Source organism: Salaquimonas pukyongi (genome assembly GCF_001953055.1).
Lineage (GTDB): Bacteria > Pseudomonadota > Alphaproteobacteria > Rhizobiales > Rhizobiaceae > Salaquimonas > Salaquimonas pukyongi.
This window is the reverse complement of sequence record NZ_CP019044.1, coordinates 3,294,876-3,351,754: the sequence shown is the minus strand read 5'-3', so window position 1 is coordinate 3,351,754 and position 56,879 is coordinate 3,294,876. Positions and strand designations below refer to the sequence as shown.

The window sequence follows — 56,879 nt, the reverse complement described above, 5'->3', positions numbered from 1 at the left end:
AAGCTTCACACGCTGCCTGAACAGCACACCGCAGAACAGGATTGCGCACCCTGGAAACATCTTGTGTTTCGGTTCAAGCAGGTTTGAAATTGTCGGGATGGGCCCGGCTGAACGCATCCAGTTCCTCGCAGCGCTGCGCGATTTCCTGTAACCGGGATAGATCTTCGATCTTCGCTCCCCAACGGAGCGCATTGTAAAGCTGCGGAACAAGACAGCAGTCGGCAAGCCCGGGACGGTCACCATGGCAGAACCTGCCGGTACCGGGATGATCAAGCAGGCGCTCGAAGGCAACCAGCCCCTTGCGGATATGGCGCTGCATCCAACCGATCCGCACTTCCTCGCCTGCCTCACCCTCCTTGCCGGAGATGCGCACCACGTCGGCAGCCACCGAAGTGTTGCAGATCGGATGAATTTCCATTGCAATCGAATAGGCCAGCGCCCGCAATCTCGCCCGTTCCGGAGCGCTCTCAGGTAAGAATCCAACCGAACGCGTTTCCTCAAGATATTCGATGATGGCAAGCGACTGGGTCAGCCGCAGCCCGTCCAAGTCGAGAACCGGAACCAACCCTTGCGGGTTGCGTGCCACGTGCTCGGCGCTTTGCTGGCCGCCTGCCACCAGGTCAATGGTGACCGATTTGAAGGGGACCCCCGCCAGATTGAGCGCAATGCGCACCCGGTAGCTGGCTGAAGACCGCCAGAAATCGTAAAGAACCGCTTCTTTCATGTTTGTTTTCAACCGGGTCTGTGCCCGTCCTTCATGATTTGCCACCACTTTGCCGCACCGCCGCTTCCAGCGCCTGCACCAGTACGTCTTCGTCTCCCACATGATTGGCCAGAATAAGAACAAGCCTGGCGTTCAACGCATCGCTTTCTTCCTTGGAGCGACCCTCATGGGCGGCAAGCAAGGCAGCATAGAAATCATCTGCGTTTGCCAAATTGGGTTCCAGCGTAAGCCCGCTCATGCTTTGTCCTCCATCAGGAAGGGCGCCGGCATGAGGCAATTTCCATTGCCTGCCGTAGCGCTTCTTCATTCCAATAATCCCAGCGCGCTGCCACGTGCTGGTCGGGACGCATAAGGTAAACCGCGCCCTGCGCCTCTCCCAGATAGCGCTCGCGCAGAGCCGGGTTCTCTTTCGCAGAGAGCTGCAGCCGGCTGGCACAAATCCCACCGGTGCAAACAGACGCCGGCACATCGATATCGATTGCCAGGATTTGAAAACCATTGCCCAGTTTGCCAAGCAACCATTCATTGGAAGCTTCGCCCAGCGGGGCGTCCGGCGCTGGGCTGCCGGGCCGGGTGCGCGCCGGCATGGCAGCGCAATCGGGGCCGTTGAGCGGCGAAGCGTCATAGGTGCAGGGCACCGACAACCGCCCGGAATTCACCAGCGGACGCGCAAAGGCGTAGTGTTCGGAAAGATCGAGAACGGCATCGCGCAATATCCGGCTCATCTCGGACTTCGGCGTGATGAAGTCCGTCGACCGGCTGGAATTGAGTATGTTCTCGTCAGCTCCGTGGATGCGCTCGACGTCGTAGGTATCGAGCAGGCTTTCGGGCGCCAGACCCGCCATTACCAGTTTCAGCTTCCAGACCAGATTGTCGGTATCCTGAAGACCGGAATTTGCCCCACGCGCGCCGAAGGGGGAAACCTGGTGCGCCGAATCGCCGGCAAACAGCACCCGGCCATGGCGGAATTTCTCCATCCTGCGGCACTGGAAGGTATAGATCGAGACCCATTCAAGTTCGAACTCCGTCTCCGGTCCAAGCATCGCCTTAAGGCGCGGGATCACATTTTCCGGCTGTTTTTCCTTGTCCTTGTCGATGTCCCAGCCAAGCTGAAGGTCGATGCGCCAGACCCCGTCCGGCTGTTTGTGCAGCAGCGCCGACTGCCCCGGATTGAACGGCGGATCGAACCAGAACCATCGCTCTGTCGGGAAATCCGCTTCCATCATCACATCGGCGATCAGAAAATTGTCTTCAAACACACGTCCAACGAAATCGAGGCCCAGCATGCCACGCACCGGCGAGCCGGCGCCATCACAGGCTATCAGCCAATCTGATTCAAGCCGGTAGGGTCCGTCCGGGGTTTCAATGGTAAGCGAGACGTGATCATCCCTGGCGTCGACGGCTGTTACCCGGTTATTGCCACGCAGTTCGATGGGCTTTCCCTGTGCCTCGAGTTCGCGTACCCGGTCGACCAGGAACTTTTCAAAGTGATATTGCTGCAGGTTGATGAAAGCAGGGTTTTTGTGGCCGTCCTCCGGCAGCAGGTTGAATTCATAGACCTTGCGGTCACCGAAAAACACCTTGCCATTGTTCCAGGTGACCCCCTTGTCCACCATAACCTCGCCACATCCCAGCCGGTCGAGAATTTCCAGCGGCCGTTTGGCAAAGCAGATCGCCCGAGACCCGAAGGAGACCTTGTCGTTGTCATCCAGCACGACAACCGGAATATCCTGTTGTGCAAGGTCAATGGCGGCCGCCAGACCGATCGGCCCGGCGCCTACCACGATGACGGGGTGGCGAACCGGCTTTTTGCTGTCCTGATCGGCAGAGCGTTCATAGGGGTAAAGCGGCGTTTCGAAAATCCGTGTCATGACGGACGCAGCTCCAAAAGATACAGGATCAAGGCTGCTCCCAGCGCCACCAAGCCAAACACGATGGCTCCGGCATATACCTTGCCTGTCACGTCCCATGTCTGCGACCAGCTGTGCCTGCGATAAAGCCGTCTTCGCTCGGCGGCGGAGAGCTTATCGAAACCAGGCGGGAAGAGCCGCTTGTCTTTTGCGGCAATCATCTCGCGGCCTTTCTTGTGACGGTGAAAGGCAAGGGCAAAATAGCCGCCAAAGGCAATGACGATGGCGAAAATGGCCAGGATCTGCGATGGTGTCAGGTTCATCCCTGCAGCTGCTCCCACATTTCCTTGTCCCGCTCGGCCGTCCAGATGCGCGGGGTATCGATATCGCGGGCCTCGTCATAGGCACGGGCCACGTTGAACGGCAGGCAGTGTTCGTAAATCGCATAGTCGGAGAATTTCGGATCGCATTCGGCCCTGCAGGCATCCCATGCTTCCTTCAGTGGCCCGCCGCGCAGCGCAACCTGTGCCACCGGTCGGTAGGTCGAGCGAATGAAATCGGCGGTGTTGTCGAGCGCCTCGTTGACCTTCTCCTTGCCCGTCAGAGCATCCCCGCGGCCCGGTGCAATCGCATCGACATCCCAGGCACGTATTCGTTCCAGCGTCCCCGGCCAGTCGTGAAAATGACCGTCGCCGCAATAGCAGGCTGAATGATATTCCACGATGTCGCCGGTGAACATCACATTGGCATCAGGCACATAGGCGACGATATCGCCGGCCGTGTGGGCGCGGCCCATATGCATCAGGTCAATCCTGCGATTGCCCAGATAAACGCTCATCCGGCTGTTGAACGTGGTTGTCGGCCAGGTCAACCCCGGGATTTCCTCATGGCCCTTGAACAGACGCGGAAAACGGTCGAACTCGCTGTCCCAATCCTCCTGACCGCGCTCGACCACCATGGAACGCGCCTTTTCGCTCATGATCACCTGCGGCGCGTCAAAAGCGGAAGCTCCCAGTACGCGTACCGCATGATAATGCGTCAGCACCAGATGGGTAATCGGCTTGTCGGTAACCTCGCGCACCTTCTCGATCACCTTGCGGGCGAGCCTCGGCGTTGCCTGGGCCTCGATGATCATCACGCTGTCATCGCCGATGATCACGCCGGAATTTGGATCGCCTTCCGCAGTAAAGGCCCACAGATCGCGGCCGATCTCGGTAAAGGAGACCTGTTTTTCTGCCATATCACCAGCGGACGCGAATTGTTTGGTCATGCTACGAAGTCTCCTTGGTCAAAATTGATACAGGAGCCCTGCCATAGGATCCCCTGACGAGGTCCGGGTTGAGCCGTTCATTACGTTATCCGGCCTCTTCCACGCTCTGCTCGATTGCGCCGAAGATCGACTGGCCTTCCCTGTCCTGCATTTCGATCCTGACCGTATCGCCGAACGCCATGAAAGGCGTTGACGGCTTGCCGTCTGCGATCGTCTCGATCATGCGGATCTCCGCAATGCAGGAATAGCCGAGCCCACCATCTGAAACCGGCTTGCCGGGTGAACCGTCCTCACCCTTGTTGGACACCGTGCCGGAACCGATGATGGTGCCGGCGGCAAGGTTGCGTGTTTTGGCGGCGTGGGCAATCAACTGGCCGAAATCGAAGGTCATGTCGGCACCGGCATTTGCCCGCCCGAAAGGTGCGCCGTTGTAGTCGACCATCAAGGGCAGGGAGAGTTTGCCGCCATCCCAGGCGTCGCCAAGCGTTTGCGGGCTGACAGCTACCGGTGAAAAGGCCGAGGACGGTTTTGACTGGAAAAAGCCAAACCCCTTTGCCAGTTCTGCCGGAATCAGGCCGCGCAGGGAAACGTCGTTGACCAGCATGACGAGGCGGATTTTTTCCCGTGCTTCCTCAGGCGAAATGCCCATGGGCGTATCGTCGACGATAACCGCGACTTCGCCCTCCATGTCGATCCCCCAGGCGGGAACCGCATCGGCGGGAAAGCGGATCGGATCGCGCGGACCAAGAAACGTGTCGGATCCGCCCTGATACATTAGCGGATCGGTCCAGAAGGTTTCCGGCATCTCTGCATTGCGCGCCTTGCGCACCAGTTCGACGTGATTGACATAGGCAGAACCGTCCGCCCACTGATAGGCTCGGGGAAGCGGCGCCATGGCCTGGGTTTCGTCAAACGGATGACCGGCAATTTCACCGATCAGCAGCCGTTCGTATTCGGCCTGCAGGTCAGGGCCGCAGTCCGCCCAGCTGTCCAGCGCGGCCTGCAGCGTCGGTGCGATATGTGCCGCATCTGCAAACATCATCAAATCGTTCGACACCACGGCAAGCCTGCCGTCGCGGGTGCCATCCTTCAGCGTGGCAAGTTTCATGCTTACTCCGATACCATGGGGAAGTGAGAGCGTTGTGGGGCAGACTTATTTGATGCCGGGCGTACCATCGAACTTCTTGTCTATGTCCGACCAGCAGTCAATGTAGTCATCCTGCAAGGGCGCCTCTTTCGCCGCATATTCGGTAAGGTGCTGGGGAAAGCGGGTCTCGAACATGAAGCTCATCGTGTTGTCGAGCTTTTCGGGTTTCAATTCCGCGTTCGAGGCCTTCTCGAAAGCTTCCTTGTCCGGCCCATGGGGCAACATCATGTTGTGCAGGCTCATACCGCCCGGCACGAAGCCCTGCGGCTTGGCATCGTACTGGCCATAGATGTTGCCCATCAACTCGCTCATGATGTTTTTGTGGTACCAGGGCGGGCGGAAGGTATCCTCCATCACCATCCAGCGCTCACGGAACAGGACGAAGTCGATATTGGCCGTACCCGGCACGCCCGACGGGGCAGTCAGCACGGTGAAAATGGACGGATCTGGATGGTCGAACAGAATGGCGCCGACCGGGCAATAGTCGCGCAGATCATATTTTACCGGTGCGTAATTGCCATGCCATGCGACCACATCGAGGGGTGAGTGGCCGATTTTCGTTTCATGGAATTGCCCGCACCATTTGATGGTAACCGTGCTCGGCGCCTCGCGGTCTTCGTACCAGGCAACGGGTGTCTTGAAATCACGCCGGTTGGCCATGCAGTTGGCACCGATCGGGCCACGGCCCGGCAGTTCGAACTTCTGGCCATAGTTCTCGCAGACAAAGCCGCGCGCGGGACCTTCAACCAGCTCCACCCGGTAAAGCAGCCCGCGCGGCAGGATGGCGATTTCCTTCGGCTCCAGATCGATGATGCCGAGTTCGGTGCAAAAGCGCAGCCGGCCCTCCTGCGGCACAACCAGAATTTCGGAATCGGCCGAGTAGAAATAGCTGTCCACCATCGATTCGGTGACCAGATAGATGTGGGTGGCCATGCCAACCTGGGTGTTCACATCACCTGCCGTGGTCATGGTCCGCATTCCGGTCAGCCAGGTGAGATCCTCATCGCCATGGGGAACCGGATCCCAGCGGTACTGACCGAGGGAAACGACGTCAGGATCAACGTTCGGAGCCGATTTCCAGTACGGCAAGTCGATTTTCCTGTAGCGATGGGAATGCTTGACCGACGGGCGGATGCGATAGCACCAGGTACGTTCATTCTGATGGCTTGGTGCGGTAAAGGCGGTGCCCGTCAGTTGTTCGCCATACAGGCCGTAATTGCATTTCTGCGGGCTGTTCATTCCCTTTGGCAATGCGCCGGGCAAGGCCTCGGTTTCAAAGTCATTGCCGAAGCCGGGCATGTAGCCTTCCAGAATGGCGCTTTGCGTTGCCGCTTCGGTTTTCGGGCCGGTTTTGTCGAGCATCAAATCCTCCATGGGCCGGCAACACGGCCATCATTGCGAAGTTTTAAAAAATTAGTTACATCAGTAACTATCCAGAATGTAACTATCAAGGATAAAAAATGGCCCGCAATGAGCTGGAAGATTGTTTTGATCTGGAGACATTCCTTCCGTTCCGGCTTAACCGGGCAGCCGAACGCGCAAGTCTGGATTTTGCCAAGCTCTATCGCAAAGCCCATGGCATGACCCGTCCCCAATGGCGCACCCTGGCCAACCTCGGACAACACGGGCGCCTTACCGCCAGGCAGATCTGCAATCTTTCCATGCAGCACAAAACCAAGGTGAGCCGCGCCGTGGCGGATCTGGAATCACGCAAATGGCTCAAGCGCAGCGTCAATCCCGACGACCGCCGCGAAGAGTGGCTTGAACTGACGGCGGAAGGCAAAGCGGTTTTCAGGCAGCTCTCCTCGCTTGGCCGGGAGCAAGACCGCAAGCTGCGGCAAGCGCTCGGCGCCAAAAATGCAAGCGCGCTTGAGACTGCACTGAGTGCGCTGGAACAGCTTTCTGCAACCAACTGATGCTATTACAGCTAGAGCGTGTCCCGAATATCGAAACCGTCTACAGCCGGTCACGCAAGGAAAACCAGGTCATGGCGGCAACCAGCATGGGATAACGCAGCAGCGTTCCGCCGGGAAAACGCGGCGTATCCAGGTCAGCCATGAGATCAAAACGCGAGGCCTGGCCATCAACTGCTTCAGCCGCGATTTTTCCGGCAAGCGTGGCCAGTGCAACGCCATGCCCAGAATAGCCCGTACAGGCAAGAATGTTGCCCCGAACGCGCTGGAAAAGCGGCAGCCGCTTGACTGTCACGGCCAAAGTCCCGCCCCAGCCAAAGTCGATTTTGAGCGGTTCGGCCTGGGGAAAAATCTCCAGCATGGGCTTGCGGACAAATGCCTTGATGTCGGCGGGGAACCGGTAACCGTAGTTTTCCCCGCCACCAAACAGCAGACGGTTGTCATGGGTCATGCGGAAGTAATTGATGACGAACTTTGAATCGGCAACCGCTGCAGGCGACGGCAGGATCGCATCGCGTTGCGCCGGGGTAAGCGGTTCGGTAACGATGACGAAGTTGTTGATCGGCAAGACACGCTCTGCGATGCCCTTCTGCAGCATGCCAAGATAGCCGTTGCAGGCATAAAGAAGATGGCCGGCGCGGATTTCGCCCTGCCGGGTTTTGACCTTAATCTGATTGCCTTCCGTCACCGACAGAACTTCGGAATTTTCAAACAATACAGCACCGGCGTCTTCAGCCTGTTCGGCAATGCCAAATGTCAGTGCGAGTGGATTAAGGTGAAAGGCCCCCATGTCGAGGGTGCCGCCAAAATAGCTTTCGCTGCGCACCAGCTGGCGGAGCTCCTGCCGGTCGACAAAACGGACCTTGTCATAGCCATATTCGGCATTGAGCTTTTCGGCGTAGTCGCGGCTTTCTGCAACATAACGCGGTTTGTGATCTGCGTGCAGAATGCCCGCTTCGACATTGCATTCGAAGCGACTGCTGCCAGCCAGTTTGCGCACCAATGCCTTGGCTTCTTCGGCAACTTCCCAGTAGCGGTGGGCATTATCCCTGCCGTAGTGCTTTTCCAGATAATCCTGATCAAGGCGCTGTCCGGTTCCAACCTGCCCGCCATTGCGGCCCGACGCTCCCCAGCCGACGCGGTGCGCCTCAAGCACTGCCACATCATACCCGGCCCTAGAAAGATGCAGCGCCGCTGAAAGGCCGGTCAGTCCTCCACCAATAATGCACACATCAAATTCAGCACTGCCCGAAAAGGCCGGGCGGGAAGCCGGTGCACCGGTAATCGCCGCATACCAGGAAGCAGGAAACACTCCCTTCCGGTCATTTGAATGCAGTAGATTGATGCTGGTCATGAGGTATCCCGGCGGGTCTCACACATTGAGCAGCAAATGTTCGCGCTCCCAGGGGCTGATGACTTTCAGATAATCCTCGAACTCGCGGAACTTGGTGTGCTGGTACATCATGCAGAACTCCTCACCCAGCACCTTGCGCACTTCCTTGTGGCGGTCGAGCTGTTTAAGGCCTTCGAACATTTCGCGGGCAGGGCATGGGGCAGCGAATAGGCATCGCCCGATACGGCTTCCCGGGGCGCAACCTTGCGCGTCATGCCAAGATAGCCGCAGGCAAGACAGGCAGCCAGCGCTAGATAGGGATTGGTGTCCATGCCGACAACCCGGTTTTCCACCCGGCGCGCCTCGGGGCCGGAAGTGGGGATTCTCAGCCCGGTGGAGCGGTTGTCACACCCCCATTCAAGGTTGATCGGTGCAGAAACTCCCGGCACCAGCCGCCGATATGAGTTCACATAAGGTGCCAGCAGCGAGATCACGGAAATCAGATAATGCTGCTGTCCACCGATAAACCAGTGAAACAAATCGCTTGGACTGCCGTCAGGCTTGCTGAAAATATTGGTCCCCGTTTTGCGGTCAACCACCGACTGGTGAATGTGCATGGCACTGCCCGGCTCGTCCTCGATCGGCTTGGCCATGAAGGTGGCATAACAGTTGTGACGCAGTGCTGCCTCACGCACGGTGCGTTTGAAAAAGAACACCTGATCTGCAAGCAGCAGCGGATTGCCATGGTTGAGATTGATCTCGATCTGGCCTGCACCGCCTTCCTGGATGATCGTGTCGATTTCAATGCCCTGGGCTTCCGCAAAATCGTAGATCGTATCGATGACGGCGGTATATTCGTCGATGGCTGCGATGGAATAGGATTGACGGCCGGCGCCCTGGCGGCCGGAGCGGCCCACCGGGGGTTCCAGCGGAAAATCCGGATCGATGTTCGGCTTTGTAAGATAGAATTCCAGTTCAGGCGCCACCACGGGCTCCCATCCCTTGCGCTTGTAGAGATTGAGCACGCGCTTGAGCACATAGCGGGGTGAAAGCGGGACAGGGTCCCCGTCCAGCGTTTCCATGTCATGGATAATCTGAACGGTAACATCGTCGGCCCAGGGCGAGGCAACGGCAGTATGAAGATCCGGCACCAGAACCATATCGCGCTCGGTCCAGGATTCCTCGGTGTCGTAGTCGGAATATTCACCGGTGATTGTCTGATAGAAAATCGACACCGGGAGGAAGGAGCGCGTGGTTTCAATAAACTTGCGGGCCGGCATGACCTTGCCGCGGGCGATGCCCGCAAAGTCGCTGATGACGCATTCGACTTCCTCGACCCGGCGTCCGTTGAGCCATTCCCGGGCGGCTGCCGGCAAACCTTCGGCCCACTGATCGATTTGACTTTTATTCATGGTTTTTTCCAGGGACTGGGCCAGGGTGCGGAGTTGCGGCCGGTTAACAGACCGGTCGTCATAATCAACAATTCACTCTGCCTGTGCAAGGAAAACCGCCCATCCCGGCAAGGTGGCAATGACCGGCCATTATCGAAACGGTACTTGTCGCTTGCGGAAAAATCGTCTTAACTTCACCCGGGAGGGAGCTGCCAGGCAATGGCGGCTCGCTGCTGCCGAGAGCAGAAACAGCAACTAAGGTGTTACTCAATGAAGAACGCGATCAAACTCGCCGCATGGACAACCGCGATCTCCATGGCGGCTACGGCTTCGATGGCTGCGGAAGTGCGAATTTACAACTGGTCCGACTATATCGACGAATCGATATTGGAGGATTTCACAAAGGAAACCGGGATCGAAGTCACCTATGACGTTTTCGATTCAAACGAGGTTCTGGAAACCAAATTGCTGGCCGGTGGTACCGGTTACGACATTGTGGTTCCGACCGGCTCGTTTCTTTCCCGCCAGATCCAGGCTGGTGTGTTTCAGAAACTCGACAAGTCCAAACTGCCCAATCTGAAAAACATGTGGGATGACGTTGCTGCGCAGACCGCCAAATACGATCCGGGCAACGAATATTCCATCAACTACATGTGGGGCACGACAGGCATTGGCTACAATGTGGGCAAGGCAAAGGAAATCCTGGGCACCGATACCATCGATTCCTGGGATGTGATTTTCAAACCGGAGCTGATTTCAAAGTTCAAGGATTGCGGCGTGCATCTGCTGAATGCACCTGATGAGCTTATTCCTGCCGCACTCAACTGGATGGGTATCGATCCCAACACATCCGATCCTGACGATCTGGCCAAGGCGGAAGAAGCCCTCATGGCGATCCGGCCTTATGTGCAGAAATACCATTCTTCCGAGTATATCAATGCGCTGGCAAATGGCGATATCTGCCTGGCCGTCGGCTGGTCCGGCGACGTGCTGCAGGCCCGCGATCGTGCCGATGAGGCCGACAATGGCGTTGAGGTTGCATATTCCATTCCCAAGGAAGGTGCGCTGATGTGGTTCGACCAGATGGCCATTCCGGCGGACGCCCAGAATGTTGAGGAGGCCCACGCTTTCCTCGACTACATCATGCGGCCCGAGGTGATCGCCAAGGCGTCGAACTATGTCTATTACGCCAATGGCAACAAGGCATCGATGGAGCTTCTGGAAGAGGACCTGATCACCGATCCGGGTGTCTATCCCACGGAAGAGGCAACCAAGGGCCTGTACACGAAGCTGGCGTATGATCCGAAGACCCAGCGCGTTGCGACCCGCCTGTGGACCAAGGTCACCACCGGCCAGTAAAAGACCGGCCACGGGTCCGGAAGCCACTTCCGGACCCGTTGTTTTTCCGGGGTTATTGCAGCGGGGTTTATGTGGCCACTTCCAAAAAAACGCCGGCAAAGGGCGGCGCCGGTTCCAAAGATGGCAAGCCGGGTGAAAATGCCGCGCGCTCATGGCTGAGTGAAGATGCGGTTCCGATCGTTGAATTCCGAGACGTCACCAAACAATTCGGTGACTTTACCGCCGTCGATAATGTTTCCCTGAAGGTGTTTCCCGGCGAGTTTTTCGCCCTGCTGGGACCGTCAGGATGCGGCAAATCCACCTTGTTGCGCATGCTTGCAGGCTTTGAGACACTAACCGGCGGGACGATCCTGCTGGATGGCAAGGACATCGCATCCACACCGCCCAATCTGCGGCCGGTGAACATGATGTTTCAGTCCTATGCGCTTTTTCCCCATCTGACGGTTGCCCAGAACATTGCCTTCGGACTGAAGCGCGCAGGCATGGAGAAGGGGGCCGTTGAAGAGCGCACCAACGAAATGTTGCGGCTGGTGAAGATGGAACAATTCTCCGCCCGCAAGCCCCATCAGATGTCCGGCGGCCAGCGCCAGCGCGTGGCGCTTGCCCGCTCCCTGGCCCGCAATCCCAAGCTTCTGCTGCTGGACGAGCCGCTGGGTGCGCTCGATGCCAAGCTTCGTGAATCGACACAGTTCGAACTGGTCAACATCCAGGAAAAACTCGGTACGACCTTCATTATCGTCACCCACGACCAGGAAGAGGCGATGACGGTGGCAACCCGCATCGGCGTCATGGATCATGGCATTCTGGCTCAGGTCGATACCCCTGCCGACATTTACGAAAACCCCAAATCGCGTTTCGTTGCCGACTTCATCGGCGATGTAAACCTGATTGAAGCCAAGGTTGGCGGGGCAAAGAAAGCAGAGGGCGAGGATTGTATCCGTTTCACCGTTGACGGCTATAAACAGGAATTTACCGCACGATCCACTGAACCGCTGGCCAAGGGCAGCAAAGCCCATCTTGCCATCCGGCCGGAAAAGATCACCATTTCCAAAAACAAGGATGCAAAGGCGGTCAATCAGATCGAAGGTGTGGTCGACGACATCGCCTATGTGGGCAATCTGTCGACCTATCATGTCCGGCTGGCAAACGGGTCTGTCATCAAGGCACAGGAAGCGAACCGAAGGCGCATTTCAAACCGGCAAATCACCTGGGAAGACAAGGTCTGGCTTTCCTGGACAGCGGGCGCAGGCCTGCTGCTGGCCAACTGACGGGGAGAGGCCGGATGGACGGAAAATGGCGCAGGTTTCTTCTGATAGGCACACCCTATCTGTGGCTGTTGCTGTTCTTCCTGGCCCCGTTTGTAATCGTCCTGAAAATTGCCCTGTCCGATGCGGCAATTTCCATTCCGCCCTACACGCCGCAGTTTGACCTTTCTGCCGGCTGGCCCGGTATCGTCAATTTCTTCTCGAACCTCGATTTCGAGAATTTCAAATGGCTGATTGACGATTCCCTGTACATCAATTCCTATATTTCGAGCCTGAGCATTGCCTTCTTCTCCACCCTTCTGGCGCTGCTGGTCGGCTTTCCGTTTGCCTATGCCATGGCGAAGGCACCCGACAATTGGCGGCCCCTGCTGCTGATGCTGGTCATCCTGCCGTTCTGGACGTCGTTTCTGATCCGCGTCTATTCCTGGATCGGCATTCTCAAGACAGAGGGTCTGCTCAACCAGTTCCTGATGTGGCTGGGGGTCATCAACGATCCGATGATCATCCTCAATACCAACACAGCGGTCTATATCGGCATCGTCTATTCCTATCTGCCCTTCATGATCCTGCCGATTTATTCAACGCTTGAGAAAATGGATGAGTCCCTGCTTGAAGCGGCCATCGATCTTGGCTGCAACCGGTTCTCGGCCTTCTGGCTGGTAACCGTGCCGCTGGCGCTTCCCGGCATCATTGCAGGCTGTTTTCTGGTGTTCATTCCGGCCGTCGGCGAATTCGTCATTCCCGATCTTCTGGGTGGCACCGAAACGCTGATGATCGGCAAGACATTGTGGAACGAATTCTTCTCCAACCGCGACTGGCCGGTTGCCTCCGCCGTCGCCATCGTCCTGCTCCTGTTGCTGGTGATTCCTATTCTGGTCTTCCAGCGGCTGCTTGAGCGCCAGCAGGAGGCAGAAGCACGATGAGACGGTTTTCCTGGTTCAATGCGACGTCCCTTACTTTCGGCTTTGCCTTTTTGTACCTGCCCATACTTCTGCTGATCATCTACTCGTTCAACGCGTCCAAACTGGTAACAGTGTGGGGCGGGTTTTCGGTCAAATGGTATGCGGAACTGATGCGCAACGATGCGATGCTGGATGCTGCCTGGGTGACCCTGCGCGTCGCCTTTTTCTCTGCAGGCCTTGCTGCCGTATTGGGAACCATGGCAGCGCTGGTGCTGGTGCGTGCAGGAAGGTTCAGAAGCCGGACACTGTTTTCAGGCATGGTCTATGCACCGCTGGTCATGCCGGAAGTCATTACCGGTCTTTCCCTGCTGCTGTTGTTCATCTCGCTCAACCTTGACCGCGGCATGCTGACGGTGACGCTGGCACACACCACCTTTTCCATGTGTTATGTCGCTGTAGTGGTCTCCTCGCGGCTTGTATCCTTCGACCGGTCCCTGGAGGAAGCCGCCCTCGACCTGGGCGCATCGCCGCTTGATGCGTTTTTCTCCGTCACGCTGCCGATCATCGCGCCGGCGGTTATCGCCGGCTGGCTGCTGGCGTTCACCCTGTCGCTGGACGATCTGGTGATTGCCTCGTTCAACACCGGCCCGGGCGCCACGACCCTGCCTATCAAGATCTATTCGGCCGTACGGCTCGGTGTCTCACCGGAAATCAACGCCCTTTCGACCATTCTCATCTGCGTGGTATCGCTTGGCGTTATCCTGGCATCGCTTGCCGACAAGCGGCTTGCGAAAACCCGAAACGAGCGGGCGGGGTGATTGATTGCAGCCGGACGGGAGCGGTCTTTTTCAGACTTCCGCCAGAGCCTGTTCCAGATCGGCAATGATGTCGGCAACGTCCTCGACCCCGATGGAAAGCCGCACCACTTCCGGTCCGGCACCGGCGGCCGCTTTCTGCTCATCCGTCAACTGGCGGTGGGTGGTGGAAGCCGGATGAATAATCAGGCTTTTTGAATCGCCGATATTGGCGACATGCGACAACAGTCCGGTGGACGAAACCAGCTTGACGCCTGCTTCATATCCGCCCTTCACACCAAACGTGAACACGGAGCCTGCCCCCTTGGGCAGATATTTGCCTGCTAGTTCGTGACAGGGGTCGGATTTCAGTCCGGCATAGCGTACCCAGTCAACCTTGTCGTGCGCCTCCAGCCATTCTGCAACAACCTGCGCATTGTCGCAGTGCCGTTGCATCCTGAGCGGCAGGGTTTCGATCCCGGTTGCAATGAGGAATGCATTGAACGGAGATATCGCTCCCCCCAGGTCGCGCAGGCCCAGTACCCGGCAGGCAATGGCAAAGGCGAAATTGCCGAAGGTCTCTGCCAGCACCATGCCCTGATATTCAGGACGCGGTTCCGACAGCATGGGGTAGCGGCCCGATGCCAACCAGTCGAAGGTGCCGCCGTCGATGATGATGCCGCCCATGGAATTGCCATGGCCGCCCATGAACTTGGTCAGCGAATGCACCACAATATCGGCGCCGTGTTCAATCGGGCGGCACAGATAGGGGGTGGCAAGGGTATTGTCGACAATCAGCGGCACGCCGGCGGCTTTTGCCACTTTCGATACGCGCTCGATGTCGATCACCACACCACCCGGATTGGCAAGACTTTCAATGAAGATCGCCTTGGTCTTGTCGCTGACTGCTTTCTTGAGTGCTTCTTCATCCTCCATATTCACCCAGACCACCTTCCAACCGAAGTTCTGGAAGGAATGGTTAAACTGGTTGATCGAACCACCATATAGTTTGTCCGATGCAATGAACTCATCACCAGGCCGTAGCAGTGTATGAAAAACACCGAGTTGTGCCGCGTGACCGGAAGCAACGGCAAGCGCTGCGGTTCCCCCTTCAAGGGCAGCAACCCGCTCTTCCAGCACAGCGGTCGTCGGATTGGTGATCCTGGTGTAGATGTTGCCGAAGGCCTGCAGGCCAAACAGCGCTGCGGCCTGATCCACGTCGTCAAAGACGAAACTCGTTGTCTGGTAGATGGGCGTTGCCCGCGCTCCGGTCGCTGCATCGGGCGCCGAACCGGCATGAACTGCGAGGGTTGAAAATCCGGGTTGCGTATCGCTCATGGGAGGCTCCGTACAAAAACACAGGAATCAGATTTGATTACTTATCCGGCAACAGGCGGCAAAGAACAACAATGCCATTTCAATCTGATGCCCCAGAGAGGAAACAATTTCCCTTGTCAGGACTTTTCCTGCCGCGTGATGGCAAAGCGCTGAAATCCCTGCTGCAATTTCGGCTTTCTGGCAGAGATCACGTTGGAAGCAACACCGGCCCAGCCTATCTCACCGCAAAGGCGGGCATATTCGATTTTCGGACACCGGTTCATGACCACTTTCACACCCTTTGCCTCGGCCATCGCCGCTGCTTCATCATTGCGTACAGACAATTGCATCCAGATCACCTTGGGCAGAGGCTCAAGGGCCAGCGCTTCTTCGACCACGCCCTTGGCGGCTTCGGAGTTGCGGAAGATGTCCACCATGTCGACCGGACGGTCGATATCGCCAAGGGAAGCAAACGTCATGCATCCCGCGATTTCCCGTCCGGCATGGCCGGGATTGACAGGGATAACGTCATAACCTTTCGAGATCAGGTATTTCAGCACGAAATAGGATGGCCGCACCGTGTTGGCACTGGCGCCGACAACGGCGATGGTTTTCACTTCGTCCAGGATGCCGCGGATATAGGTGTCCTCATAGCGGTCGTGGTTCATTCCTGTCCCTTGCCGTTACCGAGTGCCTTCGCCTGTTCGCGCAGCACGAATTTCTGGATCTTGCCTGTTGATGTCTTCGGCAAATCGCCGAAGGCGATTTTTGCCGGCAGCTTGAAACGGGCCAGATGCTGGTTGCACCATGCCATCAGTTCCTCTTCTGTGATAGCCGCACCCGCTGCCGTTTCGACAAAGGCACAGGGCCGCTCACCCCACTTTTCATCCGGCATCGCCACCACTGCCGCAGCGCTGACCGAAGGATGCTTGTAGAGAACATCCTCCACTTCAATGGAGGAGATGTTTTCGCCGCCGGAGATGATGATGTCCTTGGAACGGTCCTTCAACTGGATATATCCGTCGGGATGCCATACGGCGAGATCGCCGGTGTGGAACCAGCCGCCCTCGAATGCTTCCTTCGTGGCTTTCGCGTTCTTCAAATAGCCCTTCATCACCACATTGCCGCGCATCATGACTTCGCCAAGGGTTTTTCCATCCCTCGGCACTTCAGCCATGGTTTCAGGATCGCGCACGCTCAACCCTTCCAGTGCGAGGTACCGCACGCCCTGGCGTGCCTTGAGTGCTGCCTGCCTTTGGGGGTCGAGATCATCCCATGCCGCATTCCAGTCATTGACGACTGCCGGGCCATAAACTTCGGTCAGCCCGTAAAGATGGGTCACATTGAAGCCTGCTTCCTTCATGTCGGCAAGCACGCGTTCGGGCGGCGGAGCGGCCGCCGTCATGAACTCGACGCTTTGCGGAAGTTCGCGCTTGTCTTCCTTCGCCGTGGAAAGGATGGTCGACATGACGATGGGCGCACCGCACATATGGGTAACGCCATGATCGGCAAGGGCATCCCAGATCGGTTTTTGCCGAACAGCCCGCAGGCAAACATGGGTTCCGGCAAGCGCAGACAGCGTCCAGGGAAAGCACCAGCCATTGCAGTGGAACATTGGCAGGGTCCAAAGATAGACAGCATGTTTTGGCATGGAGGCCGTCAGCGCATTGCCCTGGGCAAGCAGTGCCGCACCCCTGTGATGATAAACAACGCCTTTCGGATTGCCGGTGGTGCCGGAAGTATAGTTGAGGGAAATAGAATCCCACTCATCCTTTGGCCACAACCACTCAAAGTTGGGATCGCCTTCGCCAAGCAGGGCTTCATAGTCAAGTTTTCCGGGCAGTTCACCATCGTGCGGGAACTGCGGATCGTCATAGGCGATGACTTCAGGTCTGTTTTCAGCCAGTGCCAGCGCCTCGCCCATGGTCGATGCAAATTCACGGTCGACAACAACCAGCCTGCTCTCACTGTGATCGAGCTGGAAGGCGATGGTTGCCGGATCAAGCCGCGTGTTCATGGAGTGAAGCACAGCGCCGGCCATGGGAACACCATAGTGCGCTTCGAGCATGGGCGGCGTGTTGGACAGCATGACCGAGACGGTATCTCCCCGGCCAATACCGCGCCTGGACAGTGCGGATGCAAGTTGGCGCGCACGGTCATAGAATGTCCGGTAAGAAATCCGCATACCGCCATGGATGATGGCCGTGTGGCCTGGAAAGACGCTTGCCGCCCGTTCGAGAAACTGCAGCGGCGTCAGCGGCTGAAAATTCGCCTCATTGCGGTCCAGCTCGGTATCGTAAGAGTTGGTCAAGTAAACGCCTCCCAATCCTGTTCCCGCGCTGCCTGTACGGGCATTGCTCCGTAAAACCGGCGCAGCAACCTTGCCTACCACCCACATTCAGTTGCTCATGGCCGGGCTCCCATGGTTTCATCCGTTTTATAATCACTGGCGGCGGCTGGCGCCATGAAATGTTACAGTGACCGGCCGGCATGGAGAAAGCAGCCACCTAATCGTGCATTGCGCAAGTTTGATCTCCCTGACGGCTCGAAGGTTGCGGGTTTGAATTTCACGAAAGAACCGCTAAGTTCACAACTGGAAATTTCGGGAGGAAATCATGAAAACAATTCAAAAAACACTTTTGGCATCCACCGTGCTGGCTTTTTCGGCGACACAGGTGCTTGCGGTAGAATGGAACGTTTCCCTCTGGGGCAAGCGGCGCGCGTTCACAGAACATGTCGAAAAGCTCGCCGAACTGGTCAAGGAAAAGTCCGGTGGCGAGTTCACCTTGAACATCTCCTATGGCGGATTGTCGAAAAACCGGGAAAATCTGGACGGCATCTCTGTCGGCGCGTTCGAAATGGCGCAGTTCTGCGCAGCCTATCACCCCGACAAGAACCCGACCCTGATGGTGCTTGATCTGCCGTTCCTCGGTGTTGAGACCCTGAAGCAGGAGGGCGATCTCGACATGGCGCTTTATCAGCATCCGGAAGTGATCAAGGATCTGGCGCGCTGGAATGCCACCATCATCATGGCCTCGCCACTGCCACAGTATAACCTTGCTGGTGTTGGTGATGCGCCGTCGACCCTTGACGACTTCAACGGGCTGCGGGTTCGCGCCACCGGCGGGATGGGCGAAGCCTTCAAGAAAGTTGGTGCCGTTCCTACTTCGGTGACCTCTTCGGAGGCTTACACCGCGCTTGAGTCCGGTGTGGTGGATGCCGTGGCGTTTGCGCCGCATGCCCATCTTTCGTTCCGCACGATCGAAATCGCCGATTGGTGGACGACCAATCTCAATCCCGGAGCGGTCAATTGTCCGGTGGTTGTCAACAACGATGCCCTGGCAGCATTGCCGGACGAGCACCGTGAAGCGCTGATGTCTTCCATTCCGGCAGCCATGGAGCGTTATTACGAAGCTTACCAGGAAGTCTATGACAAGTGGGATCCGGCTCTGGAAAAGAACGGGGTGGAGAAAATCACGCTGCCGGACGAAGTGGTCAGCGGCCTGCAGGAAGCTGCTGCCGGACCGGTGCGCGATGAATGGATCGCGGCCAATGAAGGCAAGATCAAGGCTCAGGAGCTTTACGACTTCGTCAAGTCCAAACTGGCTGAGATGAAATAGCAATGGAGCATTTGGGCTGCGGCATCATCTAGCTGCGGCCCTGCTCCGGCATTTCTTCCGGCCAGAAGATGTCCGCCCACTCCGTTCATTCCGATGACAGCGCGGTAAGCCGCGCCGACCGCTGGCTGTTTCGAATCGAAGGCTGGATGGCGCTGGCTGGCGGCGTTGCCATTCTCGGCGCGATGATTTTATCCGTCGTCAACATTCTTGGCCGCAAGTTCCTCAACTGGCCGGTTCCGGGTTATGTGGCGATCATGTCCCAGATCATGCCGGTCATGGCATTCATGGGCATTGCGTATTGCCAGCGTCTTGGCAGTCACATCCGCATGGACATTGTGGTCGGCACACTGAAGGGCCGGGTGTTGTGGATCGCGGAGTTGGCCGGGATCGCGCTGATGGCCGTTTTGACCATCGCGCTGGTCTACGGATCTTTCGATCATGCAATACGCGCCTTCACCCTCGGCGATACCACAGACGACATGAACATCCCCACTTGGCCGGTGAAAATGCTGGTGCCGGTAATGTTCTGTTTTCTGCTTGCCCGCTTTGCACTGCAGAGCTGGGCATACTGGCTTGCAATCCGGTCCGGGGAAGATGAGCCGGTTGCGGTTCCATTGATCGAGGATGCCGCCACCCAGGCAATGAACGAGGCTGAGACGGTTTCCGGACAGGCCGACGACGAGGTTACCAAATGACCGCGATGGAAGTCTGCCTGCTGTTGGCCGGGGTACTGATTGTTCTTGTGATCATTGGTGTGCGCGTTGCCTTTGCCACTGCGCTGGTCGGCATGGTGGGGCTATTTTCCTTTTACGCCTTCGAAAAGGGATATCCCCTTGACCGGGCATTCATCATCACCCTGAAACTGGCCGGGCAGGTTCCCCACTCGAAAACCGAAAGCCATGTTCTGGCGCTGATTCCAACCTTCATTCTGATCGGGTATCTGGCCTATTTTGCAGGGTTCACAAAAGCACTGTTCGAGGCGGCCAAACGCTGGGTCGGCTGGCTTCCGGGCGGGCTTGGCGTTGCAACCGTGTTTGCAACGGCAGGATTTGCTGCCGTGTCCGGCGCCTCGGTGGCAACCTCGGCGGTATTTGCCCGCATTGCCATCCCTGAAATGCTGAAGGTCGGCTACGACAAGCGCTTTGCCGCCGGTGTCGTTGCAGCCGGGGGCACGCTGGCTTCGTTGATACCGCCTTCCGCCATCCTCGTCATATACGCCATCATTACCGAAAGTTCGGTCGGCAGGCTGTTGATGGCCGGCTTTCTGCCCGGACTTGTATCTGCGCTCATCTACGCTGCACTGATTATCCTGATGGCAACCATGCGCAAGGACATGGGGCCGGCGGTCAAGGGGTACAGCTGGAAGGAACGCCTGGTTTCGGTGCCGGGCACGCTTCCCATTCTTTTTGTCGTTTTCATCATCATCTACTGCATCTATGCGGGATGGGGTACGCCCACGGAGGCAGGTGCCCTTGGCGCATTCGTCGTGCTGGTCATGTCGCTTGCAAAAGGTACCAATTGGACCCAGTTGCGCGGCGCCCTGCTTGAGAGTGCCAAGCTGACTGCCATGATTTTCACCATGATCTGGGGCGTGCTGATCTATGTGCGCTATCTGGGCTTTGCAGACCTGCCCGGCGCCTTTGCCGGCTTCATCACCGGTCTTGACCAGCCGGCAATCGTCACCCTGCTGTTCATCCTTGCGGCCTATGTCATCCTGGGCATGTTCATGGATGCAATCGGCATGCTGATCCTGACCCTGCCGATCACGTTTCCCGCTGTCATTGCGCTTAATGGCGGCCCGGATGTCAGTTATGCGGATTCAGCCCTCGGCATGTCCGGCGAGAACTGTGCTGTGTGGTTCGGGATCATCGTGGTCAAGATGGCGGAGCTGTGTCTCATCACGCCGCCGATCGGGCTCAACTGCTTCGTCGTGGCCGGCGTGCGCCCCGACATTTCGGCGCAGGACGTCTTTCGCGGCGCTTCACCGTTTTTCATCGCGGATGTGATTACGGTCGGCGTCCTGATCGCCTTTCCACAGATAGTGCTGTGGCTGCCCAACGTGCTGCTGGGTTAGGTCAGGCAGCCTGGCTCGCCCTTGCCTTGAGGAAGAAATCGGCAAGCTGTTGAGCGATTTTGTCAGAGTCGTTCTTTTCTTTCACCGAACTGAGCGCGGCGTTGCCTTGTTCTTCCGGAAAGGCGACCCCGGAACGGGTTACGATCAGGTCGCGCAGATACTGCGTCGAAAACTCTGGATGCGGCTGAAAGCTGATGGCCTTTATTCCGTTTGCCCCGGGATAGGCGAGACCGGCATTGGCGCAGAAATCCGTCGAGGCGATTACTTCGGCAGCCTCCGGTTTTTCGACCACCTGGTCCTGATGCAGGGCCAGCAACTCGATTTCCTCTTCCCCCATTTTGTAAACGGTTTGCCCAAGACCCCACCCGCCGGGAAATTTGACAACCTTTCCCCCAAGTGCCTGTGCGAGAATCTGGTGACCGAAGCATATTCCGGCAAGCGGCACTTCAGCGGCATAGGCTTTCCGAATGAAGGCTTCCAGTGGCGGAATAAAGGCATGATCTTCATAGGCGCCGTGGCGCGATCCGGTGATCAGCCAGGCATCAGCGCTGTAAATACTGTCGGGAAGTTCATTGTCGACCACGGCCCAGGTTTCAAAAGTGAAACCATGACCGGAAAGCATCCGTTCGAACATGGCCGGATATTCGCCATGTTGTTTCACCAGATCTTCCGGCACATGGCCGGTTTGCAAAATGCCGATTTTCATCGCCAGCTTCCATTCAGGGCAATTTGTTCAATTTGTCCTTATGTGGTCCAGCCAGTCATGCCTTGCAAGTAAAATGTCAGCTTTCCGGCGGCACAAGAAAACAGGTAACGACCAGATTGCCGGAAGTGTCGCCCCAGTGGGCGTTTTCGCAGACATGAAAGTGCCCGTCCGGTGAAGGCCGCACCCTCGGGCTCTTGAAGGCTATGCGCTTGTCCCGCCAAACATAATATCCAGGCCCGAGCGACACTTCACGGCGATCCAGTTGACGGCAATCGCGGTTATTGCAGCAATCGGGCGGGTAAGGGTGGCCTGAGGCAGCCTGATGTGCATCAGAGTGAAAGGGTGTGCCGGCAAGCGGAAAAACAACAAGCAAAGCGGGAATGGCGCGGTCAAGCCTCATGCACCGTAATTTAGGGCATCGATGGGATTTGGAAAGGAATGCCGCCGCAAAAAGCGGCTTTCTTGTAAACCGGAGGAATTTGGTGGAGCTAAGCGGGATCGAACCGCTGACCTCTTGCATGCCATGCAAGCGCTCTCCCAGCTGAGCTATAGCCCCACAAACAGGCCTGCCCGAAGGCAATCTGGCCAAGTGGCGGAAACCGATCCTGCCGGTTTCCTTTCAAGGCCGTTGCAATACCGCTCCGGCCAATTCAAATCAAGACTTAATGCACTGCTACGCCGAATTTCACTGCGGATCAGGCTTTGCCGCCAGACCGTCAAACGCGGTTACAGATCCTCGTCATCCTTGGCGGGGACCACGCCTGCGATGGGCGTATCGTCATCTTCGTCATCGTCGAGGAAGATGTCGTCTTCTGCGGCGTCGTCATCTTCGTCATCGTCCAGTTCAACATCCGGAATTTCGGGAATATCGTCATCCGTTACATCATCGGACGTAGTGATTTCGCCATCTTCGTCATCATCATCGTCTTCGGAATCCTCCAGGCTGACAATTTCAACGGCGGTCTCTTCCTCCAGTTCGCCCTCTTCCTCGTCAACCTTCTCGGCTTCCTCCTCCTTCGGCGCCTTTGCCTCCGGCTCCGCCTGCTCCTTCTTCACCTTCGTCACGCTGGCGGTTTCCAGAAAGAAGGAGAGCGGGTAGCTTTTTCCTGAATAGGGAGAAACCACCGGATCCTTGTTCAGGTCATAGAACTTGCGTCCGGTATCCGGACACACCCGTTTGGTTCCTAGTTTGTCTTTAGCCACGGTCAGCCTCTTTCTGCCAAAGGGATACAAACGCAAATGAAGGGGAACAAATCGCGCTTCCCATACAGCCCTCTGCATTTCCTGTCAAAACCAAATTTCAACAAGGGATTATCGCCTGTTTGCAGCGCCGTTCATAAGCCGTTTGGCCGCAAAAAGGCCGGGTGACGCGGCACCAAAGCTGTGATAGGTCAGCCGCGGTTCGTTCCGCCCACACCTCGCCTGCAAGGGCATTGCCAAGAAAGACGTCCCCCATGGCACCCCATGGACCTGCAATACCAATGATCGCCAGCAAGGCGAAGTCCCTTTCGGGGGTTGCAGCAGTGCCGGGCGACAAATCCATTTCCCACCGGTCCGTACTTCTCGGCGGACTAGCCAGCGGCACAACCAGAATTTCCGGGCTGCTGGAAGGCGAAGACGTGCTCAATTCCCTCAAGGCAAGCAGAATGCTGGGTGCCATTGCTGGCAAGGAAGGAGATGACTGGATCATACAGGGAACCGGAAACGGCCTTCTGCTCGAACCGGAAGAAGCCATTGACTTCGGCAATTCAGGGACCGGGTGCCGCCTTTATATGGGACTTGCCGGCAGCTATGACTTCCCGGTGACGTTCGCGGGCGATGCCTCCCTTTCAAAACGCCCCATGGGGCGCATCGTCGATCCGCTCAAACTCATGGGAACCCAGCTCCTCGACAGCCGGGAAGGATGCCGCCTGCCGATTACCCTTTGCGGGCCGCGCGTAACCGCACCCATCGAGTATCGCGTACCGATGCCTTCTGCCCAGGTAAAATCCGCCGTATTGCTCGCCGGCCTCAACGCGCCGGGCATCACTACGGTTGTTGAACCCGTCATGACGCGCGATCACAGCGAGAAAATGCTGGCAGGGTTCGGCGCCGCGATAGAAGTTGAAACCAAAACCGATGGTACCCGTTTCATCCGGCTCGAAGGTCAGGGGAACCTTGCCGGTCAGGACATCCAGGTACCATCCGATCCCTCTTCGGCCGCTTTCCCCATCGTTGCCGCACTGATTGTTGAAGGCAGCGATGTTACCTTGCCCAACATCCTGATGAACCCGACCCGTACCGGCCTTGTCACCACCCTGCTGGAAATGGGCGCGAATATTGACATTTCCAATGAACGCGAAAGCGGTGGTGAAAGGATCGCCGATCTGCGCATTCGGTCTTCGCAACTGAAGGGCGTAACCGTCCCGGGCGAGCGCTCGGCCTCGATGATCGATGAATATCCCGTGCTGGCGGTTGCTGCTGCCTTTGCCGGCGGTGAAACCTTGATGGAGGATGTCGGCGAATTGCGGGTCAAGGAAAGTGACCGCCTTGCAGCCGTTGGTGCGGGCCTTAAAGCCAATGGGGTTTCCTGCGAGGAAGGCAAGGACTGGCTGAAAGTCACCGGTACGCCCGGCGGCAAGGGGCTGGGCGGCGCAGGATCCGGCAACATTGCCCCGGTCGCGACCCATCTTGATCACCGCATCGCCATGAGCTTCCTGGTCATGGGGCTGGGCGCCGAGAAGCCAGTACAGATCGACGATGCATCGCCCATCGCCACGAGTTTTCCAGAATTTACGGCCCTGATGCGGGAATTGGGGGCTGTGCTGGAGCCGTCAAATGGCTGACCGGCTGGTAATCGCCATCGATGGCCCTGCTGCTTCCGGCAAGGGGACGCTGGCGCGCAGATTGGCGGCCCATTATGGTTTGCCGCATCTTGATACCGGCTTGACCTACCGGGCCGTTGCCCATGCCCTGCTTCAGGTCGGGCTTCCCCTCGACAGTGAGGCACTGGCGGCGGAAGTCGCGACCAGCATTAATCTTGGCGCGCTCGACAGGGACATTCTTTCCACCCATGAGGTCGGTGAAGCCGCCTCGAAAGTCGCGGTAATGAGCAGCGTGCGCAAGGCACTGGTGGAAGCACAGAGGAAATTTGCAGAATCCGGCAAGGGTGCTGTGCTCGATGGCCGGGATATCGGCACGGTCGTGTGTCCAAACGCCGATGTGAAGCTGTATGTTACCGCGACACCGCAAGTTCGCGCCCGCCGCCGGCATGAGGAAATCCTGTCCAAAGGCGGGACGGCAGAGTACGCTGAAATCCTGGCAGATATCAAAAGGCGGGATGAGCGCGACATGAACCGTGCCGATTCGCCGCTGAAACCAGCTGAAGATGCGCACTTGATCGATACAAGCGAAATGGATATAGAGTCCGCGTTTCACGCCGCTCTTGAACACGTAGAAAGCGTAACGAGCGCAAAACAGGCCTGAAACAGCATTTTTCGATTGTCAGACGGGATGCGATGGCAGGGTGACCTGCCCCTGTTTGGTTTTGGGAAGTGCTGGCAGAAAACCGGAGAAAACGCCCTCGCGCCACATGCCATTTTAATGGTAGGCCTTTTCTCCGAAACGCAACACCAACCCGGCGCAAATGCAGAACCGCGTATCGCAAGGCGCAAGCCGCCACGAAATCCGGCCGCCGTTCTGCCAGGAGCAATAATGGAAAGTCTGAACCCTACCCGGGAAGAGTTCGAAACTCTTCTCAACGAATCCTTTGAAATCCATGACGTCGTAGAAGGCGCGGTAGTCAAAGGGCTGATCACAGCGATCGAAAAAGACATGGCCGTCATCGATGTCGGCCTGAAAGTCGAGGGCCGCGTGCCCCTGAAAGAATTCGGCGCCAAGGCAAAAGACGGCTCGCTCAATGTGGGCGATGAAGTCGAGGTCTATGTCGAGCGGATCGAAAATGCGCTTGGCGAAGCCATGCTGAGCCGGGAAAAAGCCCGCCGCGAGGAAAGCTGGCAGCGCCTTGAAGAGAAATTCGAGAACAACGAAAAGGTCGAAGGCATCATCTTCAACCAGGTCAAGGGCGGTTTCACCGTCGATCTGGACGGCGCTGTCGCCTTCCTGCCCCGTTCCCAGGTGGATATTCGTCCGATCCGCGACGTGACCCCGCTGATGAACAACCCGCAGCCTTTCCAGATTCTCAAGATGGACCGCCGCCGCGGCAACATTGTTGTTTCGCGCCGCACCATCCTGGAAGAAAACCGCGCTGAACAGCGCTCTGAAATCGTCCAGAACCTCGAAGAGGGTCAGGTCGTCGAGGGCGTGGTCAAGAATGTCACCGATTACGGCGCATTCGTCGATCTTGGTGGCATTGACGGCCTTTTGCACGTTACCGACATGGCCTGGCGCCGGGTTAACCACCCATCGGAAATTCTGCAGATCGGTCAGACCGTCAAGGTCCAGATCATCCGCGTGAACCAGGAAACCCACCGTATTTCGCTAGGCATGAAACAGCTCGAAAGCGATCCGTGGGAATCGATCGAAACCAAGTTCCCGGTCCATACGCGTATTACGGGCCGTATCACCAACATCACCGACTATGGTGCGTTTGTTGAGATCGAACCGGGTATCGAGGGACTGATCCACGTTTCGGAAATGTCGTGGACCAAGAAGAACGTCCATCCCGGCAAGATCGTTTCCACCAGCCAGGAAGTCGAAGTGCAGGTTCTCGAGGTCGATCCGGCCAAGCGCCGCATCTCGCTGGGCCTCAAGCAGACCCTGGAAAACCCGTGGGAAGGTTTCGCCAAACAGTTCCCGGTCGGCGCCAAGGTGTCCGGCGAGGTCAAGAACAAGACCGAATTCGGCCTGTTCATCGGCCTGGAAGGCGATGTCGACGGCATGGTCCACCTGTCCGATCTGGACTGGAACCGTTCCGGCGAAGAAGCCATCGAGGACTACAACAAGGGCGATACGGTGGATGCTGTCGTTCTGGATGTGGATATCGAGAAGGAACGCATTTCCCTGGGCATCAAGCAACTTTCGGGCGATCCGATCGGCGATGCCGCAGACTCCGGCGACCTGCGCAAGGGTGCCGTGGTCACCTGTGAGGTGCTTGAAGTGAAGGATAACGGACTTGAGGTGAAAATCGCCGATACCGACATCCAGACCTTCATCAAGCGCTCCGACCTTTCGCGTGACCGTGACGAACAGCGCCCCGAGCGCTTCGCTCCCGGCCAGAAGGTCGATGCCCGCATCATCCAGTTCGACAAGAAAAACCGCAAGGTGGGCGTGTCGATCAAGGCGCTGGAGATTGCCGAGGAGAAGGAGGCCGTCGCACAGTACGGTTCAACCGATTCCGGAGCATCCCTTGGCGATATTCTTGGTGCTGCGCTGAAAGAAAAATCCGGCGAGAAATAACCGCTGGATACACTGAGAAGAAGGCCCGTGCGGTCAATCCGGCGCGGGCCTTTTTGATTCCAGCCACAGCTTGCAGCAAGCATGCCGCACTGTTAGATCATTTTTGCGTTTCAAAGGTGCCACCCCTGAAACAACACCAGCGACCATTGCGGTCAGGGCTGCCCGGAGCGGTATAACCCGGGCCTGGTGAACGGTCAGACAGGAGAATTACCATGGCTGCTTCTGTATCATCCGCTCTTTCTGCCGATCAGATCGTTGACCGGCGCAAAATGAAGCGCCGCATCACCTTCTGGCGGATCGCTTCCCTGCTGCTGCTTGCCGCAGCCATCGCTTCAATTCTCTGGGCGCTTGGCGCGTTCGAGGGGCTGAGCAAGCGCAGCAGCGACCACATTGCCCGTGTGAAGATTTCCGGCGTGATCACCAATGACAAGCCGATGCTCGACCTTCTGGAAGACCTGAAGGAAAAAGAGCAGGTCAAGGCAGTCATTCTCGACATATCCTCGCCTGGCGGCTCCACCGTTGGGGGCGAGGCTATTTTTGAGGCGGTGCGGGATCTGGCCGCAGAAAAACCGGTGGCATCCAGCGTTGGGACGCTTGCCGCTTCCGCCGGTTACATGATCGCCGCCGGCTCCGACCACATCGTTGCGCGACGCTCTTCCATTGTCGGCTCGATAGGCGTGATCTTTCAGTACGGCCAGGTATCCGAACTGCTCGACAAGATCGGGGTTGAGGTCAACGAAATCAAATCCTCGCCGCTGAAAGCAGAACCCTCGCCGTTCAAACCGGCTTCCCCGGAAGCAAAGGCGATGATCGACCGGATCGTTCAGGACAGTTATCAGTGGTTTGTGGGGCTGGTTGCCGACCGGCGCGGCTTTACGCCGTCAAAGGCACGCCTGCTTGCCGACGGCAGTATTTTTACCGGTGCCCAGGGTCTGGAAAACGGGCTGGTCGACGAAATCGGCGACGAAGAGACAGCCCGTGCCTGGCTGGTGGCGGAAAAGGGGCTTTCCGACAGCCTTGAAATCCATACCTGGAAAGCAGATCGCGACAACGACCTTTACCTGTCGAATCCTGCAGGAAAAACGGCGGCTGCCCTTCGCTGGTTTGCCGTTCAATTGGGACTTGCGACACCTGCCGCGCCGCTTGGGGAGCTTTACGAAATGCTGCCTGAGCGCTTGTTTCTTGACGGGCTGGTTTCCATGCTTCAGATTGACGGCGCGGGCACACTCGGAAGGTGAAGGCGAACCAGGGGGTTATCACGAAGCGATGATAAAATCTGAACTTATTCAATTAATTGCCGACAAAAATCCGCATCTTTATCTTCGTGATGTAGAGAATATCGTGAATGCCATTTTCGGCGAAATCACAGACGCGCTGGCCAACGGAGACCGGGTGGAGCTGAGGGGTTTTGGCGCCTTCTCGGTGAAGAACCGCAAACCCAGGATCGGCCGTAATCCAAAGACCGGTGAGCGCGTCGAAGTCGAGGAGAAGTGGGTGCCGTTTTTCAAAACGGGCAAGGAATTGCGCGAACGCCTCAATGCATGACTCCCATGGAACATGAATTTGGACAGGCATGCGCAGAGAATGAGGCGAGCGGCAAGAAAAGCGAAGGCCAGCATCAATGATTAGAAAACTTGTCTTTCTGTTTATTGCCCTGCCCGTTGCCGTAGTGCTGATCATGCTGTCCGTAGCCAACCGAGCACCGGTACAGGTGAGCCTGGACCCGTTCAACGCCACCGATCCTGCCATCGCGTTTACCCTTCCCCTGTTTGCGTGTCTTTTTGCAGCCCTGCTGCTGGGCATGGTTATCGGCAGCATTGCCACCTGGTTTACCCAGGGCAAACATCGCAAGAAACTGCGCAAGGAACACTCTGAGGCGATGAAATGGCAAAGTGAGGCCGAAGCCCAGAAAAAGCGGGCCGAGGAACTGACCCGGGAGCTTCATCCCGAGTTGAAATCCCTGCCTGCATCGGAACGGGCAGCTTAGAGCGTTTCATGTTTGAGTGGCGATGCTAGCAGGCCCGGCGATGGCGACACCGGCCTGGCAGGTTCTCATATCGTCCTTGTTTGATTTTCTTTCATGTATTTGGACTTGCGCCGTTGGTCCGGCATACACAATTGCAGGTCAAAGGGCGGTTTTCACAAAGCGGTAATTGCTTTACAGCATTTCAGGCCTGAACTCAGGCACCACGGATCGACCTGACCCGGAAAGCGCATGGCCCGAAACAGGAAACCTGCCAAATCCTCGCACCACCGGGATCAGCCGGGCCCGGCAAAGGCCCGCCGTCATTCACGCGAGCCTTCGGCCACAAAAAGAACAGTGCCCCGTCAGCAACCCGTTGAAACAGCGCCACCTGCCCGGCTTGCACCTGCAAAGGCGCGGCTTGCAGAAAAAACAGGGCTCCTGCTCAGCGCCGAGCCAGACAATGATTATGCGCTACTGGATTCTGGTGACGGCCAGAAGCTGGAACAATATGGTGCGTTGACCCTCGTGCGGCCGGAGGGGCAGGCGATCTGGCAGAAGCGATTGCCTCCGCAGCGATGGAAAGCCGCCGATGCTGTTTTTACAGGCGATACCGACGAAGAGGGCCTGGGGCGCTGGCAGTTTAAAAACCCGCAGCAAGGCGAGACCTTTCCCATGGAATGGGACGGCCTGCAGTATTGGGGCCGTTTTACTTCCTTCCGGCATACCGGGGTCTTTCCCGAACAGGCCGCCCACTGGCGGTTCATGGAGCAGCAGCTCGCCCGCCTTGACGGTCAAGACGGCCCGCCCCGGGTGCTCAACCTGTTTGGGTATACCGGTCTTGCCTCTCTGGTCGCGGCGCGCGCCGGTGCCCATGTCACCCATGTGGATGCATCGAAGAAGGCCATTGGCTGGGCACGGGAAAACCAGGAAAGAGCCGGGCTTAGTGAAAAACCCATCCGTTGGATTTGCGAGGATGCCGTCAGATTTTGCGAAAGGGAAGTGCGCCGCGGCAACCGGTATGAAGGCATTCTGCTCGATCCGCCCGCCTATGGCCGAGGTCCGAAAGGCGAGGTTTGGCAGCTTTTCGAAAACCTGCCGCATATGGCTGATCTGTGCCGGGAGCTGGTTTCGCCCCGGGCAGGCTTCGTTGTTCTGACCGCCTATACGATCCGCGCGTCCTTTCTTGCCATCCATGAGCTTATGCAGGAAGTTTTCGGCGACAGGGGCGGGCTTTTGGAATCGGGTGAACTGACGATTGCCACCCGTGGCTCGGAGCGCCGCATCTCAACCTCCATGTTCAGCCGATGGACCGCTGGTACGGCCAGGCCCGGCACACCCGCCCGGGAGGGAAGCGATGGCTGATGCCGCCGTAAAAACCGCCGGCAAGGTAAAGTCGGTTACCTCGACGGCCAACCCTCTGGTCAAGCAGATCAAGGCGCTGGCCATGAAGAAGAACCGCGACCGCGAGGGCGTATTTCTGGCCGAGGGACGCAAGCTGTTGACCGACGCGATGGAACAGGGCTGGCAGATCGAAACGGTGGTTTGTTCGAGCGAAATGGCCGCCGATCCGGGTTTTGCCGCAACCGCAGCCAGATGCCGCGCTACGGGCGCCGATATACTTGAAGTCAACGGCAAGGTGCTGGGTGCCATTTCCCGCCGCGACAATCCGCAAACGGTGATCGCCGTAATCCGCCAGCGCTGGAAAGAAGCAAACCACATAGCCGGTTCGCTCAAGGCGCCTGGTGACATCGTCATTGCCCTCGACCGGGTGCGTGATCCCGGTAATCTGGGCACCATCATCCGGGCCGCTGATGCTGCTGGGGCAAAAGGCATCCTGTTGATCGGCGAATGCACCGATCCGTTTTCACTGGAAGCGGTTCGCGCCACCATGGGTTCGCTGTTTCACGTGCCCATTGCCCGGTTGAGTGAGGACGAATTCGTGGCGATGGCCTTAAAGGCAGCTGGCGGCGTGCAGATCGCCGGAACACACTTGCAGGGTGCCGTGGACTACCGCAGCATTGCATGGCAGGAAAAACCCGTCATTCTCGTAATGGGCAATGAGCAGCAGGGGCTTACGACCAATCTCGCAGGCGCCTGTGACAAACTGGTTTTCATCCCCATGGCCGGACAGGCAGACTCGCTCAACCTTGCGGTCGCCACGGGAATTGTTCTGTTTGAGGCACGGCGCGATAATCTGGTAATGAGAACAATCGAGGGTGCCGAAGGGGTTTCGAGCGCATGAAGATACGCCGACGTTCTGCCGTATTGCTGGCCGCCGCCATTGTCGCGCTTGATCTTGCCGTCAAAAACAAGGTGGAAACGTCGCTTCCCTTTCAAGAACCGGTTCCTGTCCTGCCGTTCCTTTCCTGGTTCCGCACCTGGAACGAAGGCATCGCCTTTTCCTTTCTGACCTTTCTGGACGAGCGTATCCTGGCGGCCATGGTGGTCGGGATACTGCTGTTCATCTTCTGGCTGTGGAAACGCACGCCGCGCAGCCGCTGGCTGGCCCAGATCGGATTTGCCTGCGTGACGGGTGGCGCCATCGGAAACCTGGTCGATCGTGTATTTCTGGGGCATGTGGTTGATTATATCCTGTTCCACTGGGGCAACTGGTCATTTGCGGTTTTCAATCTGGCTGATGCCTTCATTACCGCCGGGGCAGTGGCAATCTTTCTGGACGAGGTGCTGTGGTCGCTGCAAACCTCTGCACGGCAATCGGAAAAAGAGAAACCGAAAAAGGAGTAACCGGCGATGAGCGCGAGCTTTCGGGCCATTCTTGTTTCCCGTGATGACGAGAAGAAACAAAGCGTCGATGTCGTTGAACTCAACGAAGAGGACCTGATGGAAGGAGACGTCACGGTCCGAGTTGAGGCAACCACCGTCAATTACAAGGATGGTTTGGCGATAACCGGCAAGAGCCCCGTCGTCCGTCACTGGCCAATGGTGCCCGGCATCGACCTCGTCGGAACGGTGGTCAATTCCGAAAATTCCGCCTTCAAGACGGGTGACAAGGTACTGCTCAACGGTTTCGGCGTTGGCGAAACCCACTGGGGGGCCTATGCGGGACTTGCCCGTCTTTCCGCCAACTGGCTCATTCCCCTTCCCAAGCAGTTGAGCCCGCTCCAGGCCATGGGAGTCGGCACGGCAGGCTATACCGCTATGCTTTGCGTCATGGCACTGGAGGAACGCGGCATTAAACCGGAATCCGGCCCCGTCGTGGTCACTGGTGCCAATGGCGGCGTCGGTTCCGTTGCCATCACCATTCTTGCCAAGCTTGGCTACCATGTTATCGCTTCGACGGGCCGGCCCGAAGAGGCCGATTTCCTGACAAATCTTGGAGCAGCCGAGATCATCGACCGAAAGGAGCTTTCCGAACCGGGCAAGCCGCTTGGCAAGGAGCGCTGGGTCGGCGGCGTTGATGCGGTGGGAAGCCACACCCTTGCAAATGTGCTTGCCCAGACAAGCTATGGCGGCGCAGTGGCGGCATGCGGCCTTGCCCAGGGCTTTGACCTGCCGGCAACCGTTATGCCGTTTATCCTGCGCAATGTAGCGCTGCTTGGCGTCGACTCTGTCATGCAGCCGAAGGAACGGCGCATCGAGGCGTGGGAACGGATCACACAGGATCTCAACATGGGCAAGCTGGAGGATATTACCTCGGTCATAGGATTTGACGACATCATTTCCACGGCCCAGGATATCGTCGATGGCAAGGTGCGCGGGCGTGTGGCCGTGGATATGGAGCGCTGACCGAAGCCGGTGAACCCGTTCACGCTACCGTGTTTTGCCGCCTGGCGCACCGGTCGCTAGAAACCGGTAAACGCGTCCGCAAAAGGGGATTGCTCGGATGAAAAAGCTTCTGACAGCTATTGTTATGCTGGCAATGACGGCCACCGGCGCAAAAGCGCTCGATCTGGATAATTGGAAAGGCATAGAAGAGGCGGCGCGCGGCCAGACCGTCTATTTCAATGCCTGGGGTGGCGCGCAGAACATCAACGAATACATCCGCTGGGCCGGCGATGCGGTGAAAGAGCGTTACGGGGTGACTGTCGTGCACACCAAACTCGACGACACCGCCAATGCCGTTTCCGCCGTTGTTGCCGCCAAGGCCGCTGGTGTGGATGAAAATGGCGACATCGATCTCATCTGGATCAATGGCGAAAACTTCGTCAACATGAAGAAGCAGGGCCTGTTGCTTGAAACTGGCTGGGCTCAGAAACTGCCCAACTGGCAGTATGTCGACTGGAAGAACAAGCCTACCATCCTGACCGACTTCACTGAACCCACCGACGGTCTGGAATCGCCCTGGGGAATGGCCAAGATGGTGTTTTTCCACGACACGGCACGCGGCCTTCAGATGCCGGATTCGTTTGCCGAACTGGTGTCCTGGACGGAAAAGAACCCGGGGCGTTTTACCTACCCCGCGCCGCCGGACTTTGTTGGCTCTTCTTTCCTGAAACAGGCGCTGACGGAGAGCGTTGCCGACCCTTCGGCGCTGCTGAAACCGGTTGATCCGGAAAACTACGAGACGACCGTGGAACCACTGTTCGCCGCACTGGACCGCATGCACCCCAACTTGTGGCGCAGCGGCAGGACCTTTCCAAAGAACAAGGAAGCGCTCCGCCAACTTCTTGCCGACAATGAAATTGACATCGCTTTCGCCTTTTCACCGGCGGAAGCCTCCAACGCCATTGCAAACAATGAACTGCCAGACAGCGTGCGCTCCTTCGTTTTTTCCGGCGGAACGCTCGGCAACACGCACTTCGTCACCATTCCCTACAATGCGGCAGCAAAGGAAGGCGCGCTCGTCTTTGCCAATTTCCTGATTTCACCGGAAGCCCAGGCACGCAAGCAAGACCCCGCCGTTTGGGGCGATCCTACCGTGCTGGATATCAGCAGCCTGCCGGAAACCTACCGCCTGCAATTCGACGAGCTCGATCTGGGTATTGCCACGCTAAAGCCATCGGAACTCGGGCCGACGCTTAACGAGCCGCATGCTTCCTGGATGGAGGAGCTGGAGAAGGAATGGATGCGCCGCTACGGGGTGGCCAACTGATCGGGCCGGCTGCAATACCCGCCGCCGCTGTGTCCGCTTACCGGCCCTACAACGCATCGGGCTCCAGCTGATGCTGCGATATGCTCCGCATCTTGCCATTTTCATGCTTGCTGGCCCGATACTGTGCGGAATACTGGCAACCTTGCTGCCGGCAATTGGCATTTTTCCTGCCCTTGGCGGACATCAATTCACCACCGAACATTTTTCTTCCCTTTTTGCCCAGCCGGGGCTTTGGCGTTCGGCCTGGATCAGCCTGTCGGCAGGTCTGATAACCACGCTCATATCGCTTTGCCTTGTCATGGCGTTCTTTGCAGCATGGTCGAATACGCGGTTTTTTGCCCGGGTGCAGCATCTGGTTTCGCCACTCCTTTCCATTCCCCATGCCGCTGCAGCCTTCGGCTTTGCCTTCATGATCGCACCGTCAGGCTGGCTGATGCGTTTGATCTCGCCGGAACTTACCGGGCTCACCCGTCCGCCGGATGTTCAGATTCTCAACGACCCCTGGGGTTTTGCCATGATGGCCGGATTGGTGATCAAGGAGGTCCCGTTCCTTTTTCTGGTTTTGCTGGCGGCCCTGCCCCAGGTAAAGCCCGATGCTCATCAGAAGATCGCCACCGGCCTGGGATATGGCCGCATGGCGGGCTTTCTGCTGGTGCTTGGCCCGCCGCTCTACCGCCAGATTCGCCTCGCCGTTTTTGCAGTGATCGCCTATGCGAGTTCGGTGGTGGATGTAGCGCTTATCCTGGGGCCGACCAACCCCGCACCGCTGGCCGTGCGCCTGGTCGACTGGATGAACGATCCGGATCTGACCCGCCGCTTCATGGCATCTGCCGGTGCCGTGTTGCAGTTTCTGCTAACCGCTGCCGCCTTGTTGATCTGGCTCATGCTTGAACGCATTGGCAGCGCCATTGCAGCGCGATTTTCTGCGTCGGGCCGGCGCTGGCGGCGCGACCGGACGGCCCGGATCGCTGCCGGCACAGCCATGAGTCTTGCGGCAGGACTGGTGTTCGCTGGCCTCGGTGCGCTTGCCCTGTGGTCGTTTGCCGGCTACTGGGCATTTCCCGATGCCCTGCCTGCATCCTGGAGCATGAAAACATGGTCGCGTCACCTTCAGGCAGTCGGCGTGCCGCTTTCAATAACCGTCAACATTGCCTTCATCGCCACCCTTGCTGCTGTTTGCCTGACCCTGGCTTGCCTGGAGCGCGAAACACGGCTTGGCCGCAGCGGCGGCACTAGAGCACTTGGAATCGTTTATCTGCCCTTGCTGGTGCCGCAACCTGCATTTCTCTTCGGCCTGCAGATGCTGTTTCTGGCGGTGGGCCTCAATGGCTGGTTCTGGGCAGTGGTCATGGTCCACATTGTCTTTGTCCTGCCCTATGTTTTTTTATCCCTGTCAGACCCGTGGCGTGCGCTGGACGGGCGCTACGGACAGATTGCCACCTCGCTTGGGGCGACGGCCAACCGCATCTTCTGGCGTATCCGCATGCCGATGATGCTGCGGGCCATCCTTGCGGCGGCCGCGATCGGTTTTGCCGTTTCCATCGGCCAATACCTACCCACTTTGCTCGTTGGCGCGGGGCGCTGGCCGACCCTGACGACAGAAGCCGTCGGACTTGCCGCAGGTGGTGACCGCAGGGTGATCGGGGTCTATGCCTTCCTGCAGATGGCGCTTCCTTTCGCCGGTTTTCTGGTGGCTACCCTTGTACCGGCCTTGCTCTTCGCAAGGCGCAAGGGCATGAAAACCGGATGACCGTTGAAACAAAGCGTAACGCGGCTGCCGCCAGTTCCCTGTGTTTTCACGCCGTGAAGATCGAACTTGCCGGACGCCGCCTGATCGATCTTGATGGCTGTATCGAACCTGGCGAAGTGCTGACGGTGATGGGGCCATCAGGCTGCGGGAAATCCAGCCTGCTTGCCTATGTCGCCGGTTTTCTCGACCCGGCTTTTACAGCGGCGGGGGGCGTGACGCTCGGCGGCAATGACATCACAAGCATGCCCGCGGAAAACCGCAGGGTGGGATTGCTGTTTCAGGATGCCTTGCTGTTTCCGCATATGAGCGTTGGCGGCAATCTTTCCTTTGCCCTGCCCCATGATCCGGCACTGGATTCCAGCGCGCGCAGGGACCGCATTGATGCGGCACTGGAAGAAGCCGGCCTTGCGGGCATGGCCGACCGGGACCCGGCAACCCTTTCCGGTGGTCAGCAGTCACGCGTGGCGCTGATGCGGGTGCTGCTTGCACAACCATCGGCACTGCTGCTGGATGAGCCGTTTTCGAAACTTGATTCGGACCTGCGCCAGCAAATCCGGGATTTCGTCTTCGCCGAAGCCCGAAGCCGCCGGTTACCGGTATTGCTGGTAACCCACGACCCCGCCGATGCGGCGGCGGCAGGCGGCAGGGTCATCGAGCTGACAGGGTAAGCCATGTACTCACAGGCGGCTACACAATGAATGCCGGCAGACTGCCGATCGATGATGTACTGCCGGATTTGCTCAACGTGCTTGAACACGCTTCATGCGCCGTATTGGTGGCAGCGCCGGGTGCAGGCAAGACGACCCGCGTCCCGCCGGCCCTGCTTTCCTGCAACTGGCTTCGCGATGGCAGAATTCTTGTGCTGGAACCGAGACGATTGGCCGCCCGGTCTGCCGCCATTCATGTCGCCTCCCTGCTGGGTGAGCCCGTTGGCAGGCGTGTGGGGTATCGTGTCCGGCACGAAACGAAGGTTTCCCCGCAGACGAGGATCGAATTTGTCACATCGGGCATTTTTACCCGCATGATCGTCGCCGATCCGGAACTTGCAGGCATTGGCGCCGTGCTGTTCGACGAATTTCACGAACGCAGTCTCGATAACGATCTCGGCCTGGCCCTGGCTTTGGACAGCCAGAAAGCGCTGCGGCCGGATCTGCGCCTTGTTCCCATGTCCGCAACGCTGGATGGCGCACGGGTGGCTGAACTGCTTGACGGTGCGAAGGTCATCGAAAGTGCCGGCCGGTCCTTTCCGGTGGAGATTTCCTACCGAACCCGCCAGGCCGACGAACACCTTGACCAGGCCATGGCCTCGGCGATCCGCAAGACCCTGCAGGAGGATGCCGGCAGCCTGCTTTGCTTTCTGCCGGGCCAGCGGGAGATTCACCGCGTGCATGACCGGTTGCTGCAACCGGTCAATTTGCCGGATGATGTCGACATTCACCTGCTCTATGGTGCGCTTGATCCCAAAGATCAGTTTGCCGCCATCGCGGCGCCGAAGCCAGGCAGGCGGAAAATCGTCCTGGCGACATCGATTGCCGAAACCTCCCTTACCATCGAAGGCGTTACCACTGTCATCGATTGCGGCCTTGCCCGGGTATCGCGCTATGATGCTGCTGCCGGGGTTTCTCGGCTCGAAACGGTGCGCGCATCGCTTGCCTCTGTGACACAGCGCGCCGGCAGAGCGGGCAGGACTGCTCCGGGAAGGGCCATCCGATTATGGCATGAAAGCCAGACTGCTTCCCTTGCCGAATTCGAGCGGCCGGAAATACTGGAGAGCGATCTCTCAAATCTGGTGCTCGATCTGGCCGATTGGGGGGTAACCGATCCCCTGACGTTGAAATGGCTTGATCCGCCGCCTGCTGCCATCTGGCAGGCGTCGCTGACCGCATTGCAGCAATTGGGCGCGCTGGACAAAAACGGCATTATCACCGCGAAGGGCCGCGCAATGCGTGAGCTGCCCGCAAGACCGCGGCTTGCCAATATGGTATTGTCTGCGACCTCTTCCGCTCTTCTCCAGCTTGCCGCACTTTCAGCCCTGCTGATCGAAGAGCCGAGCCTTGGTGGCAAAGGTACCGATCTTGAGAACAGCTTGAACCGGTTGCGGAATGATAAAGGGCCGTACGCAAAACGCATCAAGTCAGCAGCGCGGAGATTGGCGGATAAAGCGATAGCCCATGAGGGAAGACCGGCCGTCAAGTTGCCGAACGATACAACTGTCGGCGGACTGCTTTCCCTCGCCTATCCCGACCGCATTGCCGCCAATATGGGCCAGAGCGCAGATGGTTCGATATCGTTTCGTCTTGCCAATGGCAGGCGTGCACGCCTTGATGCAGCCGATCCTCTGTCGCAGGAAAAACACATCGTGGTGGCAGACCTTCAGGGGACAGCGGCTTCAGCACGCGTGTTGCGTGCTGTGGCCATCGAGCCCACCGAAATCAGAGCCCTCCACGAAGCGCGCATCAAACAGAACCGGGTGATCGAACTTGACCAGGCCAGCGGCACTTTTCGGGCGCGTATGGTTGAGCAACTGGATCGCCTCGAGCTTTCTTCCCGAACCGTTCCCCTGAAAGCCGGTGACCGGCTGGAAGAAGCCATTGCCGGCCTGATCCGGAAGGAGGGGCTTTTTTCCGCCCTGCCAGCTTTTCGCGAAGGCGCGGTGCCCGCGCTGCTTGCGCGAATGGCGTTTGCCCGTCATCATCTGCCAGAAAAATTTCCTCCCGTTGATGAAGCATCGCTTCAGGAAAGCATGGAAGACTGGCTTTTGCCGCTGTTGTCCGGGGCGAAGAGCCCTTCGGACATCAAGGCAGGCAAGATCACCGATGGCCTGTATCTTTATTCAGGGCACGATGCCATGACCTGTCTTTTGCAGATCGCCCCTGAAAACTGGCCCCTACCGACCGGCCGCCAACAGCGCCTTGACTATGAGGGTGGCGGAAAGGTGGTGCTTCGGGCAAGGGTACAGGAGCTTTATGGCCTCACCCGGCATCCGGCAATTGCAAGCCGATTGCTGCCGCAACCGCTACCGGTTACGCTCGAACTGCTGTCGCCGGCCATGCGCCCGGTCCAGACCACCACCGATCTGCCGGGTTTCTGGGCGGGCAGCTGGCAGGACGTGCGGAAGGAAATGCGCGGGCGCTATCCCAAGCACTACTGGCCGGAAGATCCGGCAACTGCGCAGGCGACGGTCAGAACGAAACCACGGTAACACGGGACCGGTTTCCCGGCACATACAGAGCGCCATGTTGCAACGAAATAGAATGCTGACGGAAACCAGTACCTCGCCCGGCAATGGCGACAGCCTGGCCGTTCGCCTGAACACGACCATTCGTATCCGCTGGCTTGCCATCGTTGGTCAGACCGTTGCCGTGCTGTTCATCCATTTCGTGATGGGCTTCGACATGCTGCTGTTACCGTGCCTGCTGGTGATCGCCATGTCTGCCTGGCTCAACCTGTTCCTGCGGGTTCGCTATCCGGGCAATGTGCGCTGGCGCGGGCCAGCGGTCATGGGACTGCTCGCCTATGACATTTTGCAGCTTGCTTCGCTGTTGTATCTGACCGGAGGCATTCAGAATCCGTTTTCAATCCTGCTGGTGGTGCCCGTTATCGTTTCGGCTGCGACACAACGCGCGAAGTATACAGCGCTACTGTTTGTTTTGGCACTTGCTGCAACAAGCTTGCTGGTTTTCTTTCACCAGCCGCTGCCATGGTTCGAGCCTGGTGGAATTGTCCTGCCACTGGAGATCAAGGCCGGCATATGGGTGGCCATTGCGTCTACCATGGCCTTCACTGCGGTATACATGTTCCGGATGGCCGACGAGTCGCGCAAACTTGCCGATGCCCTTGCGGCGACCGAGCTGGTTTTGCAGCGCGAACAGCACATCTCGAACCTGGACGGCCTGGCGGCGGCGGCGGCCCACGAACTGGGAACGCCGCTGGCGACCATCTCGCTGGTGACCAAGGAAATGCTGCGTGAAGCGGAAACGGGAAGCAGTCTCAAGGAAGATATGGAATTGTTGCACAGTCAGGCAGACCGCTGCCGGGAAATCCTGCGAAAGATATCCACCCTTTCTTCCGAGGAAGATGAAAATATCACCACGCTTTCCATTGGCGTCCTGCTGGAAGAGGTCGCTGCGCCCTACCGGCTGGGAGATGCGGTAATCGATATCCGCCTGGAAGGCGAACCGCCGCTGCCAGTGGCAAGGCGCAACGCGGCCATTATCTACGGTCTCGGCAATCTTCTGGAAAACGCCGTGGACTTTGCAGAAACCCGTGTGACGTTTTCCGCCAGCTGGAACCAGCAGAAAGTTGCCATCACAATTTCGGATGACGGAAAGGGATTTTCGCCTGCCGTATTGGAGCATATCGGCGAACCGTTCATCTCCCACCACTCCGCTTCCCACATGGATACCGGCGGCGGGCTGGGGCTGGGGCTGTTTATTGCAAAAACCCTGCTTGAACGCAGTGGCGCGATGCTCACCTTCCGAAACAAGCCGGCCAAAGGCGGTGCAGCGGTCGAAGTGGTTTGGAACCGCGCCGACTTCGAACAGGCTTCGCCAAAATCCGCACAATAGAGTTGCGGCAAAAGTTTTCCTTTTCCAATTGCCGCATGGACCCTAAATTAGGCTGATGACACAGGATACACAGATCGAGGCAGACATGCCCGAAAACCGGCGGCTGCTGCTGGTGGACGATGACCGGCCGTTTCTGACGCGGCTCGGCCGCGCCATGGAAGCACGCGGCTTTGAGGTGGACATGGCGGAAACCATGGCCAGCGCGGTTGCCCTTGTGAAGGCAAATCCGCCTGACTTCGCGGTGGTGGACATGCGCCTGTCGGACGGCAACGGCCTTGATGTGATCGAGGTTATCCGCAAGGCAAAGCCCGATTGCCGCGCCATCGTTCTGACCGGATACGGCAACATCGCCACGGCGGTCACCGCGGTAAAGCTGGGGGCGGTGGATTATCTGGCAAAACCGGCTGATGCCGATGAGGTTTATGCGGCGCTGATGCGCAAGCCGGAAGACAAGGCCGAACCACCGGAAAATCCGATGTCAGCGGACCGGGTCCGCTGGGAGCATATTTTGCGGGTTTATGAACTGTGCGACCGCAACGTCTCTGAAACAGCGCGCAGGCTCAACATGCATCGCCGTACCCTGCAACGCATTCTGGCCAAACGGGCACCGCGCTGAAGATCATTCAATCCGCTGATTTATCGAAGTCCAGCCGGTCGAAAGCAAGATCGCCGGCTTCGGCAAAGCGGGCAATGCGCTCAGCCCGTTGGGCAGCCAGACGGGCAAAGCGCAGTGTGAGTGCCTTTCGGCTGGCGGCATGCATCGTCTGCTCCGGCGGCTCACGCAGCAACTCCGCATAGTGGGCATCGGCAACATAAAGACCCGTGGTTTGGGGAAAGATGCCTGCCGGCACACCAGACCAGGTGGCAAAGGCAAAATAGTCGCAAAAGCCGGAATATTCAGGCCATTTGCGGTCAACCTTGTAGTCTTCCACCGACGACTTGATCTCAATGAGTGTGAACCTGCCCTTCCGGTCCAGGCAAAGCAGGTCCGCACGGCGGCCATTGGCAAGCGGAAACTCCGGCAGAACGGCATGGCCGGCATCTTCCAGGTGGCGTATCATGCCACGCTGGACCATCAGCGCTTTTTCAGACTGCCGCCCGTCAACGAGCGGATTGTTGCCGGCGATCTGGACAATGGGCATGATACATCCGATTCAAGCTGGAATTGCCCATCGTAGCAAGCTCCCGGCGGCATGAAAACATGTCTGCTGAACGTGCCATATTTGCAACATCGCGGCATTACCTAAAGTCATTTTCTTATTTTGCTTGCTGGCAGAATGCCCACTCTGTTATCGCGCAAACGGAAGCAGAATGGCCGCTCGTTCAAATCCGAGGTACGAACGGGCCTCCCAAAACGGCGGAATCCCATGAAAAAACTCTCTCGACTCTTTCTCGCGGCAATGGCTGCGGTGTTGCTTGCAGGCTGCAGTTCCACCGGTTTTCAGCCGGAAATGCCCACATTTGACCGTGCGGCCTTTGTTGCGAATTTTCCGAAGTTCAATTTTACACGCCGCAGCGGCCCCAATCCGCGACTGCAATATGCAGCCGTGGTCGACGAAGGCTATGAACTGCCCCGCATTCCCGTTGAAAAGATGGACAAGCAGTATTTGCGTCAGCGCGTTCCCTACGTGACCAATGAGAAGCCGGGCACCATCGTCGTTGATGTATCCAAGCGGTTTCTGTATCTGGTCGAGGACGGCGGTACGGCAATGCGCTATGGTGTCGGCGTTGGCCGCCAGGGCTTTGAGTGGCAGGGTACTGCCTATATCGGCTGGAAGAAGAAGTGGCCAACCTGGACGCCGCCTTCTGAAATGATTCGCCGGCAGCCCAAACTGGCAAGATACAGCGCTGACAATGGCGGCATGGAGCCTGGCCTGAACAATCCCCTGGGTGCGCGGGCGCTCTACCTGTTCAAGAACGGCAAGGATACGCTCTACCGCCTTCATGGTACGCCGCAGTGGAAATCCATCGGCACGGCAGCATCTTCCGGCTGCATCCGGTTGATCAATCAGGACATCATCGATCTTTACGACCGTGTGAAGGGCCGCGCCAAGGTGGTGGTGATCCAGTAAGACAGCCCATATTGCAGAGCATGATGAACCCGCCATCCGGCGGGTTTTTTCGTGTCTTGAATGCGATGTCGCTTTTGACGGAACCGCAAGAACCGGCTGGAGCACACCTGATTGAGATCAGCTGCCCTTCAGTTCGCGGCGGCGGCGGTGAAGAACCGGCTCGGTATAACCTGAAGGCTGCTCGGTGCCCAACAGCACCAGGTCGCAGGCAGCCTGGAAGGCAACGGAACTTTCAAAGTCCGGGGCCATGTTACGATAGGCGGAATCACCCTTGTTCTGCTTGTCGACGACCTTTGCCATGCGCTTCAATGATGCCATGACGTCGGATTTCCTGCAGACCCCGTGATAAAGCCAGTTTGCCATGTGCTGGGAGGAAATGCGCAGGGTCGCGCGGTCCTCCATGAGTCCGACATCGTGAATGTCCGGCACCTTGGAGCAGCCGACGCCCTGGTCGATCCAGCGGACCACATAGCCGAGAATGCCCTGGGCGTTGTTGTCGAGTTCCTGCCGGATCGCGGCCTTGTCCCAATTGGGGCGTATCGCCACCGGCACGTTCAGAATGTCGTCCAGTTTCGCCTTCTTGCGTCTTGCCAGCTTTTTCTGAACCGCTTTGACATTCACCTCATGATAATTGGTCGCGTGCAGCGTGGCAGCTGTGGGAGAAGGAACCCAGGCGGTATTGGCGCCGGATTTCGGGTGCCCGATTTTCTGCTTCAGCATATCGGCCATCATGTCGGGGGCCGCCCACATTCCCTTGCCGATCTGCGCCTTGCCGGAAAGGCCGCAATTTAGCCCGACATCAACATTGTTGTTTTCATAGGCCGTAATCCAGGTCGACGACTTCATGTCGCCTTTTCGAATCATCGGACCGGCCTTCATGGACGTGTGAATCTCGTCGCCGGTGCGGTCCAGGAAGCCGGTATTGATGAACACCACCCGCGATTTGGCGGCACGAATGCATTCCTTCAGATTAACAGTGGTTCGCCGCTCTTCATCCATGATGCCCATTTTCAGGGTGTTCCGCTTCATGCCCAGCAGGTCTTCGACCGCAGCAAACAGCTCGTTTGCGAAGGCAACTTCCTCAGGCCCGTGCATCTTCGGCTTGACGATGTAGACCGACCCCTTGCGGGAATTTAGGTGCCGGCCCTTGGGGCCAATGTCGTGCAGGGCGCAAAGCGAGGTGATCACCGCATCCAGGATACCCTCGAACACCTCGTCGCCATTGCGGTCGAGAATGGCAGGATTGGTCATCAGGTGCCCGACATTGCGCACAAACATCAACGAACGGCCGTGCAGCGCCGCCGGCCGGCCATTCGGCTTTTTATAGGCCTTGTCGGGATTGAGGCTGCGGGTGACCCTTTTGCCGCCCTTTTCAAAGGTGTCTTCAAGATCACCCTTCATCAGGCCAAGCCAGTTGCGGTAAACCACGACCTTGTCTTCCGCATCGACGGCGGCAACGGAGTCCTCGCAATCCATGATGGTGGAAACAGCGGACTCCAGAACGATATCGCAAACCCCCGCCTTGTCGTCCTTGCCGACAGGATGGTCCGGATCGACAATGATTTCCGCATGCAGGTCATTGTTGACCAGCAAAATGGAGTCCGGGTTCCCCGGTTCGCCGGTGAAGCCTGCGAACTGCTTGGGGTCAGCCAGCGTTGTCTCGCCCTTGGCAAGTTCAGCGGCCAGCTTGCCGCCCTTCACACGATAGGCCTTGACCTGAGCGTGCTTGCCGTCTTTGAGCGGCGCCATGCGGTCCAGCAGTTTGCGGCCCCAGGCGATTACCTTCTTGCCGCGAACCGGGTTGTAGCCCTTGCCAGGCGCGGCCCCACCGGTCTGCGGTATGACATCGGTGCCGTAGAGCGCATCGTAGAGAGATCCCCAGCGTGCATTGGCGGCATTGAGGGCATAGCGAGCATTCATGACAGGAACCACGAGTTGCGGCCCGGCAATGGTGGTAAGCTCGTCATCCACTCTTGAAGTGGTTACCGAGAACGGCTTTCCTTCCGGTACAATATAGCCGATTTTCTTCAGAAAGGATTTGTAGGCCTTCAAATCGGAGTGCTTTCCGGGATTGTCGAGATGCCACCGGTCGATCTGTTCCTGCAGTTCCTCCCGGCGGGCCAGCAGTTCGCGGTTTTTCGGCGTCAGGGCATCCACGATCTTGCCGAAACCCGGCCAGAAAGCTTTCTCCCGCACACCGGTTCCAGGCAGGACTTCCTTGTTGACAAATTCATAGAGTTTTTTGTCAACGTTCAGGCTGCCGGCCTTCACCCGCTCGGCAGTTTTTGCTGCATTCATCAGTTTTCTCCGGAAAATTCGCCGCCCGCCAATGCCGGCGAACCTGGTTACTTCAACGCAATTGAAATTGTGTCAGCGCTTGATAATCACAGCCGCCGCATTTGTCATCCCTTGATCCTGCCTTGAACCCTTCGAAGTTTGACCCCATATCCTGACTTGAATGCGGTGCCATCGGGCCGCATGCAAGATTGCCAACCGGAAGTCATCTTCCGAACAGGGATCGGACAGGACCATGAATCGCGTATCTCATTTCGGCAGCCCGCTCATGCTTGGTTTCGAGGAAATCGAGCGCATGGCTGAAAAAATCGCCCGCAGCAATGGCGACGGCTACCCCCTTACAACATTGAGCGCATCACAGGCGAGGAAGAGAGCCTGTTGCGGATCACCCTCGCCGTTGCCGGATTTTCGGAAGACGAGCTGGACATTGCGCTGGAGAACAACCAGCTGACAATCACCGGCAGGCAGGAGCCCGATCCGTCGAGAGAGTTTCTTCACCGCGGTATTGCCGCACGGCAGTTTCAAAAGAGCTTCGTTCTGGCAAACGGCATTGAAGTCAAAAGCGCGGAATTGATGAACGGCCTGTTGTCGGTCGATCTGGTTCACCTTGAGCCGGAGCTCAAGGTCAAGAAGATCAAGATCGGCAACAGCAAGTAAGGAGTAGCCGCCATGCTGGATGATAATCAAAAACCGGAAAATACGGCGGAAGCCGAAGCCTGGAAGCAGTCGCTGGATGAGGTTGCCGCAAGAGAACTGTTGCTTCTCGGCGAAGGCCAGCTTGCCTATTTCCGTCCGGTGAGCGGTGAAGAATACGCCGCCGGCGTGCCATCTGCAAAAACCGTGTCCGGTCTGGGCGTTTTTTCCGCCCGGGGCAATCTGCTGGCAGTCTGCCCTGATCTGGAAACCGCCGCCGCCTACGCCATGGACAACCAGTTGATGCCGGTACGGCTTCACTGATTTTATTTTGACCGCACACGGATAATCAAAAGCCCGGCCTGCTGCCGGGCTTTTTTTTGAACTTCAACCAGATAGCTTTCAGTATCGAAAGACTATTCCGCAGCCTGAAGCGCCACCGAGGCAGCAGCCAGCACCTCCTGATCGACATGGTCTTCGAACTTGACGAAGTTCTGGCGGAACATGTTGACCAGTTTTCGGGCCTGCGCATCATATTCGCTGCCGTCAGCCCAGGTCGAGCGCGGATCGAGAATGCTGTCATCAATCTCGTCGACCGAAACCGGTACCTCGAAGCCGAAATTGGGATCGACGCGGAATTCGGCATTGTTGAGATTGCCGTTCAGCGCTTCTGAAAGCAGCTTGCGGGTAACTTTGATCGGCATCCGCGAACCAATGCCGTAAGCGCCACCGGTCCAGCCGGTATTGACCAGCCAGCAGCTTACGCCATGACGTGCAATGAGATTGCGCAGAAGATCGCCATATTCGGAGGGATGACGGGGCATGAACGGCGCGCCGAAACAGGTGGAGAAGGTTGCCTCCGGTTCTGTCACGCCCTTTTCGGTGCCGGCAACCTTGGCGGTGTAGCCTGAAAGGAAATGGAACATTGCCTGAGCGGGGGTCAGGCGTGAAATTGGCGGCAGAACACCGAAAGCATCGGCCGTCAGCATGATGATGTTGCGGGGATGTGGCGCTCGGCCGCTTTGCGAGGCATTCGGAATGAAATCCAGCGGATAGGCGCAGCGGGTATTTTCCGTCAACGACCCGTCATCGAAATCGGGAATGCGGTTTTCGTCCAGCACAACGTTTTCCAGAACGGTGCCGAAACGCTGTGTCGTTGCAAAAATCTCGGGTTCGGCTTCCGGTGAAAGACGAATGGTCTTGGCATAGCAACCGCCCTCGAAGTTAAAGATGCCATCTTCACCCCAACCGTGCTCGTCATCGCCGATAAGGGTGCGGGAAGCATCGGCGGAAAGCGTTGTCTTTCCGGTGCCCGACAGACCGAAGAAAACGGCCGTATCACCTTCATCGCCCACATTTGCCGAACAGTGCATCGGCATGACGTCCTTTTCAGGCAGCGTATAGTTGAGCGCCGTAAATACCGATTTCTTCATTTCGCCGGCATAGGAAGTTCCGGCGATCAGAACGATCCGGCTCGTCAGATCGCAGGCGATGACGGTTTCGGACCGGCAGCCATGACGGGCGGGATCTGCTTTAAAGCTTGGCAGATCGACGATCATCATATCGGGAACATAACCGGCAAGTTCGGAAAACTCCGGCCGGATCAGAAGATTGCGGATAAACAGGGAATGCCACGCATATTCAGTCACCACCCGTGCCTTGATGCGATTGGCCGGGTCGGCGCCACCATACAGGTCCTGAACGAAGAGCTCCTTGCCTTCGGCATGATGCAGCATGTCCTGCTTGAGAATTTCAAATGCCTCAGGCGGCAGTGGTTTGTTGTTGTCCCACCAGATCGTGTCCTCGGTGGAAGCATCGCGAACGACGAACTTGTCCGCTGCCGAGCGGCCTGTGTGCTGTCCTGTCTCCACCACAAGTGCACCACCTTCGGCAATTCGGCTTTCATTGCGCCGGGCCGACTCTTCGTACAGCGCGGGCGCTGTCAAGTTCCAGCGGACGGCCTTCAGACCGGAAAAGCCGAATGCAGAAAGATCGTGGCTGGTGTTGTATGTACCGATCTGTTTCATGAACTGTCTCCCGGCATGCCGCCGCACACCCTTAGAATAAGCCTCTGTCGCGCTGACGGGTTCTGCCCAGCCAAGCTGCCTTCCTTCCTGCCGTGATATCGGAGGTCCGTTCTCATACTTTAAAACCTGTTTTCAGACAATAAACGGTGCAGGATTACTCAAATAAATCAGTTTATTAATCGGTTTAAAATTTTTAAACGATTGAAATCCGTGCCATCACGGTGCACGGTATTGAGGCCGATTTTTCCTTGCAAGTCAGCGCCTTGGGCCGCAAATGTGGCGGGCCGCAGACGGTTTGGTTTCAATGATTTTGCCGTTTACCTTGATGAAGGATATTGAAGCAGGTTGTCCGGCGTCACAATTTGCGCGTATTTTTGAAAGAACTGCGCAACGAAATTCCTTTCCCTGTATAGCGGGAAATAAACTCTTACCGGAGCCGATCCCGAAATGCCGACCATTGCCCTTGTCGACGACGACCGCAACATCCTGACTTCGGTTTCCATCGCGCTGGAGTCCGAGGGGTACCGGGTCGAAACCTATACCGATGGTGCCTCTGCCCTGGACGGGCTGATGGCCCGCAGGCCGGACCTTGCCATTTTCGACATCAAGATGCCACGCATGGATGGCATGGAACTGCTGCGGCGCCTGCGGCAGAAGTCTGATCTGCCGGTGATTTTCCTCACTTCAAAAGATGACGAGATCGATGAACTGTTCGGCCTCAAGATGGGTGCCGACGACTTCATCAAGAAACCGTTTTCCCAGCGGCTTCTGGTCGAGCGGGTCAAGGCGGTGCTGCGGCGGGCGGCAGCGATCAACGAAGGTGGATCGCGCAGCGGCAGTGGCGGTGAAGCAAAGCTTCTGGAGCGCGGGCACCTGGCCATGGACCAGGAACGCCATACCTGCACCTGGAAGGGCAAGCCGATCACGCTGACCGTGACGGAGTTCCTCATTCTGTATGCGCTGGCGCAGCGTCCCGGTGTCGTCAAGAGCCGCGATGCGCTGATGGACGCAGCCTATGACGATCAGGTGTATGTGGACGACCGGACGATCGACAGCCACATCAAACGGCTGCGCAAGAAGTTCAAGGCGCATGATGACGACTTCGAGATGATCGAAACCCTGTATGGCGTCGGTTATCGCTTCAGGGAATCATGAGCCATCTGCTTTAGCCTTGCTTGATTGCACGCCGGAACAAAGCCCATTATCTATATACGGCCCGGTCATTGGCGCCGCGTGGCGGTGCCCGCCGGCAGGACAGGCTTGATTCGGATGGAACTCGGCCCAAACAAGCAGCCGCCCCATGCTTCCGCTGGCGAAGACAGCGATACGATGCCCGACGAGAGCTCTGCCTCTTATCGGGGACGGAAAGCGCGCGGCGACAAGACGGAGCAGGATACTGTTGCGAAGGCCGCAACCGAAGAAGGCGATGGCAAAAAACCTGTAGATGATGAACATCCCGCAAACGCGGACAGCGGCGAACCTGCGCAACGGGTCGAAGGTTCCGGCGATGCCAACCGCATTTTTCAGCGGGCGCGGCAGTTGCTCTTTTCATCACTGACAAGGCGCATCGTTTTCCTCAATCTGTCGGCACTTGCCGTGCTGCTGTCGGGCATTTTGTATCTCAACCAGTTTCGCGAAGGTCTGGTCGAAGCCTACAAGGACAGCCTCGTTGCCCAGGGCAAGATCATCGCCGGTGCCATTGCCTCACAGGCAACCATGGAAATCGGCACGATTACCGTCGATCCCGACAAGCTGCTGGAGTTGCAGGCAGGCGAATCCACCTCGCCGACCATTTCGCCGCTCGACGATCTGGCCTCTCCGGTAAACCCTGAAGTGGTGGCGCCCTTGCTGCGCTCCCTGGTGCAACCTGCGCGTACCCGGGCCAGGGTCTATGATCAGGACGGCATTCTCGTGCTGGACACCAAGTTTCTGTATGCCGGAGGCAAGGTACTCCGCTACAACCTTCCGGCCCTGCAGGAGGACGAGCCGGAGGGGATGATTTCGCGCATCGGAAACTTTCTCAACCGGCTTCTGCAGCGCCGCGACCTGCCAACCTATGTGGAACATCCCAATACAGGCATTCACTATCCGGAAGTCGTTTCGGCATTGACCGGTTCGCCGTCGACCGTGGTTCGCATGACCCAGAGAGGGGAACAGGTGATTTCCGTCGCCGTTCCCATTCAGCGCCTGCGGGTGATATCGGGTGTATTGCTGCTTTCCTCCGAGGGAAATGAGATCGACAAGATCGTTACCGAAGAGCGCCTGGCGATCCTGCGCATCTTTCTCGTTGCCGCCATCGTGCTGATCGTGCTGTCCGTGCTTCTGGCCGGCACCATCGCCACCCCGCTGCGCAAGCTGTCGGAAGCGGCCAACCGGGTTCGCAAGGGCGTTGAATCCCGCGAGGAAATTCCGGATTTCTCCAACCGCCAAGACGAGATCGGAACGCTTTCAGCTTCAATCCGCTCCATGACGGCGGCATTGTATTCGCGCATCGACGCCATCGAACGCTTTGCCGCCGATGTCAGCCATGAGTTGAAGAACCCGCTGACGTCCCTGCGCAGCGCGGTTGAAACCCTGCCCCTTGCCAAAACCGACGAAGCCAAAACCCGGCTCTACGGCGTGATCCAGCACGACGTGAAACGTCTGGACCGGCTGATCACCGATATCTCGGATGCTTCACGCCTGGATGCGGAACTGGCCCGCGAACAGGCCGATACCGTCGATTTTGCAGCCCTGGTCGCCAATATTGTCTCCATGGCCCGCGACACGCCGTCGAAGGAGGCGGACAGCGCGATGCCCGAAATCCATCTCGACATCCGTACCCCTTCCGGACAGCCTAACGGCAAACCAAAGCCCTTTGTGGTAAAGGGCCACGAAGACCGGCTGGCGCAGGTCATCATCAATATCATCGACAACGCCAAGTCTTTTGCGCCATCAGATGGCGGCAGGATTGAGGTGACGCTGGAGCGTGACCGCGACCAGCTTGTCCTGCGCATTGCCGATAACGGTCCGGGAATTTCCGCCGAAAAGGTCGACCGTATCTTCGAGCGCTTTTATACGGATCGGCCGGAATCCCAGGGATTTGGACAGAATTCGGGTCTTGGCCTGTCAATCTCGCGGCAAATCGTCGAGGCCCATGGCGGCACCATTCGCGCGGAAAACCGTTCCGGGAATGAAAGGGGTGCCCTTTTCATTCTTCAGCTTCCCCTACTGCAGCAAAGGCGTATCAGGGCCGGGGAGGCAGCGTCCCGCCCATGACGGCAGCTACAGTTGATCCAGACAAGGAAAAGTGTCCAAAGCCTGCCTGCAATCACCATTGCAGCGTGGTGGAGATCGGCGGGTTCGGAGTTCTGATCGAGGGCCCCTCCGGCAGCGGCAAGACATCGCTGGCGCTTGGCTTGCTGGAGCGCTGCAAGGCCAGAGGGGTCGAAAGTGCCCTTGTTGCCGACGATCAGGCGTTGCTGGCTTGCAGCGAGGGCGGATTGAAAGCGGTTGCACCGGAGGCGATCCGCGGCATGGCGGAAATCCGCGGCTACGGCATTGCTGCGCTGCCTTTCAAGAACTCGGCGGTGGTCCACCTTGTTGTCCGGCTGGTGGATGATGAACAGGTGGAGCGCATGCCGGGGCAGAACGATCTGGACCATATTGGCGATCTGGTGCTTTGTTCTCCAATACCGTTATACCTTCTGCCCAGACGCCATGAGGCACAGAGCGTTCGCATTGTGATGGCGGTGCTGGAAAACAGATTTGGACTGAGGGTTTGAATGGGTGGTGGGACATCCGGATTTTGCCTTGCCAAAACCACATCGCACCATGTGCGTTGACAATCCGGCGCGCTGACCGCAAGGAAACTGCATTGCTCACAGCACGGGATATCGCATAGCAAGATGATCGGAATCGTACTCATCACCCATGGGCAGCTCGCTCATGAATTCCTGCTGGCTGTCGAACACGTGGTTGGTCCGCAGGAGCATATTGCCACCATCGCAATCGGTCCTGACGATGATGTCGAAAAACGCCGCCAGGACATTCTGGATGCGGTCGCGGAAGTCAATCGTGGGGAAGGGGTTATCATCCTTACCGACATGTTCGGCGGCACGCCGTCCAACCTTGCCATATCCGTCATGCAGGCGGGAATCGTCGAGGTGATCGCGGGCGTCAACCTGCCCATGCTGATCAAGCTGGCCAGCATCCGCGAGAACGCGGAATTGGCGGATGCGGTTTCCGCCGCCCAGGAATCGGGCCGCAAATACATCAATGTGGCGAGCGCACTTCTGGATGGAAGCTGACGGAAAGCCGCCAATGGGTGAAGACGCGCAAACCCGTGCAATCAAAATCATCAACAAGCGCGGCCTGCACGCCAGGGCATCGGCACGATTTGTAAAATGTGCGGAACAGTTCGACGCCGATATCCGTGTTTCCAAGGATGGCCATGTCGTCGGCGGAACCTCGATCATGGGGCTGATGATGCTGGCGGCAAGTCCGGGCTGCACGATCCATATCTCCGCATCCGGCCCACAATCATCGCAGGCGCTTGAGGCGCTGCGGAATCTGGTGGAAGAGCGCTTCGGCGAAGATGAGTAGATGACCCTGGGCTCTGCTCATTAACACATAACAATATCTTTATATGCCGTTGATTCTTGTCCGGTGTCCTGATAAAGGGTCCGCCGGATGTCCCTGCGGGCCAAAGCGGGGCCAATTGATATTGCCAACAGCGGAATGGTTTCATGGCTGACAAAGATTACATCATCAAGGATATCGAGCTTGCCGATTACGGCCGCAAGGAGCTTGATATTGCAGAAACGGAAATGCCTGGCCTGATGGCACTTCGCGAGGAGTTTGGAACCTCCAAGCCGCTGAAGGGCGCCCGGATCGCCGGTTCCCTGCACATGACCGTGCAAACCGCCGTTCTGATCGAAACCCTCGTTACCCTTGGTGCATCGGTGCGCTGGGCTTCGTGCAACATTTTCTCAACCCAGGACCACGCCGCGGCGGCCATCGCGGCAGCCGGCGTTCCGGTTTTTGCCGTCAAGGGCGAAACCCTGCCGGAATACTGGGACTATGCCGACCGGATTTTCCACTTCCCCGAGGGTACGGCAAACATGATCCTCGACGATGGAGGCGATGCCACCTTGTACATTCTGCTGGGCGCGCGGGTTGAGGAAGGTGAAACAGAGCTGATCGGGAACCCGGCTTCGGAGGAAGAAGAAGCCCTGTTCGCCCAGATCAGGAAACGGATGCAGGAAAGCCCCGGCTGGTTCGTTCAGCAGCGCCATGCAATCAAGGGCGTGTCGGAGGAAACGACCACCGGCGTACACCGCCTCTACAAGATGATGGAAAAGGGCCATCTTCCCTTCCCGGCGATCAATGTAAACGACTCTGTCACCAAGTCGAAATTCGACAACAAGTATGGCTGCAAAGAGTCTCTCGTCGACGGCATTCGCCGGGCCACCGATACGATGATGGCAGGCAAGACTGCCGTCGTCTGCGGTTATGGCGACGTGGGCAAGGGGTCGGCAGCCTCGCTGCGCGGTGCAGGCGCGCGGGTCAAGGTTACCGAGATCGATCCGATCTGCGCCCTGCAGGCCGCAATGGACGGTTTCGAGGTTGTTCAGCTGGAAGATGCAGTGAAGACCGCAGACATTTTCATCACCACAACCGGCAACAAGGATGTCATCCGCATCGAGCACATGCGTGAGATGAAGGACATGGCAATCGTCGGCAATATCGGCCATTTCGACAATGAAATTCAGGTGGCCGCGCTGAAAAACCACAAATGGACCAACATCAAGGACCAGGTGGACATGATCGAAATGCCGTCCGGCAATCGCATGATCCTGTTGTCGGAAGGCCGGCTGCTTAATCTTGGCAATGCGACGGGGCATCCCAGCTTTGTCATGTCGGCATCCTTTACCAACCAGGTTCTGGCCCAGATCGAATTGTGGACCAAGGGCGGGGAGTACGACAACCAGGTCTATATCCTGCCCAAACACCTTGATGAAAAGGTTGCCCGGCTGCATCTGGACAAGATCGGTGTGAAACTGACCCGCCTGTCGGAAGAACAGGCAGACTATATCGGTGTAACGCCGGAAGGCCCCTATAAGCCGGAACACTACCGGTATTAATTTTTCCTCCCCTACCCACAATATATTGTGTTTTGGCCGTTGACAGATCTGGCAAGATTTGTCTGTGGCCTTTTTTTGCTACCGGGCGATTCGGCAAATGTTGTAATGTAGACCGAATCAAAACCATACCCGGTAGAAAACCGGGATATTCGGCAGGGCGGTCTAGGGAACCAAGCGGCAGAGGACCCGGACATGCCTGGGGAAACCCGACTACGAGGACCCGCAGTCAATGCGGGAGTTACAGGCGTTGTATCACGGCTGGAAGGGATAAGGCGCGGCCTGTATTCAAGCTGCGCCATTGTATTCCGGCGCCGTGCCGCAGCCGGCTTGGCGCTGGCCGGTCTGGCGGGGCTGCCCGGCGGCGCGGCTGCTGCGCCATTTACCATTGATGATGCATCGGTTTTGCCGCTGGGGATTTTCGGCGGTGCGCTGTCCTTTGCCCTTCTTTCAGCGTTCTGGCTTATTCGGGAGCGGGCGCGCACCGGGGAGGAAAACGCCGAATTGCGGGCAAACTTCTCCAGCCTGCGCGCCGACCGGGACCGGCTGGCAGCACTGGTGGAGGTCAAGGATCAGCGCATCGTCGTTTGGGACGGTTCGGCGGAAAAGCCGAAGGTGATCGGCCAACTCGCCCAGTCGGAAGATGCCCCCGCAGAGCCCGACAGCTTTCTTGCCTTCGGTGGATGGCTCAACGCGGACAGTGCAGGAAGGCTTGATGCCGCCATTGCAGTGCTGCGGAAAGACGGAAACCAATTCGACCTGAGCCTTGAAACCGCCAAGGGCAGCATGTTCGAGGCCCAGGGCCGCGTTTCGGGCGGACATGCCTTTGTGCGTTTTCTGCCGCTTGATTCCATGCGTTCGGAACTGGCGCGGCTTGAAGCCGAACATGACAGGCTGGGCAGGCGCTTTTCCCTGCTTGATGCACTGCTGGAAAAACTCCCCGAGGCATTCTGGATAAATGGCCGTGACGGCAAGCTTGCCTATGCCAACCCTGCCTATGCCAAAGCGGTGGAACTTGACGATCCCGACAAGGCCATCGCGGAAAACCGGCCGCTTTTCGACAAGAAGGAACGCCAGATCATCCAATCGGCGCTCGAGGAAGGCAAGCATTTTTTCGGGCAGCTGCCGGCTGTGGTCGCCGGCGACCGGCGGATGATGGACGCTTCATGTGCCGCCAATGAAAATGGTGTTGCCGGAATCGCCATTGACAGAAGCGAAGTTGAGGCTGTCAGGGCAACGCTCAAACACACCATCGCAAGTCACGAGCAAACCTTCGATCATCTGACAACCGCAATCGCCATTTTCGATTCCCGGCAGAAGCTTCAGTTCCACAATTCCGCTTTCCAGCAATTGTGGGACCTTGCCGCCGGCGATGTTGAAGACAATCCGTCCAATGGTGATCTGCTGGAGATGCTGCGTTCCAACCGGAAACTCCCGGAGACGCCCGACTGGAAGAGGTGGAAGGAAGGTCTGCTGGCTACCTATCAGTCCACCGAGGCAAAGGAAGAGTCCTGGCATCTTCCCGACGGCCGCACCTTGCGCGTCATCATAAACCCGCAGAACCAGGGCGGCACAAGCTGGGTGTTTGAAAACGTCACCGAGGAACTGGCGCTTCGAAGCGATTACAATTCGCTGATGCGAACCCAGGGCGAGACCCTGGATCACCTGAATGAGGCCGTTGCGGTGTTTGGCTCTGACGGCAGGGTCCGGCTGACCAACCCTGCCTTTCTCACCTTGTGGGGCGTTGAAAAACCGGAGGATATCGCGGGTGAGCACGTCAACGAGCTTTCAACCCGAATCAAGCCGTTTCTTGACGATGCAGAGCGATGGGAATCCCTTCGGCTCGAAATTACCGGGGTACGCGACACCCGCGATGACCTGGTTGACCGGCTTGAACTCAATACCGGCATGATCCTCGACTATCATCTGGTTCATCTTCCCGCAGGTCAGTCCATGCTGACCTTTGCTGACATGACAGCCGCTGCCAATGTGGAGCGGGCCCTTAAGGAGCGAAACGATGCGCTTGAGGAATCGGGCGCCCTGAAGAACCGTTTCCTGCAGCATGTTTCCTACGAACTGCGGGCACCGCTGACCAGCATTGCCGGCTTTGCGGAGATTTTGTCGAGCGATGTACCGGGCGAGCTCAACGGCAAGCAGAGAGAATATCTTGGATATATCTCGCAAGCATCCGATGTCCTCAAGGCACTGATTGACGACGTGCTTGATCTTGCCACCATCGACGCAGGGGCCATGGTACTCGATCTGGATACGGTGCATTTCGAATCGGTGATTGAGGACTGCATTGCCATGCAGGCCGACAAGCTGAAGCGGTTCGGCCTGAAAACCGGCAATTTTGTCGACCCTGCCGCAGAGGGCATGACGGGCGATCCGGCGAGAATCCGCCAGGTACTGCAAAATCTGCTCGCCAATGCCATTGATGCCGCTCCGGATGGCTCCACCATATGCATCGAGGTTCGCAGACAGGATGACGCGGTTGAACTGAGCGTCCAGGATGAAGGCCCGGGTATTCCCAAGAACAAATTGGCGGCGATTTTCGAGCGCTTTGAAAACGGCGAGGGCCAGAAGCGCGGCGCCGGGCTTGGCCTTGCAATCGTGCGCAGCCTTGTTGAACTTCACGGCGGTGAAGTACGGATAGAGCAAGGCGAAAAACGGGGTGCTCGCTTTGTCTGCGTATTCCCGTATAAACCGGCCGCCAGCCGCCAGGCAGCGGAATAGCGGATGTGGGGCGGCCAATCCATGCCGGGGAAAGCGGTGAACTTTCCTCCCGTGGAGGCTGCTATCAACCTGCATGAGGGCATGAACGGTTTGCCGGATACATTGCTTGAAGTGACCACCCATTCGGAATCTGAAACCCGGCAGTTGGGCCAGGATATCGCCATGACGCTTCGTCATGGGGTGATATATCTGAAAGGAGATCTTGGCAGCGGGAAGTCGGTTCTTGCCCGAGCCATGATCCGGCAGCTTTGCGATGACACTGCGCTTGAAGTGCCGAGCCCTACATTCTCGCTGGTCCAATCCTATACGGCCTCCCCGCGCCATGGATCTGTCGAGATCCTTCACGCCGACCTTTATCGCATTGCCGATCCCGCCGAATGTAACGAGCTCGGCCTGAACTCTGCCGATGATGATACGCTCGCCCTCATCGAATGGCCGGAAAAGGGAGAAGGCGAGCTCCCTGCCGCTGATGTGGAAATAACCGTTGAAGAACCGGGGACCGGCGGCGCCGAGCTTCGCAGCGTGAGGATCACCGGACAGATGGACGCGCTTGCCGCAATCGGCCGCAGCCTTTCGGTCCGGCGGTTTCTCGATA

At 57.8% G+C, this 56,879-nt stretch carries 53 protein-coding genes, 1 tRNA gene and 1 pseudogene (2 of these 55 cut by a window edge); 36 read left to right on the top strand and 19 right to left on the bottom strand.

Going from position 1 to position 56,879, the window contains the following annotated elements:
- Positions 1–20: the 3' portion of a PTS IIA-like nitrogen regulatory protein PtsN gene (gene ptsN, locus BVL55_RS16165; RefSeq protein WP_075997760.1), read on the top strand. 445 nt of this gene lie to the left of the window's left edge; only the last 20 of its 465 coding nucleotides appear in the window; the start codon falls outside the window, past its left edge; it ends in the stop codon at positions 18–20.
- A gap of 53 nt (positions 21–73) precedes the next feature.
- Here the strand turns inward: ptsN and maiA are convergent, their stop codons facing one another.
- The 7 genes from maiA to hmgA all read right to left on the bottom strand — a co-directional run bounded on the left by maiA (position 74) and on the right by hmgA (position 6,353).
- A complete protein-coding gene (gene maiA, locus BVL55_RS16160; protein WP_156892578.1) occupies positions 74–724 on the bottom strand; it encodes a maleylacetoacetate isomerase in 651 nt (216 codons plus the stop codon).
- Between the two features lie 31 nt (positions 725–755).
- Positions 756–962, bottom strand: a complete 207-nt coding sequence (locus BVL55_RS16155; protein ID WP_075997759.1) for a DUF2783 domain-containing protein — start codon at positions 960–962, stop codon at positions 756–758.
- A 13-nt stretch (positions 963–975) separates the two neighbouring features.
- Entirely contained in the window at positions 976–2,595 is a 1,620-nt protein-coding gene (locus BVL55_RS16150) for an FAD-dependent oxidoreductase (protein WP_075997758.1), read from the bottom strand.
- Entirely contained in the window at positions 2,592–2,897 is a 306-nt protein-coding gene (locus tag BVL55_RS16145; protein WP_075997757.1) for a hypothetical protein, read from the bottom strand. Before BVL55_RS16145 ends, BVL55_RS16150 begins: the two co-directional genes overlap by 4 nt.
- Complete coding sequence (locus BVL55_RS16140; RefSeq protein WP_075997756.1) at positions 2,894–3,844, bottom strand: MBL fold metallo-hydrolase; 951 nt, start codon at positions 3,842–3,844, stop codon at positions 2,894–2,896. Before BVL55_RS16140 ends, BVL55_RS16145 begins: the two co-directional genes overlap by 4 nt.
- Before the next feature lie 85 nt (positions 3,845–3,929).
- The gene (locus BVL55_RS16135) at positions 3,930–4,952 is read right to left on the bottom strand and encodes a fumarylacetoacetate hydrolase family protein (RefSeq protein WP_075997755.1); all 1,023 of its coding nucleotides are present in this window, start codon (positions 4,950–4,952) and stop codon (positions 3,930–3,932) included.
- Positions 4,953–4,997: 45 nt separating this feature from the next.
- Positions 4,998–6,353, bottom strand: coding sequence for a homogentisate 1,2-dioxygenase (gene hmgA / locus BVL55_RS16130; RefSeq protein ID WP_075997754.1), 1,356 nt, complete (start codon positions 6,351–6,353; stop codon positions 4,998–5,000).
- 98 nt (positions 6,354–6,451) lie between these two features.
- On the opposite strand from hmgA, the gene BVL55_RS16125 reads away from it, so the two are divergent.
- Positions 6,452–6,907 carry a MarR family winged helix-turn-helix transcriptional regulator gene (locus BVL55_RS16125; protein ID WP_075997753.1) on the top strand — a complete coding sequence of 152 codons (456 nt, stop codon included), beginning with the start codon at positions 6,452–6,454 and terminating at the stop codon, positions 6,905–6,907.
- A gap of 40 nt (positions 6,908–6,947) precedes the next feature.
- Here the strand turns inward: BVL55_RS16125 and BVL55_RS16120 are convergent, their stop codons facing one another.
- Both BVL55_RS16120 and BVL55_RS16115 read right to left on the bottom strand, forming a co-directional pair.
- Positions 6,948–8,258, bottom strand: a complete 1,311-nt coding sequence (locus BVL55_RS16120) for an NAD(P)/FAD-dependent oxidoreductase (RefSeq protein ID WP_075997752.1) — start codon at positions 8,256–8,258, stop codon at positions 6,948–6,950.
- A 107-nt stretch (positions 8,259–8,365) separates the two neighbouring features.
- Entirely contained in the window at positions 8,366–9,649 is a 1,284-nt protein-coding gene (locus BVL55_RS16115; RefSeq protein WP_244530545.1) for a glutamine synthetase family protein, read from the bottom strand.
- Positions 9,650–9,898: 249 nt separating this feature from the next.
- On the opposite strand from BVL55_RS16115, the gene BVL55_RS16110 reads away from it, so the two are divergent.
- The 4 genes from BVL55_RS16110 to BVL55_RS16095 all read left to right on the top strand — a co-directional run bounded on the left by BVL55_RS16110 (position 9,899) and on the right by BVL55_RS16095 (position 13,972).
- Complete coding sequence (locus tag BVL55_RS16110; RefSeq protein WP_075997751.1) at positions 9,899–10,987, top strand: polyamine ABC transporter substrate-binding protein; 1,089 nt, start codon at positions 9,899–9,901, stop codon at positions 10,985–10,987.
- Between the two features lie 155 nt (positions 10,988–11,142).
- On the top strand, positions 11,143–12,255 hold the full coding sequence (locus BVL55_RS16105) for an ABC transporter ATP-binding protein (protein WP_075998246.1): 1,113 nt from the start codon (positions 11,143–11,145) through the stop codon (positions 12,253–12,255).
- Between the two features lie 14 nt (positions 12,256–12,269).
- Positions 12,270–13,175: an ABC transporter permease subunit gene (locus BVL55_RS16100; RefSeq protein WP_075997750.1), complete on the top strand. Its 906-nt coding sequence runs from the start codon at positions 12,270–12,272 to the stop codon at positions 13,173–13,175.
- On the top strand, positions 13,172–13,972 hold the full coding sequence (locus BVL55_RS16095; RefSeq protein WP_075997749.1) for an ABC transporter permease subunit: 801 nt from the start codon (positions 13,172–13,174) through the stop codon (positions 13,970–13,972). Before BVL55_RS16100 ends, BVL55_RS16095 begins: the two co-directional genes overlap by 4 nt.
- A gap of 30 nt (positions 13,973–14,002) precedes the next feature.
- Here BVL55_RS16095 and BVL55_RS16090 read toward each other — a convergent pair whose 3' ends face one another.
- From BVL55_RS16090 to BVL55_RS16080, 3 genes are all read right to left on the bottom strand, one after another.
- Entirely contained in the window at positions 14,003–15,286 is a 1,284-nt protein-coding gene (locus BVL55_RS16090) for an O-acetylhomoserine aminocarboxypropyltransferase (protein WP_075997748.1), read from the bottom strand.
- A 116-nt stretch (positions 15,287–15,402) separates the two neighbouring features.
- Entirely contained in the window at positions 15,403–15,933 is a 531-nt protein-coding gene (locus BVL55_RS16085) for a CoA-binding protein (protein ID WP_075997747.1), read from the bottom strand.
- The gene (locus BVL55_RS16080; RefSeq protein ID WP_244530544.1) at positions 15,930–17,576 is read right to left on the bottom strand and encodes an acyl-CoA synthetase; all 1,647 of its coding nucleotides are present in this window, start codon (positions 17,574–17,576) and stop codon (positions 15,930–15,932) included. Before BVL55_RS16080 ends, BVL55_RS16085 begins: the two co-directional genes overlap by 4 nt.
- Before the next feature lie 304 nt (positions 17,577–17,880).
- On the opposite strand from BVL55_RS16080, the gene BVL55_RS16075 reads away from it, so the two are divergent.
- From BVL55_RS16075 to BVL55_RS16065, 3 genes are all read left to right on the top strand, one after another.
- On the top strand, positions 17,881–18,885 hold the full coding sequence (locus tag BVL55_RS16075) for a C4-dicarboxylate TRAP transporter substrate-binding protein (protein WP_075997745.1): 1,005 nt from the start codon (positions 17,881–17,883) through the stop codon (positions 18,883–18,885).
- A gap of 68 nt (positions 18,886–18,953) precedes the next feature.
- The gene (locus BVL55_RS16070; protein ID WP_075997744.1) at positions 18,954–19,580 is read left to right on the top strand and encodes a TRAP transporter small permease subunit; all 627 of its coding nucleotides are present in this window, start codon (positions 18,954–18,956) and stop codon (positions 19,578–19,580) included.
- Positions 19,577–20,959 carry a TRAP transporter large permease gene (locus BVL55_RS16065; protein ID WP_075997743.1) on the top strand — a complete coding sequence of 461 codons (1,383 nt, stop codon included), beginning with the start codon at positions 19,577–19,579 and terminating at the stop codon, positions 20,957–20,959. The genes BVL55_RS16070 and BVL55_RS16065 overlap by 4 nt, the downstream gene beginning before the upstream one ends.
- 1 nt (position 20,960) lies before the next feature.
- Here BVL55_RS16065 and BVL55_RS16060 read toward each other — a convergent pair whose 3' ends face one another.
- From BVL55_RS16060 to BVL55_RS16045, 4 genes are all read right to left on the bottom strand, one after another.
- Positions 20,961–21,665, bottom strand: coding sequence for a type 1 glutamine amidotransferase (locus tag BVL55_RS16060; protein WP_075997742.1), 705 nt, complete (start codon positions 21,663–21,665; stop codon positions 20,961–20,963).
- A 76-nt stretch (positions 21,666–21,741) separates the two neighbouring features.
- The gene (locus BVL55_RS16670) at positions 21,742–21,912 is read right to left on the bottom strand and encodes a hypothetical protein (protein WP_156892577.1); all 171 of its coding nucleotides are present in this window, start codon (positions 21,910–21,912) and stop codon (positions 21,742–21,744) included.
- 233 nt (positions 21,913–22,145) lie between these two features.
- Positions 22,146–22,221, bottom strand: a tRNA-Ala gene (locus BVL55_RS16050).
- Between the two features lie 170 nt (positions 22,222–22,391).
- Positions 22,392–22,868, bottom strand: a complete 477-nt coding sequence (locus BVL55_RS16045; RefSeq protein ID WP_075998245.1) for a TIGR02300 family protein — start codon at positions 22,866–22,868, stop codon at positions 22,392–22,394.
- Between the two features lie 278 nt (positions 22,869–23,146).
- Between BVL55_RS16045 and aroA the strand changes: the two genes are divergently transcribed.
- From aroA to BVL55_RS15965, 16 genes are all read left to right on the top strand, one after another.
- Positions 23,147–24,490: a 3-phosphoshikimate 1-carboxyvinyltransferase gene (gene aroA / locus BVL55_RS16040; RefSeq protein WP_342097856.1), complete on the top strand. Its 1,344-nt coding sequence runs from the start codon at positions 23,147–23,149 to the stop codon at positions 24,488–24,490.
- Entirely contained in the window at positions 24,483–25,130 is a 648-nt protein-coding gene (gene cmk / locus BVL55_RS16035) for a (d)CMP kinase (RefSeq protein ID WP_075997739.1), read from the top strand. Before aroA ends, cmk begins: the two co-directional genes overlap by 8 nt.
- 228 nt (positions 25,131–25,358) lie before the next feature.
- Positions 25,359–27,062 carry a 30S ribosomal protein S1 gene (gene rpsA / locus BVL55_RS16030; RefSeq protein WP_075998244.1) on the top strand — a complete coding sequence of 568 codons (1,704 nt, stop codon included), beginning with the start codon at positions 25,359–25,361 and terminating at the stop codon, positions 27,060–27,062.
- Positions 27,063–27,274: 212 nt separating this feature from the next.
- Complete coding sequence (sppA, locus tag BVL55_RS16025) at positions 27,275–28,300, top strand: signal peptide peptidase SppA (protein ID WP_075997738.1); 1,026 nt, start codon at positions 27,275–27,277, stop codon at positions 28,298–28,300.
- 28 nt (positions 28,301–28,328) lie between these two features.
- Positions 28,329–28,607: an integration host factor subunit beta gene (locus BVL55_RS16020; protein ID WP_075997737.1), complete on the top strand. Its 279-nt coding sequence runs from the start codon at positions 28,329–28,331 to the stop codon at positions 28,605–28,607.
- A gap of 76 nt (positions 28,608–28,683) precedes the next feature.
- On the top strand, positions 28,684–29,049 hold the full coding sequence (locus BVL55_RS16015) for a LapA family protein (protein ID WP_075997736.1): 366 nt from the start codon (positions 28,684–28,686) through the stop codon (positions 29,047–29,049).
- A 228-nt stretch (positions 29,050–29,277) separates the two neighbouring features.
- A complete protein-coding gene (locus BVL55_RS16010) occupies positions 29,278–30,390 on the top strand; it encodes a class I SAM-dependent rRNA methyltransferase (protein ID WP_075997735.1) in 1,113 nt (370 codons plus the stop codon).
- A complete protein-coding gene (locus tag BVL55_RS16005; RefSeq protein ID WP_075997734.1) occupies positions 30,383–31,270 on the top strand; it encodes a TrmH family RNA methyltransferase in 888 nt (295 codons plus the stop codon). Before BVL55_RS16010 ends, BVL55_RS16005 begins: the two co-directional genes overlap by 8 nt.
- A complete protein-coding gene (gene lspA / locus BVL55_RS16000) occupies positions 31,267–31,773 on the top strand; it encodes a signal peptidase II (RefSeq protein WP_075997733.1) in 507 nt (168 codons plus the stop codon). The genes BVL55_RS16005 and lspA overlap by 4 nt, the downstream gene beginning before the upstream one ends.
- Positions 31,774–31,779: 6 nt before the next feature.
- Positions 31,780–32,775: an acrylyl-CoA reductase (NADPH) gene (gene acuI, locus BVL55_RS15995; RefSeq protein WP_075997732.1), complete on the top strand. Its 996-nt coding sequence runs from the start codon at positions 31,780–31,782 to the stop codon at positions 32,773–32,775.
- A gap of 97 nt (positions 32,776–32,872) precedes the next feature.
- Positions 32,873–34,081, top strand: a complete 1,209-nt coding sequence (locus BVL55_RS15990) for an ABC transporter substrate-binding protein (RefSeq protein ID WP_075997731.1) — start codon at positions 32,873–32,875, stop codon at positions 34,079–34,081.
- Between the two features lie 70 nt (positions 34,082–34,151).
- Positions 34,152–35,831 (top strand): ABC transporter permease, encoded by a 1,680-nt coding sequence (locus BVL55_RS15985; protein WP_075997730.1) that lies wholly within the window; start codon positions 34,152–34,154, stop codon positions 35,829–35,831.
- Positions 35,828–36,499 (top strand): ATP-binding cassette domain-containing protein, encoded by a 672-nt coding sequence (locus tag BVL55_RS15980; RefSeq protein ID WP_075997729.1) that lies wholly within the window; start codon positions 35,828–35,830, stop codon positions 36,497–36,499. Before BVL55_RS15985 ends, BVL55_RS15980 begins: the two co-directional genes overlap by 4 nt.
- Before the next feature lie 26 nt (positions 36,500–36,525).
- Complete coding sequence (gene hrpB, locus BVL55_RS15975) at positions 36,526–39,033, top strand: ATP-dependent helicase HrpB (protein WP_075997728.1); 2,508 nt, start codon at positions 36,526–36,528, stop codon at positions 39,031–39,033.
- 34 nt (positions 39,034–39,067) lie between these two features.
- A complete protein-coding gene (locus tag BVL55_RS15970) occupies positions 39,068–40,399 on the top strand; it encodes an ActS/PrrB/RegB family redox-sensitive histidine kinase (protein ID WP_428977266.1) in 1,332 nt (443 codons plus the stop codon).
- 55 nt (positions 40,400–40,454) lie between these two features.
- Entirely contained in the window at positions 40,455–41,015 is a 561-nt protein-coding gene (locus tag BVL55_RS15965; RefSeq protein WP_075997726.1) for an ActR/PrrA/RegA family redox response regulator transcription factor, read from the top strand.
- A gap of 7 nt (positions 41,016–41,022) precedes the next feature.
- Here the strand turns inward: BVL55_RS15965 and BVL55_RS15960 are convergent, their stop codons facing one another.
- Positions 41,023–41,541, bottom strand: coding sequence for an MmcB family DNA repair protein (locus BVL55_RS15960; RefSeq protein ID WP_075997725.1), 519 nt, complete (start codon positions 41,539–41,541; stop codon positions 41,023–41,025).
- A 225-nt stretch (positions 41,542–41,766) separates the two neighbouring features.
- Between BVL55_RS15960 and BVL55_RS15955 the strand changes: the two genes are divergently transcribed.
- Positions 41,767–42,471, top strand: coding sequence for a L,D-transpeptidase (locus tag BVL55_RS15955; RefSeq protein ID WP_075997724.1), 705 nt, complete (start codon positions 41,767–41,769; stop codon positions 42,469–42,471).
- A 117-nt stretch (positions 42,472–42,588) separates the two neighbouring features.
- Here BVL55_RS15955 and BVL55_RS15950 read toward each other — a convergent pair whose 3' ends face one another.
- The gene (locus BVL55_RS15950; protein WP_075997723.1) at positions 42,589–44,769 is read right to left on the bottom strand and encodes a malate synthase G; all 2,181 of its coding nucleotides are present in this window, start codon (positions 44,767–44,769) and stop codon (positions 42,589–42,591) included.
- 232 nt (positions 44,770–45,001) lie between these two features.
- Between BVL55_RS15950 and BVL55_RS15945 the strand changes: the two are divergent.
- Together BVL55_RS15945 and BVL55_RS15940 are read left to right on the top strand one after the other, a co-directional pair.
- Positions 45,002–45,423, top strand: a pseudogene (locus tag BVL55_RS15945) (Hsp20 family protein).
- A gap of 12 nt (positions 45,424–45,435) precedes the next feature.
- Positions 45,436–45,723: a DUF1150 family protein gene (locus tag BVL55_RS15940; RefSeq protein WP_075997722.1), complete on the top strand. Its 288-nt coding sequence runs from the start codon at positions 45,436–45,438 to the stop codon at positions 45,721–45,723.
- Positions 45,724–45,815: 92 nt separating this feature from the next.
- Here the strand turns inward: BVL55_RS15940 and BVL55_RS15935 are convergent, their stop codons facing one another.
- Positions 45,816–47,426, bottom strand: coding sequence for a phosphoenolpyruvate carboxykinase (locus BVL55_RS15935; protein ID WP_075997721.1), 1,611 nt, complete (start codon positions 47,424–47,426; stop codon positions 45,816–45,818).
- A 447-nt stretch (positions 47,427–47,873) separates the two neighbouring features.
- Between BVL55_RS15935 and BVL55_RS15930 the strand changes: the two genes are divergently transcribed.
- From BVL55_RS15930 to tsaE, 8 genes are all read left to right on the top strand, one after another.
- A complete protein-coding gene (locus BVL55_RS15930) occupies positions 47,874–48,581 on the top strand; it encodes a response regulator transcription factor (protein WP_075997720.1) in 708 nt (235 codons plus the stop codon).
- A gap of 114 nt (positions 48,582–48,695) precedes the next feature.
- On the top strand, positions 48,696–50,684 hold the full coding sequence (locus BVL55_RS15925; protein WP_244530543.1) for a sensor histidine kinase: 1,989 nt from the start codon (positions 48,696–48,698) through the stop codon (positions 50,682–50,684).
- Positions 50,681–51,190, top strand: coding sequence for an HPr kinase/phosphorylase (locus BVL55_RS15920; RefSeq protein WP_075997719.1), 510 nt, complete (start codon positions 50,681–50,683; stop codon positions 51,188–51,190). Before BVL55_RS15925 ends, BVL55_RS15920 begins: the two co-directional genes overlap by 4 nt.
- 123 nt (positions 51,191–51,313) lie before the next feature.
- Complete coding sequence (locus BVL55_RS15915) at positions 51,314–51,715, top strand: PTS sugar transporter subunit IIA (RefSeq protein WP_075997718.1); 402 nt, start codon at positions 51,314–51,316, stop codon at positions 51,713–51,715.
- Positions 51,705–52,010, top strand: a complete 306-nt coding sequence (locus BVL55_RS15910) for an HPr family phosphocarrier protein (RefSeq protein WP_156892641.1) — start codon at positions 51,705–51,707, stop codon at positions 52,008–52,010. The genes BVL55_RS15915 and BVL55_RS15910 overlap by 11 nt, the downstream gene beginning before the upstream one ends.
- A 143-nt stretch (positions 52,011–52,153) precedes the next feature.
- The gene (gene ahcY / locus BVL55_RS15905; protein WP_075997717.1) at positions 52,154–53,551 is read left to right on the top strand and encodes an adenosylhomocysteinase; all 1,398 of its coding nucleotides are present in this window, start codon (positions 52,154–52,156) and stop codon (positions 53,549–53,551) included.
- A gap of 327 nt (positions 53,552–53,878) precedes the next feature.
- Entirely contained in the window at positions 53,879–56,284 is a 2,406-nt protein-coding gene (locus BVL55_RS15900; protein ID WP_162841531.1) for a PAS domain-containing sensor histidine kinase, read from the top strand.
- Positions 56,285–56,320: 36 nt separating this feature from the next.
- On the top strand, positions 56,321–56,879 hold the 5' end (the start) of the coding sequence (tsaE, locus tag BVL55_RS15895) for a tRNA (adenosine(37)-N6)-threonylcarbamoyltransferase complex ATPase subunit type 1 TsaE (RefSeq protein WP_342097855.1). 1,052 nt of this gene lie beyond the right edge of the window; 559 of the gene's 1,611 nt are visible here — the first part of the coding sequence; the start codon lies at positions 56,321–56,323; its stop codon lies off the right edge, out of view.

Excerpts from the sequence above, each read along its gene's own strand:
- BVL55_RS15915 (WP_075997718.1), top strand. The coding sequence starts at position 51,314 with ATGATCGGAATCGTACTCATCACCCATGGGCAGCTCGCTCATGAATTC.
- BVL55_RS16100 (WP_075997750.1), top strand. The coding sequence starts at position 12,270 with ATGGACGGAAAATGGCGCAGGTTTCTTCTGATAGGCACACCCTATCTG.
- BVL55_RS15990 (WP_075997731.1), top strand. The coding sequence starts at position 32,873 with ATGAAAAAGCTTCTGACAGCTATTGTTATGCTGGCAATGACGGCCACC.
- BVL55_RS16015 (WP_075997736.1), top strand. The coding sequence starts at position 28,684 with ATGATTAGAAAACTTGTCTTTCTGTTTATTGCCCTGCCCGTTGCCGTA.
- BVL55_RS16005 (WP_075997734.1), top strand. The coding sequence starts at position 30,383 with ATGGCTGATGCCGCCGTAAAAACCGCCGGCAAGGTAAAGTCGGTTACC.
- BVL55_RS15960 (WP_075997725.1), bottom strand. The coding sequence starts at position 41,541 with ATGCCCATTGTCCAGATCGCCGGCAACAATCCGCTCGTTGACGGGCGG.
- BVL55_RS16070 (WP_075997744.1), top strand. The coding sequence starts at position 18,954 with ATGTCCGCCCACTCCGTTCATTCCGATGACAGCGCGGTAAGCCGCGCC.
- aroA (WP_342097856.1), top strand. The coding sequence starts at position 23,147 with ATGATCGCCAGCAAGGCGAAGTCCCTTTCGGGGGTTGCAGCAGTGCCG.
- BVL55_RS16060 (WP_075997742.1), bottom strand. The coding sequence starts at position 21,665 with ATGAAAATCGGCATTTTGCAAACCGGCCATGTGCCGGAAGATCTGGTG.
- BVL55_RS16090 (WP_075997748.1), bottom strand. The coding sequence starts at position 15,286 with ATGAGCGATACGCAACCCGGATTTTCAACCCTCGCAGTTCATGCCGGT.
- cmk (WP_075997739.1), top strand. The coding sequence starts at position 24,483 with ATGGCTGACCGGCTGGTAATCGCCATCGATGGCCCTGCTGCTTCCGGC.
- BVL55_RS16010 (WP_075997735.1), top strand. The coding sequence starts at position 29,278 with ATGGCCCGAAACAGGAAACCTGCCAAATCCTCGCACCACCGGGATCAG.
- BVL55_RS16095 (WP_075997749.1), top strand. The coding sequence starts at position 13,172 with ATGAGACGGTTTTCCTGGTTCAATGCGACGTCCCTTACTTTCGGCTTT.
- BVL55_RS16140 (WP_075997756.1), bottom strand. The coding sequence starts at position 3,844 with ATGACCAAACAATTCGCGTCCGCTGGTGATATGGCAGAAAAACAGGTC.
- maiA (WP_156892578.1), bottom strand. The coding sequence starts at position 724 with ATGAAAGAAGCGGTTCTTTACGATTTCTGGCGGTCTTCAGCCAGCTAC.
- BVL55_RS16085 (WP_075997747.1), bottom strand. The coding sequence starts at position 15,933 with ATGAACCACGACCGCTATGAGGACACCTATATCCGCGGCATCCTGGAC.
- BVL55_RS15935 (WP_075997721.1), bottom strand. The coding sequence starts at position 47,426 with ATGAAACAGATCGGTACATACAACACCAGCCACGATCTTTCTGCATTC.
- BVL55_RS16120 (WP_075997752.1), bottom strand. The coding sequence starts at position 8,258 with ATGACCAGCATCAATCTACTGCATTCAAATGACCGGAAGGGAGTGTTT.
- BVL55_RS15985 (WP_075997730.1), top strand. The coding sequence starts at position 34,152 with ATGCTGCGATATGCTCCGCATCTTGCCATTTTCATGCTTGCTGGCCCG.
- BVL55_RS15930 (WP_075997720.1), top strand. The coding sequence starts at position 47,874 with ATGCCGACCATTGCCCTTGTCGACGACGACCGCAACATCCTGACTTCG.
- BVL55_RS15970 (WP_428977266.1), top strand. The coding sequence starts at position 39,068 with ATGTTGCAACGAAATAGAATGCTGACGGAAACCAGTACCTCGCCCGGC.
- BVL55_RS16135 (WP_075997755.1), bottom strand. The coding sequence starts at position 4,952 with ATGAAACTTGCCACGCTGAAGGATGGCACCCGCGACGGCAGGCTTGCC.
- BVL55_RS16115 (WP_244530545.1), bottom strand. The coding sequence starts at position 9,649 with ATGAATAAAAGTCAAATCGATCAGTGGGCCGAAGGTTTGCCGGCAGCC.
- BVL55_RS15925 (WP_244530543.1), top strand. The coding sequence starts at position 48,696 with ATGGAACTCGGCCCAAACAAGCAGCCGCCCCATGCTTCCGCTGGCGAA.
- BVL55_RS16155 (WP_075997759.1), bottom strand. The coding sequence starts at position 962 with ATGAGCGGGCTTACGCTGGAACCCAATTTGGCAAACGCAGATGATTTC.
- rpsA (WP_075998244.1), top strand. The coding sequence starts at position 25,359 with ATGGAAAGTCTGAACCCTACCCGGGAAGAGTTCGAAACTCTTCTCAAC.
- BVL55_RS16075 (WP_075997745.1), top strand. The coding sequence starts at position 17,881 with ATGAAAACAATTCAAAAAACACTTTTGGCATCCACCGTGCTGGCTTTT.
- sppA (WP_075997738.1), top strand. The coding sequence starts at position 27,275 with ATGGCTGCTTCTGTATCATCCGCTCTTTCTGCCGATCAGATCGTTGAC.
- BVL55_RS15980 (WP_075997729.1), top strand. The coding sequence starts at position 35,828 with ATGACCGTTGAAACAAAGCGTAACGCGGCTGCCGCCAGTTCCCTGTGT.
- BVL55_RS16150 (WP_075997758.1), bottom strand. The coding sequence starts at position 2,595 with ATGACACGGATTTTCGAAACGCCGCTTTACCCCTATGAACGCTCTGCC.
- ahcY (WP_075997717.1), top strand. The coding sequence starts at position 52,154 with ATGGCTGACAAAGATTACATCATCAAGGATATCGAGCTTGCCGATTAC.
- acuI (WP_075997732.1), top strand. The coding sequence starts at position 31,780 with ATGAGCGCGAGCTTTCGGGCCATTCTTGTTTCCCGTGATGACGAGAAG.
- BVL55_RS16065 (WP_075997743.1), top strand. The coding sequence starts at position 19,577 with ATGACCGCGATGGAAGTCTGCCTGCTGTTGGCCGGGGTACTGATTGTT.
- BVL55_RS16110 (WP_075997751.1), top strand. The coding sequence starts at position 9,899 with ATGAAGAACGCGATCAAACTCGCCGCATGGACAACCGCGATCTCCATG.
- BVL55_RS15920 (WP_075997719.1), top strand. The coding sequence starts at position 50,681 with ATGACGGCAGCTACAGTTGATCCAGACAAGGAAAAGTGTCCAAAGCCT.
- hmgA (WP_075997754.1), bottom strand. The coding sequence starts at position 6,353 with ATGCTCGACAAAACCGGCCCGAAAACCGAAGCGGCAACGCAAAGCGCC.
- hrpB (WP_075997728.1), top strand. The coding sequence starts at position 36,526 with ATGAATGCCGGCAGACTGCCGATCGATGATGTACTGCCGGATTTGCTC.
- BVL55_RS15965 (WP_075997726.1), top strand. The coding sequence starts at position 40,455 with ATGACACAGGATACACAGATCGAGGCAGACATGCCCGAAAACCGGCGG.
- BVL55_RS15940 (WP_075997722.1), top strand. The coding sequence starts at position 45,436 with ATGCTGGATGATAATCAAAAACCGGAAAATACGGCGGAAGCCGAAGCC.
- BVL55_RS16125 (WP_075997753.1), top strand. The coding sequence starts at position 6,452 with ATGGCCCGCAATGAGCTGGAAGATTGTTTTGATCTGGAGACATTCCTT.
- BVL55_RS15955 (WP_075997724.1), top strand. The coding sequence starts at position 41,767 with ATGAAAAAACTCTCTCGACTCTTTCTCGCGGCAATGGCTGCGGTGTTG.
- BVL55_RS15950 (WP_075997723.1), bottom strand. The coding sequence starts at position 44,769 with ATGAATGCAGCAAAAACTGCCGAGCGGGTGAAGGCCGGCAGCCTGAAC.
- BVL55_RS16020 (WP_075997737.1), top strand. The coding sequence starts at position 28,329 with ATGATAAAATCTGAACTTATTCAATTAATTGCCGACAAAAATCCGCAT.
- BVL55_RS15910 (WP_156892641.1), top strand. The coding sequence starts at position 51,705 with ATGGAAGCTGACGGAAAGCCGCCAATGGGTGAAGACGCGCAAACCCGT.
- lspA (WP_075997733.1), top strand. The coding sequence starts at position 31,267 with ATGAAGATACGCCGACGTTCTGCCGTATTGCTGGCCGCCGCCATTGTC.
- BVL55_RS16145 (WP_075997757.1), bottom strand. The coding sequence starts at position 2,897 with ATGAACCTGACACCATCGCAGATCCTGGCCATTTTCGCCATCGTCATT.